This is a genomic window from Thalassotalea sp. PP2-459 (genome assembly GCF_001913705.1).
Classification (GTDB): Bacteria; Pseudomonadota; Gammaproteobacteria; order Enterobacterales; family Alteromonadaceae; genus Thalassotalea_C; species Thalassotalea_C hakodatensis.
Map to the genome: position 1 here is coordinate 57,672 of NZ_MKQD01000011.1, position 53,224 is coordinate 110,895.

The following is a 53,224-nucleotide window of genomic DNA, read 5'->3' on the forward strand; positions in this document are numbered from 1 at the left end:
TAATAGTGCCTTCTAATCTGGCATCTTGCCCTAGTAATATGCGAGCAGCTTGATGGGTTTTATCTTGTAATTGCTGAACAATTTCAAAGATAGATGCGCCAGCCTCTGTTAGTTGATAGCCATACTGTGTGCGTTCAAATAATTTTACCCCATGCGCAACTTCCATTGCTTGTACCCTTCGCGATACCGTTGAATGATTAACGCCTAACGAAGTAGCAGCTTTGGAGTAACTTCCTGTTTCAGCAACGGCTCCAAAAAATCTAAAGTCATCCCAGTTGTGCATTTTTGCAAACTCAATGTGTGTTTATTGTGAATTTATCAGTAGTCTGATGTTTTGTAAACTACGCCTATTACTGAAACAGGAGATAAACACATGGATAATATCAGTGCGATAAAGCAACAAATTAACAAATATTTTGACGGGTTATATCACGCAGATGTTTCGAGATTAGCGCAAGTATTTCATCGAAATGCCCGTTATACCAGTATCACGGACGGAGCGCTCATTCATTTATCAATGCCAGAGTATTTCGCGAATGTAGAAAAACGTCAATCACCTTCAAGTAAAGAACAAGTAAGGCAAGATCGTATTCTCACTATCGACGTAGTTGGCAACCAAACCGCCTTAGCTAAAGTGCAGTGTGTTATTTCGCCTAAGTACTTCACCGATTTTTTAAGTTTTATCTACCTTGATAATCAATGGCAAATCATTAGCAAGGTATTTCATTATCAACTAACACCGTTTAAATAATGTTGTAACCACAGGAGAAAGGCCATGCCTTATGTAAAAATACAAGTTACCGATGAAGGGGTAACGAACAGACAAAAACAACGTTTGATTGCACAAACGACCGCAATGTTATCTGAAGTGCTAGATAAAGAACCGGCAACTACATTTGTTGTCATTGAAGAAGTTCCATTAGATAACTGGGGAATTTCAGGACTGCCGGTGAGCGAGTTTCGCCGCACAGCAAATAGCTAATTTACTCTAATAGGAGATAACTATGTATACACTTGTTACGTTACCAGGGACCTGCTCAACAGGCATTCATGTACTATTAAATATATTGGATATTAAGGCTGAAGTTGTTCACCGAGATAAGGTACCTAACTACCAACAGATAGTACCTACAAATCAAGTGCCGGCATTAATCAATGGCGATCTTGTGCTAACCGAAGGTTCAGCGATTGTTTTGTACTTACTTGATAAACATCAAATAACCTTTACTAGTGAGCAAGAAAAAAATACGTTTAATCAATGGTTAATGTTTAATTACGCCACGTTACATCCTGCTTATAGTAAACTCTTTACTACAGCTTCTGTAATGACGGATAGTGAAGAAAAAACAGTGTATTTAAGACAGCTTGCTGAAAATGTTGCTAGACTTTGGCAGATTATTGATAACAGGTTGGCACAACAGCAATATCTTACTGGTAATTCTGTAACTGTTATAGATTATCTATTAGCGATTTATGCTAATTGGGGTAATTATTTCCCAGAGTTAACTATCCCTTTAGGTGATAATGTAAAGAATTTAGTTGCTGATTTAACTCAGCATAAAGTTTTTGTTGACGCTTTTGAGCAGGAAGGCGCAAGCTTTAACTTACCTAAAGGTGCATAATGTATTGACCTTGTAAGTAAATTCTTGCAAGGTCAATAAACGTTAAAGTGCTTTTTGACGGTAATATTTAATGCTTAATAGCAGTAAAATAACGATAAACGGCAAACTTGATGTAACAACTCCAGCCCAACCAAATTGGTATAGTACGACTCCGGCTAACAACGATGCGCTTGCTTGACAGCCAAAAATAACAAAATCATTGAATGCTTGTACCTTATGTTTTTCATCTTCATGATAACTTCTAGGAAGCAATGACGTTCCGGTAAGGAATAAAAAGTTCCAACCAACGCCTAACAATAATAAAGCCCACCAATAGTGAATAACTTGCATGCCAGAATAAGCGATAACTGCAACCACCGCATATAACAAGGTACCAATAAGCATCAGGTGTTTTAAGCCTATTTTCTTCACTAACCAACCCGTAAATAATGACGGAACAAACATGGCAGCAATGTGTGATTGGATAACCCATTTGGTATCAAGCAACGAATGGCCATGCATATGATGCATACTTATGGGAGTGGCAGTCATTAAATAACTCATCAACGCAAAACCAATGGCAGCACTGAGCATTGCAATAATAAATATAGGTTGCTTGATAATGTCTTTCATCGCACGACCACTTCTTTTACCTGTATTAATAATGGGTTTTGCACCATCAAACTGTGTAAATATTATCATTGCTATCACTAATAATACGGCAATAAAAGCAAAGGACCCCGTATAGCCGTGTGGTGATGAAATCCAGTCTTTGGCTGTTACTGCAATTTCAGGGCCTAAGAATGCTGAAAATATACCACTGAGCATCAGTACTGATAACATGGAAGGAACATCTTCTTGATTTTTAGTACTTTCAATCGCAGCAAAACGTAGTTGCTGCACAAAAGCAGCGCAAAAGCCTAGTGACAGAGCGGCAAGGCTAAATAATGTAAAACTTGCTATTTGGGTGGCGATCATCGCCAAGGTGCAACCGATTAAACCTAGAGAAAAACCAAAGAGTGTTGCCGTTTTTCGTCCAAGCTTTTTAGCTAACATTGCCGCTGGTATCGCAGCTGTTGCGACACCTACTATCATTAACGTGATAGGTAAGGTGGCTAGTGATTTATCTGTCGTTAACTCAGATGATAAAATGCCGCCAATAAAAACGATCACGGGTGATGAAGCCATGACTAATGGCTGAATAATGAAAAGTAGGAAAATATTGTGTGGAAGTGTTAACCATTTTTTCAAGATAAATGCGGTGGTGATTAACAACACAAGCGTAATAACTACATTAGATAACATAAAAAATCTCTGGGTTTATAAGCGTTTAATAGGATCAAAAGACAAACGCATAGCAAGCTAAATCTCTGTTTAGGGCGAATGATTTTATCGTTGATATTAAGGTAAATTCTTATCAGTAGATAGAAAAATATCATATATAATTTTAACTTTTCTTGCTGAGTGGTTAGACTAGCGAAAATTGCTTTTCGTTAACTGTGTATGAAATTTAGTCCTTTGGTACAAGAATTAATAACCGCATTGAAATATTTACCAGGTGTAGGTGCAAAGTCTGCTCAACGTATGGCGTTTCAACTACTTGAACGCAATAGAGTAGGCGGTAAGAAATTAGCCGATGTATTGCACCAAGCAATGGAGCATGTACAACATTGCCAACAATGCCGGAATTTTACCGAGCAAAATATTTGCGATATATGTGCGAGTTCAAAACGACAAGATCGTGGTCAATTATGTGTAGTAGAGTCGCCCGCAGATGTTATTGCTATTGAACAAACGGGTGAATTTAACGGGGTTTATTTTATTTTAATGGGCCATTTATCGCCACTTGATGGAATTGGCCCAGAAGATCTAAAACTCGAGGTATTAGAAACACAACTAGCGACACAGCAATACAATGAATTAATTCTCGCGACAAACCCCACTGTTGAAGGTGAAGCGACTGCGCATTATGTTGCTGAGTTAGCCAGAAAATATCAAGTAAGTATTTCGCGTATTGCGCATGGTGTTCCTGTTGGTGGCGAATTAGAGTACGTTGATGGAAATACATTATCGCACGCATTTTCAGGTCGTAAAAATTACCAATAGCAAGGTGCTAGTTGTACCGAAAGCATGGTTAATCGTTATTCTGCTAACCATGCTAACGCTTTAGCTGGATCAGTAAAGTGCTTAACTTCTCCTGTTACAAACCAATTGCTCAATTTAGAAACCGACTCTAGCCAGTCTTTATCACCATAAATAGCTACTTTTCTAAATTCGTTGTTGTGCTTTAAACCAAAAACTAAATCATCCCAAGCAGCTCGTACCTCCCACCCTTCAAATGCTGACGCATCAATAAAAGCGTCGATGTTCGGTGAAACAACTTTGGCGAGTGCTGATTCAACAATGGGAATAATGGCTTGGTAGTCTTCATGGGTTAATTTTCCTGTGAGTTTTAATGAAATAAAGAAGTCATTGTTCGTGCGTTCAAGCCCTATTGTCATGCCGTTTGAAAGTGATGTCATGATACCTACCTTTCTGTTAATTGTTGAAAATATTAACGCTTACTTTGAGTGTAACACTAAATCGACAACCTGCTAAAAAGAGTGAAAACTTAGTAAAGTCGCTGAGGATAATTGGTTTTATCTTTCAGAGTGTACTGGCTTTGTTTTTTATCTTTAACGATAAAGCTACCGCTTATCGTGCCATGATATTGTGGGTAGTAATGGTTCATTGATAAATAAATTTTCTGAATATATTTTTTGTGCTTGATTTTATTTTCGCTATCCCCATATCTGCTCTATCAAGAGGCGTTGTCCTCATTAACACCAATAACAGATAGTAAGATAGGAGATAGCTCGAATGTCTGATGCAGGTCAACCAGAAGTTCATGGCTTTCAAACTGAAGTAAAACAACTTCTTCAATTAATGATTCATTCTTTGTATTCAAACAAAGAGATTTTTTTGCGTGAATTAGTATCAAATGCGGCAGATGCTTCCGATAAGCTTAGATTTGAAGCATTAAAAAATGCTGATTTATATGAAGGTGATGGCGATTTACGCGTTCGCGTAAGTGCTGATAAAGAGAATAATACGGTTACTATTTCAGATAACGGTATTGGTATGACTCAAGAGCAAGTCATTGAGCATTTAGGGACAATTGCAAAATCAGGCACCGCTGAATTCTTTTCTAAACTGTCTGGTGACCAAGCTTCTGATTCACAATTAATCGGTCAGTTTGGTGTTGGTTTTTATTCAGCTTTTATTGTTGCTGACAAAGTAACCGTTCGTTCAAGAGCAGCTGGTGCTAATGCTGATGAAGCTGTTGAATGGCAAAGTGAAGGCGAAGGCCAGTTTACGACGCGTCAAATTGAAAAATCGAATCGTGGTACCGATATCATTCTTCATTTAAAAGAAGATGAAAAAGAGTTTTTAGATGACTGGCGCTTACGTTCAATTGTGACAAAGTATTCAGATCACATCTCAATCTCTGTTGAAATGCTAACACCAGAAGTACCTGCTGTTGAGGCGCAAGATGAAGTAAAAGATGATGAAGGTAATGTGGTAACGCCGGCGGTTGAAGCTAAAGATGCGGTTCCAGCGAAATGGGAAGCGGTTAATAAAGCAACAGCACTTTGGACACGTGAAAAAGCAGACGTTACCGAAGAAGAGTACAAAGAGTTCTACAAGCATGTGTCGCATGATTTTGCCGATCCATTACTTTGGGAACACAGTAAAGTAGAGGGTAATACTGAATATACCTCGTTACTTTACATCCCAAGTAAAGCCCCGTTCGATATGTATAACCGCGAAAAACAACACGGTTTGAAACTCTATGTTCAACGTGTTTTTATTATGGACGATGCAGAGCAATTCATGCCAACGTATCTTCGTTTTGTGAAGGGTTTACTTGATTCGAACGATTTACCGTTAAATGTATCTCGTGAAATCTTACAAGATAACAAAGTAACACAAGCGATCCGTAAAGGTTGTACTAAGCGTGTGTTAAAAATGTTAGAGAAGTTCGGTAAAAAAGATAAAGAACAATATCAAGCTTTTTGGAATGAGTTCGGTCAAGTATTAAAAGAAGGCCCAGCAGAGGACATGGGCAACAAAGAGGCTATCGCTAAGTTGTTGCGTTTCGCGTCAACACATGAAGATTCTTCAGTACAAAATGTGTCTTTACCAGAATACATTGAACGTATGAAAGAAGGCCAAGACAAGATTTACTATGTTGTTGCAGACAGTTTTGAAGCGGCGAAAAATAGCCCGCATTTAGAAGTGTTCCGTAAAAAAGGTATTGAAGTGTTATTGCTTTCTGATCGTATCGATGAGTGGTTAGTGAGTCATTTAACCGAGTTTGATGAAAAGCAATTGCAATCCGTTGCTCGCGGTGGTGTTGATTTAAGTGATTTAGACGATGAAGAATCTAAAGAACAACAAGAAAAGCTTGAAAAAGAGTTTGACTCTGTGGTTAAGCGCATGCAAGAAGCGCTAGGCGATAAAGTTAAAGAAGTGAAAATTTCTAATCGCTTGACAGATTCTCCTGCGGTTATCGTGACGGCTGAAGATGACATGAGTATTCAGATGCAGAAATTGATGGCGCAAGTTGGTCAAGAAGTGCCCGATGTAAAACCAATTTTTGAAATTAATGCTGAACATGATCTCGTGAAGCATGTGGCTGATGAAGCAGACGATGATAAATTTAACCAATGGGTTGATGTATTATTTGAACAAGCAACATTAGCTGAACGTGGTAACTTAAAAGATCCTGCATCATTTGTTACTAAGTTGAATAAATTGATGATGAGTTTAACCAAATAACGGTTGTTCATTAATAACAGTGATTATTTGATACTTGTTTTACTAAAGCGCCGAAAGGCGCTTTTTTTGTGCATGGTCGTTGCTTCGACAGGCAGGGTTCATTGTTGAGCTACACTTAACGATCATGTTGAAAACTACATTCTTTAACTTGCGATGAAAAGCTGACAAAGCTTATCTACATTCATTTATTCAATCCATCAGTTTACTTTCAACAATAAAACAAATAAAAATATTGCAAACGCAAATAACAATGATTATCATTTATCTAAATTGGTTTCATCTATTTGTACGGTTTGATTATGGGTTTTTTACTTACGCTAACAGCCATACACTGTTGTTCAGCAGTAAGGGGTTATAAATCATTTAAACGTCATGTTTTTATGTTGAATCGCAGAGTGATGCAAATCTGTACTAAATAGTATGTTGAACAAAGCCCGTTTATATTGTTAAAAAAAGAAGGAGTTACAATGCAGCATGAGCAATGGCAAGCATTATTAAACAATGGTAATGAATGCTTTTACGATAGACGTTGGTTACAAGCTGAATTTTATTACAAAGAAGCGTATGAGTTGTTGGCGGATAATTATCAAAATAATCCGTATGAAACCGATATTTTATTAGCATGGATCTGCACATGCCATAACCTTTCTGCACTTTTTGAAGTACAGGGTGACCTTGACGTGTCACTTCGATACTTATTAGTTCCCCATGAATATTTGCAAGCATTATCTGATGATAGTGTACGTGATGAAGATGTGAAGCTCATTGCTATAAAGGCACTTAATATTACCTTACAACGGCTATTATCTTTTTCAAAAAAATATCCTATTTGCGAAGACTGTGTAAACAAGTTAAAGGCGTTAAAAGTGCGCTTAGCTCAGAACGAAGAAGTGTTGCATTAAAAGAGGAGTAACGATGCTTGGCTTAAAATTTTGGAAAGTAAAAGGCCACAGTATGGCACCACTATTTCCTCAAAATAGTGCCGTATTGGTGTGTAATTGGTTAAATTTTTTGCCAATAAAAGAAGGGCACCGAGTACTGATAAAGCATAGACGATTTGGCATAGTGGTAAAAACTGTTGCAGTGGTTGATAGAAGTGGCTTTATTTGGGGGAAAGGAGAAAATGAAAAGAGTGAAACAATAGAAGAATTAGGGCCAATTAATAAAGAGCAAGTCATTGGTCGCATTATTTATGTTAATAAAGTGGCAATGTAATCCCTATAAGGGATGATTATTCATGGCAACTTCACTTTATCAAAAAGCATTACTATGGCGAAATACGACAGACTTTCCTCAGTACCGCAGACTCTTCTTGCCTAGCTTTTTATTAGCACTTTTAATAATACCTGAAACGCAAACATTAACCTTAAGCGTGTTGTCTGATGCTTTTTGGCAAGTCGCTGTTTTTGTTGCGATGTCTCTTTTCCTTTATCACTTAGTGGTGAACTCAGTTTCGAATACATCGAGTTACGAATATTTAGTTTCTACCTTCATAAGTACCCCTAATAGGCAAATTATATTGGCTGCTTTTTTAGGGCTGTTGCCTGGTTGTGGTGGGGCAATTATTGTTATTTCGCAATATGTTTCAGGCAGTATGAGGTTTGGCGCTGTTGTCGCGGTGCTTACAGCTACCATGGGAGATGCCGCTTTTTTGTTGCTTGCTGCACAACCTGAAGTGGGTATAGTGATAATCGCTGTTTGTTTTATCGTTGGAGTGTTATCTGGCATCATGGTTAATATGATCCATGGCCATGATTTTCTTCGGCCAATTTCAACAAACACAAGACATAAAAAGAGTTGTAAAACATCAACCAATAAACCGTTAAAACGAGTAATGCTTCAAGGTGGGTTATGGCAGTTACTGTTAACTCCATGTGCAATTATCGCGGTATTGATGGCTGCTCAAATAGAGCTTCCATGGTTGTCGAGCCAACAAAATAGTATTATTTATCGTGGTGGTGCAATGATGGCGTTTTTATTTATTCTCTTATGGGCAACCACAAGTGAAACAAATAGCTTTAAATCGATAGTCGCTGAAGATGATAAGCCCAAACAACATGCTATTTTTCAAAGGGTTGCTTTAGATACAAACTTTATTATTAGTTGGGTGGTTATAGCGTTACTTTGTTTTGAACTCATTGTTTGTTTTACTGATCTACAATTGATTCATCTTTTCTCAGCACTTCCAGCGGTTACACCACTGATCAGCGTATTAGTTGGTATGATCCCTGGTTGTGGACCACAAATTTTAACAACCACTTTGTATCTGAATGGGGCTATTCCATTGTCTGCTCAGCTTGGAAATGCGATTAGTAACGATGGCGATGCTTTATTTCCTGCCATTGCGTTATCACCGAAAGTTGCTGTTATTGCAACGTGCTATTCTGCCGTTCCTGCCTTGATAGTTGCCTACGGGTATTTTCTACTTTTTGAGTATTAAATTGCTATTTTTATAAATGCCTCTGACAAGAGACTTTAGACATTAGTCGAAGATCAGTGTGTAAGCGCTATTTTTTGTTAACTACGAGTAAATTCTTACTTGTTTGCGCTCTGTTGAAAATGTATAGTGTTGCTCGATCAAAAGAAGGTACATTATGTACTCATTTGGCGGCTTAATTGGGCAGTGTTAAAACAGTTAAACGGCCAAATTAGTATTTTTATAAGATAGGGCAAAGTTCTATGCGCATAATTTTGTTAGGTGCTCCGGGTGCAGGTAAAGGTACTCAAGCACAATTTTTAATGACCAAATATGGTATACCACAAATATCTACTGGCGATATGTTACGCGCTGCTATTAAGGCAGGTACCGAACTTGGTAATAAAGCGAAAGCCGTAATGGACGCAGGCCAATTAGTTTCTGACGATTTGATTATTGGCTTGGTTAAAGAACGTATAGCACAAGAAGACTGTAAAAAAGGCTTCTTGCTTGATGGCTTTCCGCGTACTATTCCTCAAGCTGATGCAATGAAAGAAAATGGTGTTTCAGTTGATAGTGTTATTGAATTTGACGTAGCCGATGAAGTGATAGTTGAACGCATGGGAGGCCGTAGAGTGCACCCAGGCTCAGGCCGTGTTTATCATATCGTTTACAATCCGCCTAAAAATGAAGGTAAAGATGATGAAACGGGCGAAGAGTTAATTATTCGTCCTGATGATGAAGAAGGTACTGTACGTAAGCGTTTAGGTATTTATCATGATCAAACAAAACCGTTGGTTGATTATTACAAAGCAGAAGCTGATGCAGGTGCTTGTCGTTACATAACGATCGATGGCACTCAGCCAGTTGAGACCGTCAGTCAAATATTGGCAGAAAAATTGTATTAACAAACAGAATAAGCTAGAGCGTGTTGATCTTTGTTGTTTGAGTTTAGTTGAACCCTTCGGGCAGTACCTATTTGGCATTTCTACTATGTTATCGCTTGATTTGAGTAGAATAACTACACGGCACAAGCTCTGCCTTGTATAAATACCAAACAAATTGCTGCAAAAACAAACTTGAAAGATCAGCACGCTCTAGATCAGGCCTACTTTTTAGTAGGTCTTTTTTTTGCTGATTTGTCAGTTTTTCACTGATATTTGTCTTTTTCCCCCGCTGTAATGTTCATTTAGTTACGATACATTTTAACACGGGGTTATTGTACTTAGATTCAAAGTAGATCTCGTTTTATTTTTTAAGGAAGTTTATGTTAAACATATCAATTACCGGCTTTTACCTTGCGCTATTAGCGTTACTATATATTGGCTTTGCTATACGCATCATTAAATTGCGCTATAAATACAAAACTGGCATCGGTGATGGCGGTCATGATGAGTTGGCACAAGCAGTGCGAGTGCATGGTAACTTTGCTGAATACGCACCCTTAGCCATGTTGATGCTTGCCTGTGCAGAAATTAATGGTAGCTCACAACTATTAATTCATGGAGTAGGCGCTGCATTTTTTATTGGTCGTATATTGCATGGTATTGGTATCACGCAAACGCAAGGGCCAAGCAAAGGTCGACAAGCCGGTATGCTCATTAGTTTTGCTACGCTATTAGTGTTGGCAATTGAAAATATTCGCTTGTTTCTTGGTTAGATCTACTTTGTTTCTTGTATCATGCTGATATGAGGAATACCGTCTTCCAAATAACCACTAGAACATTTTACGAAGCCGTGTGCGTTGTAAAATGTTTCTAGGTGTTCCTGCGCTGACATTTTAATAATCTGCTGAGGAAAATATTGTTGGCATGAGCTTAACGCTCTTTGCATCAATTGATGCCCTAAACCATTACCTCTAGCATCGTTAGCAATAACGACTCTGCCAATGGCTGGGTTTGTTGAGTAGGTTGTACCTGCTGGTAAAACTCTTAAATATGCGGCAAGTTTTTCGTTTTTATACGCCATGATATGACGTGTTTGTATGTGCCTATCTAAATTATCAAGCTCTGGGTAATAACATGTTTGTTCAACAACAAATACATCTACTCTGAGTTTCAGCAAGTCATATAGTTGGTCAAGTGTTAATTCATTGAATGTAGAATCAAGCCAATGCATAAAGCGCCCATAAAAAACGGTCAAATAAGCGTGATGTTATTTGACCGTGTAACATAACTCAATGGTTTTTACTGCTTTATTGCAATATTTGTAAAAAACCACGATAACTTTTTTGTTCAAGATACGTCAGAATTTCTTTCTTATACTCGGCTACATTTAACGAGGGAAATTCTTTATCTAGCACTGTATTTAAATCATTCTGATCTAAAAATAGAATATAACCTAATGGCAAATATTCAGGATTAAAATCTTTTTGATAAACGACAGTTCTAATTTGTGAAGCGGTATAAGCATCTTGAACGCCATACTGCTTTTCGAGTAATGGTAAAAGCTTACTACCATATTTTTTGATAGACCAATATTTAAACATAGCTAATCCTTAGCAGTGACATTGAATCCGTGTATTTTAGGGGCGCTATATTACATATTTGTTAATAAAATATCAATGATTTTTGACTATTTGGTTAGGAAAAAAGGGCTTGTTAGCGTTACTTATTGATAATTTTGATGTTATTTTTATCAACAAAGAATCCCGCCTGAGTATAAGCTTTTGTGATCAATTGTTTCTTTCTTAATAGAGTTAAGCCTTTATTAATAGCAATGAAGGCTTGTTGCCCTAAAGGGTGTTTTTTACTGATCACAAAGTGCCTACTGTCATTTAATACAACACCAACATTTTTAACGGGCACTAAATGAATTTTATCAAGAGTAAATGATTTATCTGGCGTTGAATGAAATGCCATTAACATAAAATCAACCCTCTGAATATTTGTTAAGCGTGCTTGGCTGAGCCATTCATCTTCTCTGATTAATTGTTTAATGGGTAAGCTTTCTAAAGTTCTCCAATCAGTACGCCATTTCGGTGTTGAAATAGCGGTAAACTGTTTGAGATCATCGAGTGAGTTAATCGCTAATACGGCTTTGTTATTCGGACTGGTATAGATACCTGCTACATACTCTCCTTTACGTATAACAGGTGCTGAAATATAGACGTGTTCAGTTAGTGCGTTAGCGTCAGCAAACCAATAGGAATCAAAACTTATCAGTAAGGTACCTTGTTGGATCATTTTAGTATTGCGAAAATTTAATTTTCCTGGATGATATTTAAAGGTATGTTTAAAGCCTCCAAGGGTTAATGCTTGTTGAGCGATAATCATATCAACAACATCACGCCTTATCGTTTTACCGGAAAAGTCTTTGATGTCTAACACATTTCGCCCGTTCAAAAAGTGCTGATAATCTTCATACACATCGTCACGAATAGAAATAACAATATTATCTGCGAGTACATTAGGTGCGTTGAACATGTAAAAGAAAAGAACAGTGAAAATAACGAAGGGTGTTGTTTTATGTGTTATTAAAAGCATAGAGACCTCAACAGCTAAGCCAGTGAAAGTCCATATTCTTTCTTAAGTATAAAGGGATTTTGCAGAATAAGTAGTGCCGATGTGGTTTTTATTACATGGCACTACTTATCCTTGAGTCATTAGGTTTTTTGATGCCTGTTTCGTAACACTTGCATCACTTCGTGAAGATCTATGTTTTTATCTCGTAACAACACGAGCGTGTGATAAAATAAATCAGCACATTCACCCAATAAGTCTTCTTTAGTCTCTGCCACAGCTGCAAGGGCGACTTCAACGCCTTCTTCACCTACTTTTTGTGCAATTTTCGTTGTACCTTTGGCAAACAAAGAGGCGGTATAGCTATCTTCTGGCTTATCTCCTTGGCGTGTGGCAATAACTTGCTCTAGTTGGCTAAGAAAATTCTGTTGAGAAAGCTGTTGCTCAGGGTAGCAAGATTCAGTACCTAAATGGCATGTAGGGCCTATAGGCTCACAGGCAATTAATAAACTGTCGCGATCGCAGTCAGCAAGCACTTGTTTTACGTGCAAATAGTTGCCGGAAGTTTCCCCTTTAGTCCATAAACCTTGCTGAGAGCGACTGTAAAACGTTGCTTTATGTTGCTCAAGGGTCTGCGATAGGGCGTCTGGAGTCATGAACCCTTGCATTAAAACAGCGCCAGTTTTATGGTGTTGAATGATGGCTGGGATCATGTTTTCCATTTTTTTCCAGGCTAAATCTGCCTGATTTTCTTGTGTTACTATCATCGTCTGATCGCTACTTTATGGTTATGTAAAGATTGTTTGAGTTCATCCATGGCAATGATGCCTTTATGGAAAACACTTGCGGCTAAGGCTCCGTCGACATCGGCTTGTTGAAACACATCAATAAAGTGTTCTATTTCACCTGCACCACCTGAGGCAATAAGTGGAACATTACTTGCCTGACGGGCCAGAGTTAATTGTGCAATATCGTATCCTTGGCGAACACCATCTTGATTCATGCAATTAAGCACTATTTCACCTGCACCACGTTGTTGCACTTCTTTGATCCAATCAAAGGTATTCCATTTGGTTTTTTGCGTACGTGTTTCATCACCGGTAAATTGATAAACTTGGTACTCTTGTGTGTCTTTATTATAAAAACTGTCAATACCCACCACGATGCATTGTTGACCAAAAATATCAGCAAGACGAGTGATTAATTGTGGTTCGGCTAATGCGGGTGAATTTATGCTAATTTTATCTGCACCCATTTTTAAAATGAGTTGCGCGTCCAGTTCGGTTTTAATACCACCAGCGACACAAAAAGGAATATCAATGACTTCAGCAATGCGGCTTACCCATGTTTTATCGACAACACGTTGATCAGAGCTTGCGGTAATATCATAAAAAACCAGTTCATCAGCACCAGCCTCAGCGTATTGCTGGGCAAGGGGAACAATATCACCAATGATTTCGTGGTTACGAAATTGAACACCTTTAACCACTTTGCCATCGCGAACATCAAGGCATGGAATTATCCGTTTGGCCAACATGCGATCGCCTCCTCTAAGGTAAACTTACCTTCCAATAATGAACGGCCGAGTATTACGCCACTTACACCAGTAGGAATAAGCGCCTTGATATCGTCTAAGCAACCAATACCTCCAGAAGCTTGCCAATGAATGTTAGGGTAGGCTATACACATTTCTTGGTAAAGGGCGACATTCGTTCCTGTTAACGTGCCATCCTTACTGATGTCTGTACATAACACGTGTTTTAAGCCTGCATTCTGGTATTGTTCGAGTAAGTCTTCCAGTACAACACCACTGTCTTTTATCCAACCATGAGTGGGTAACGTTTTACGTCCTTGCGCATCAATTTTAATGTCTAATGCAAGGACAATTTTTTCATTACCGTATTTTTCTAACCAAGTACTCACTAAAGCGGGTTCTTTGATGGCAAGACTGCCAATAACAACCCGATCTGCACCGAGCTCAAGTAAGTCAATAATATCTTGCTCTGAACGTACACCACCACCTACTTGAATGATCATATTTGGGTGGTTGACTACAGTTTTTAACGTAGAAAGTTGTCGTTTGGTACTGTCTTTAGCACCATCTAGATCAACAAAATGCATCACGGTTGCACCAGCATTAAAGTAAGCATCTTGTCGCTCTTTCGGTGTAAAAGCGTATTGGGTTTTTTGTGCGTAGTCACCTTGAAATAAACGAACTACTTCGCCACTTATCAAGTCAATTGCGGGGATCATCATAAGGCTACATCTCTATAAAATTTTGTATAATTTTGCTGCCAAGCTTGCTTGAGCGTTCAGGGTGAAATTGGCAACCAATGAAGTTATCTTTTGCGATAGCCGCTGAAAATGTTTGTCCATATTCGCAGGCAGCGACAGTAAATTCACTTATCGGAGCAGCGAAGCTATGGACAAAGTAAAAGTAATCACCCGTTTTAATCCCGTTAAATACAGGATGATCGCTAATGTTGGTTAACGTATTCCAGCCCATATGAGGTAAACGTACTCCTTCTGCTTGCAATGGTTTGACGTTTGTCGGTATCAAGCCTAAGCAGTCAATTGGGGTTGCTTTAGCGCCTTCGTCAGAGGCATTGGTCATCAATTGCATGCCTAAGCAAAAGCCTAATGTTGGTTGAGTTAACTGTTGCAACGTTGACACTAAGCCTTTTGCTTTTATATTGGCCATGGCGTGCTTTGCACTACCAACTCCAGGTAATATGACTTTATCAGCCGCATTTATTGCGCTGATATCATCGGTTATGCTCGCTTGGTAACCTATTCTTTTCACTGCAAACTGCACAGAAGATAAGTTTGCACAACCGGTATCGACAATAACGACTTGTTGATTTTTACTACTCATACTTTACCTTTATAGTGTGCCTTTTGAGCTTGGTAATACATCACCACTGACGGTAATTGCTTGGCGTAATGCCCGGCCAAATACTTTAAATAAGCTTTCGACTTGGTGATGGCAATTACCTTCAGTGGTTGATAAGTGCAAAGTAATCGCCATTGAATCTGCTAAGGAACGGAAAAAGTGTGACACCATCTGAGTCGACATTTTGCCTACATTATTTTCAGTAAATTGCGCATCAAACTCTAACCAAGGGCGGCCAGATAAATCGATAGCACATTCTGCACGGCATTCGTCCATGGGTAATACAAAACCAAAACGTCCAATACCACGTTTATCGCCTAGGGCTTGTTTAAGCGTTTGCCCAAGGGCTAACGCTGTGTCTTCTACGCTGTGGTGTTCATCAATGTGGTAGTCACCATCAACACTTACTTGCATAGAAAAACCACCGTGGGTAGCTATTTGTTCTAGCATATGATCAAAAAAGCCTAAGCCAGTATTAATTTGTACATCACCCACTTTGTCTAAATTGACCGCAACACAAATATCAGTTTCTTTCGTAGTTCGTGTCACACTCGCTTTACGTGCTTTAGTGAGCAACATCTCAGCAATATCAGACCAGTTATTGGTTTCTCTATCATATTTTATGCCTTGAATACCCATATTCGCAGCCAATTGAATATCGGTTTCTCTATCACCAATGACAAACGAATTCGTAAAATTAACTCTGCCTTGTTGTAAATAATCACTAACCAAACCTAACTTTGGTTTTCTGCAGTTGCAGTTATCTTCTTCAAAATGAGGACATAACAAAACATCATCAAAAATAACGCCTTGTGAAGAAAAGAAATCCATCATTTTGTTATGAGGTAAATCGAAATCAGCTTGTGGGTAGCTATCGGTACCTAAACCGTCTTGATTAGATACCATCACAAGGCGAAACCCTTTCTTTTGTAATGACAACAACACAGGAACAACTGCAGGCTCAAAAACGAGTTTTTCAAGTGAATCTACTTGTTTGTCGCTAATCGGCTCTTCAATTAAGGTGCCGTCTCGGTCGATAAATAAAATATTTTGTTGTGTCATGATTACTCTACTACTTCTTTTAAAACTGGTGATGAGCTGAACGCTGTTAGGGTTTGCTTTAAAACACTTAATTCTCGTTCACTTCCTATACTAATGCGTAAACAATGTTCGAGTTGCATTTGTTTAGATTGATCACGAATTAAGATGCCTTGATTCGTTAGGGTATTAAAAATGGCGTTTTTGGTTTCTTCATTAGCGCAACGAAACAAAACAAAATTGGCGTCAGAACTAAAAACTGCTTCGCACCAAGTTTGATCATTAAGCCAACTGGCTAAGGAATTTCGTTGTATGACTGTCTCTTGCACACGTACTCTTACTTGTTCCAACCCCTTATTTGATAGCACTTCTGATGCAATTTCAGCAATAGGAGCGGGAACAGGGTATGGCGCAATTACTTTACTTAATAACGTGATAATATCTGTACTTGCTAACGTAAAGCCACAGCGAAGACCAGCAAGAGCAAAGGCTTTAGACAATGTTCTCAGTACAACAACATTTGGATATTTGGCAAGTAAGTTTACCGCTGTGTTTTGCGGAGAAAATTCAATATAGGCTTCATCAACCACCACAATGGCTGTGTCTGCGAATAATTCGATGGTGCGAATGATATCGTCTTTGTTAAGTAGGTTGCCGGTTGGGTTGCCGGGTGAGCAAAGAAAAACAACCTTCACTTTTCCTACTTGTTGTTCAAGCGCGTTAACATCTAATTGCTGCTCAATTAATGGCACTTTAACAATACCAGCACCGTGATTTTCAGCACTAATGGCGTACATGCCGTAAGTTGGCGGGCAAATAAGGATATTATCTTGGTACGCACGGCAAAAAGTGCGAATAATTAATTCTATTCCTTCGTCAGCACCACGCGTTGCTAAGATGTTTTCTTTGTTAAGCCCACAGTACAGACTGTAGGCATCAATTAAATGCTTTGGCTGGAAATCAGGGTAGCGGTTAATGCAATCGCCATTGATAGAATAAATGCCAGGCCCTGAAGCTTCATTGGCATTTAACCAAATTTTTGAGTTGAACTCACCGTTGCCTGCTTCTAAACGGCGAGCAGACTGGTATGGCACCATATCAACAATTTCTTGTCGTGCTAATGTATTGATGTTTTTCATACGGTTGTTTCCTCAAGCCTGATAGTGACGGCGCGCTTATGAGCGTCTAACCCTTCTGCATCAGTCAGCTCTTTGATGCAGTCTGCTATGTTGGCTAAACCTTCTTTTGTCAGTTGTTGTACAGTAAAGCGGCGCGAAAAATCAGCTAATGACAAACTTGAAACTACTTTAGAGTAACCATAAGTAGGTAAGACGTGGTTGGTGCCACTAGCATAGTCTCCAGCAGATTCTGGTGTGTATGCACCAACAAATATTGAACCTGCATTACGCAAGGTTGTCAGCAATTGTTCGGGGTTGTCAGTTTGTATGATCAAGTGTTCAGGTCCATACAGATTCGAAACTTCACATGCTTGAGCTAAGCTTTCGGTTAATATTAATCGGCTTTGTTTTAAGGCTTCTAATGCAATGGCTTTACGTGATAGTGCCGATACCTGTTTTGTCAGTTCATTACTCACTTGTTCTATCAGTAATTTACTGTCTGATAATAAAATGACCTGGCTATCAGGGCCGTGCTCTGCTTGAGATAATAAATCAGCGGCAACAAAAGCAGGGTTTGCATGCTGATCAGCAATCACTAATACTTCTGAGGGGCCAGCTGGCATATCAATAGCAAAGCCGGCAACATGTTGTGATAGCTGCGTTTTTGCTTCAGTAACGTATTTATTTCCTGGCCCAAATATTTTATTAACCGGCGCTATTGAATCAGTACCATAGGCAAGTGCAGCACATGCTTGTGCGCCGCCAACGGCATAAATTTCATCTATCCCACATAACTTGGCAGCTGCTAACACTTCAGGAGCAATATTACCTTGTTTGTCAGGTGGGCTAACAAGCACTTTTCGATTGCAACCAGCAAGCTGTGCTGGAACACCAAGCATGAGAGCCGTAGACGGTAGCGGTGCACTGCCCGCCGGTATATAAAGTCCTACACTTTCTATGGCCTCTGTTTTTAACGTACACACAACCCCAGGTGTTGTTTCTACGGTAATATCTGAAGGTTGTTGGGCTTGATGAAACCGTTTAATTTGTTGATAAGCTGTTTCAATCGCAGCTAAACGTGTTTCATTTAATGATGCGATTGCTTGGTTAATTTGTTCGTCATTCACACGTAAACTAGTTAAGGTAACGCCATCAAAGCGCTGACAAAAATTGTAAAGCGCCTCGTCACCTTTGGCCTTTACTTCGTTAATAATATTGGCCACTTGGGTCGCAAGTAAATCACTTTCAGCAAGTGCTGGGCGCATCAGTGCATTGCGTTTTTCTTGCTTATTTAATGATGACCAATTAATAATGCGGATAGACATGATGTTACTACCCCATCATTTTTTCAATTGGCATGACTAAGATCGAGTCACAGCCGAGGTCTTTTAATCCTTCCATGGTTTCCCAGAAGAAGGTTTCTGTCGCTACTACATGCACTGCGACTAAATCGTCACGGCCCGCTAACGGAAGAATTGTTGGTGTTTCTTTTCCTGGCATAAGTGCACTGACTTGGCTAATTTTGTCTTTAGGCGCGTGTAACATAATGTATTTGCTTTCTTTCGCTTTCATCACACCTTGAATACGTGGTAATAATGTATCTAAGATACTTTGCTTGCTTGCTTCTAAAGGTGTTGCCGTTTGAATTAAAGAAGCTTTTGAGCGGAAAATTTCTTCAACTTCTTTTAAACCATTAGCTTCTAATGTTGCGCCGGTAGACACTAAATCACAAATACCGTCGGCTAAACCTACTCTTGGTGCAACTTCTACTGAGCCTTTAAGTAAACAAAACTCAATATTGATACCTTGTGAATCGGCATAACGTTGTAATAGTTGTGGGTAGGTGGTAGCGAACCGTTTGCCGTTAAGGCTTTCAACGCCTTGATAATTGAATTCTTCAGGCATGGCTATTGAAAGTCTACAGCCGCCAAAGTTTAACTGTGAGGTTTTAATATATTGAGACTTAGCACCTAAACGTTCGCGCTCTAATGCTGTTTCTTCAAGTGTGTTATCACCAACAATACCTAAATCACAAACACCATCCATTACTAACCCTGGAATATCTGAACTTCGTACGCGCATTATATCAATGGGCATATTGGCAACATGTGCAAGTAAACGTCGATCAGATACGTTAATTTTTAAGCCGCAACGTTTTAATAATGCTTGAGTATCATCACTTAAGCGACCAGATTTTTGCATCGCAATGCGTAAGCGAGTATCAGTTGTCATTGTTTCATTCCTAGTTCATTAATGTGTAAATTTAAAAGTCCAATTACCCTGTATATACAATTCGTTTGCGTTAAAAACGACAAAACCCCCGAGAGAGATGGACTCTTTCGGGGGTTTTGGTAATGACTTTTACTTTATTCCGCTGAAAGGTCCAATAGCCCCTCAGCGAATAAACCTGAGTGGCTAATTCGTATGATGGTGATGATGAATTGCGATCAGGTTTAAGTACATTTATTTCGTTCTCTTTTCTCATGGGATGTATAGCAAGTGGTAAAACATGTTACCTTGGTTACTACACAATTCAATATTAATACGTTAATTGCTTTTTACAGTACGGGTAAAAGAAGTCAAGCGCAAGTAATAAATGTGATCGTTTTATGAAAATATGGTCTAAACATGTAAACTTTGCTCTAAATAAGCCGATATATAAATTGAATGTATTTTTAACATTATTGCAAGTGTCGGATAACAGGTGAATAATGGATATTTTTACAACAGCGTTAACTAAGGTAAGACCAACGCCGATTAAACCAGACAAACTACGCGTTAAGTCACTATCTAAGCAGGCGGCGGCAAAAGCGCTTTCTGATGATATTGATCACGTGGAAGATCATCATTTATATTTTGTTAAAGATTCTCAATCTGACCAGAATTCGGCTCATACAAACGACAATACGACTGACACACATCAAGAACAAACACCACCCCAGTATGTGGTTGATGAAGTGGTAGAACCTGAAATATTGCATAAACAAGATGTGTTACATCCTAAACATTCCCAAGATAAAAACGATAAAGACGATGATGATGATAAACCGCATCTAGACATTTACGTTTAACACAGTTGTTTTGCGCTATTTATGCGAATATTACATACTCTGATATATTCATTACGTATGTTTTTTCGACAGGTAATAAACAAAGAGTGTATGCGATCTAAGGTTTACCTATATCAATACAGTATTGAGATAATATTTCCATTAATGGTGACTTCCAATTCTACGTTAGCGCTTTATAATGGGCGAAAATTTCTTCTGCCTAGTACCCTATGACACCTGTAGAACAAGCATTTTCAACTTCTGGCGTATTAGCGAAAGTGCTTAATGGTTATTCACCGCGCCAAGCTCAAATTGACATGGCAATCGAAGTTGAACTTGCGATAGAAAATCAATCAAGCTTAGTGGCGGAAGCTGGAACTGGTACAGGTAAAACCTTCGCTTATTTATTACCAGCGCTACTTTCTGAAAAAAAAGTGATTGTTTCAACGGGTACTAAAAACCTTCAAGAACAGCTTTTTCATAAAGATATTCCACTATTGCGCAAGGCAATGGCGACTAACGCGCAAATGGCTTTATTAAAAGGACGTGCAAATTATTTGTGTTTATATCGCTTAGCATTATATCAGCAAGAGCGAGGGCAGCTGGATGCTCAATCACTAGCAGACTTTGTTAAGGTTCAATCGTGGAGTACGGCAACACACACAGGGGACATTGGCGAGTTAGTTGACGTTGCTGAAGATTCACATATATTTCCTTTCGTCACCAGCACGGTTGATAATTGTTTGGCGAAAGATTGCCCTAATATTGATGACTGTTATTTAGTTAAAGCGCGTAAAAAAGCCATTGATGCTGATGTTGTGGTGGTGAATCATCATTTGTTTTTTGCCGATATGGCATTAAAAGATACAGGCTTTGGTGAACTTATCCCCAAAGCGGATGTAGTAGTATTTGACGAAGCACACCAAATACCCGATATAGCCAGTGAATACTTTGGTGATGCGTTTTCTACGCGGCAAATATTAGAGCTTTGCTCAGATGTATTACAACTTTATCGCACTGAATTTACTGACGTGAAACAGCTTGGTAAGGCCGCCGAGAAATTACAAAAAACAGCGATGGAATTTCGTTTATTATTTCCACATGATCCTGCGAGAGGCAATTGGCGAGAAAAAATTCAATTGCCTCGCATTCAACGTAGTTTTGAAAACATTAAAACTGATCTCGACTTTTTGTATCAGGTGTTAAAGCTCTGTATTTCACGTAGCGAAGCCATTGATAATTGTTTTGAACGTGCGGTAGCAACGCTTGCAAAATACGATATCATGGCAAATGTCGAACAATTTGGCATGAGTTTTTGGTATGAAACGACTCGTCGACATGTTGTACTTCACCTAACACCATTGAGTGTTGCCGATAAGTTTAGTGATTATATTAACCAGTCGGATGCAGGGTGGATTTTTACCTCTGCGACGATTGCTGTAAATGGTGGTTTTGAACATTTTACTGAGCAACTAGGTATATCTAGTGCCAATACGTTATTGGTTGACAGCCCATTTGACTATTTGCATCAATCGCAATTAATCGTACCGCGTTATTTACCTGATGCACAAAACCCTGCTAGGGCGAATGCACTGGCAGAGCTTGCTATCCCGCTAATTGAAGCGAGTAAAGGCGCGTGTTTTATGTTATTTACTAGTTATCGGATGCTAAACCTAGTGGCTGATATATTAGCTGAACGCATTGATAATTCATTATTAGTACAAGGGCAAATGAGTAAGCGAAAAATGCTCGATGAATTTATTGAAAATGAAAGTGCCGTGTTATTAGCGACAGCCAGCTTTTGGGAAGGCGTTGACGTACGTGGTGATAAACTAACCTGTGTGATCATTGATAAATTACCTTTTGCATCACCTGATGACCCTATGTTGCAAGCACGAAGCGAAGATGCACGCAGACAAGGAGGTGACCCTTTTCAAGATATTCAATTACCACAAGCCGTCATTGCTTTAAAACAAGGGGTCGGACGGTTAATTCGTGATGTATCCGATCAAGGCATCATGGTAATATGTGACGATAGATTAGTGAACCGCCCTTACGGGCAGGTTTTTTTAAGCAGTTTGCCAGATATGAAGCGTAGCCGTGATACTTACGCTGCTGAACAATTCTTGGCTAATCTGCACCAAATTAACGACCAGTAGTAAAATGTTATGTTAAATTTGATCGCAATAGATACGTCAACAGAAGGGTGTTCAGTCGCATTATCGTGGCAAGGTCAGCTCATAGAGCAATTCGAATTATGCCCACAATCTCACAGTACTATTTTGTTACCGATGATTGATGCAGCATTGAAACAAGCAGGATGTACACTCCAGCAATTAGATGGTTTGGTGTTTGGTCAAGGGCCTGGTAGCTTTACTGGGGTAAGAATTGGTATTGGTGTTGCACAAGGTTTAGCGTTTTCTGCAGAGTTGCCAGTCGTGGGTGTTTCCACCTTGCAAGCTATGGCGCAACAAGCACTTGAACAACACCAAAAAACTGAGGTTATCGCTGCTATAGATGCGAGGATGTCAGAAATATATTTATCTGCATTCCGTGCCGATGAACAAGGCATTATGCAACCGATTGTTGATGAAACGGTTATTGCGCCAAATAAAGCTGCCGACTATTTAAAGCAAGCATTTAATGCTCCCTATGGCGTAGGTACTGGTTGGCAAACCTATCAGGATATTTTGGCGCCTTTAGCGAGTAATGCCGAAAATATTGAAATTTTATTTCCTAATGCTACTGCGATGTTAACGTTGGCAGTTGAGCAATTTAAAACAGGCAAGGCAGTCTCAGCTGAACATGCACAGCCGGTATATGTGCGAGATACAGTTTCTTGGAAAAAATTGCCAGGTAGAGAATAGATTTGGCGAATAGCTGAAAATTTGTTACCTTTATAGTTATGTTAGTAAATAGTTCGACAGCTCACACGCCGCAAGTTAACCAGAACGTTAGTATTGAAAGCCCAAATAAGGTGAGTAAAGAAAGCGAACAGTTAATTCTTCGTGAACAGCAGCAAAAGTCTGCAGAGCGTGAAAACAGTAACGACCAACAACAACGATTTGATGTTGACGAACAAGCGATCGCGCTTGTTGAACAAGAACAACAACGTTTGTCGGCGCAAAATGAACCTACGACTTCTAATGAGCAGGCACAATACGATCAACCTTCGCAACGCCATCAAGTTGCAGTGTCTGCTTATCAAGCAATTAATAATCAACAGCAACAAGAGATTATTTCCAAATCTTTTGGCGTTGACTTATACGCTTAAAATAAAGAGCTACTTTATTGACCCACGATAAATCTTCCATATCCAACGTGAGTTTTTTTCAACGTTATCAACTTGTGTTTGTTTTTTTAATCGCTTTTTTTGTGGTTGAAATACCTTTTATTTCTATTCCCCTAAAATGGTTTGAAAGTTATTTTCATGAACTTAGCCATGGCTTAGCTGCTTTGATTACGGGCGGCAGTATTGTCAGTATTCAACTTAATATTGATGGGTCAGGGTTGTGTACCACCCAAGGTGGTAGTCGTTTACTGATTAGTTTTATGGGCTATGCCGGAGCAAGCTTATTCGGGTATGGCTTAGTAAGAGTATCAACCATGCACCAAACGGTTACAAAAGTCTTTATTGGCGCATTATCTTTTGTGATCGCAACGAGTTTAGTCTTATGGGCAAAAGATATATTAACAATAGGGATCATTCTGTTTTTACTTATGTTTGTTACGTTAAAATTGTTTTATTTTAAAAAAGCGTATTTACCTTTCTTATTTCAACTCACGGGTGCTACAGTGGTACTTAACAGCATAAAAAGCCCATTGTATTTATTTGATGGTCGCTCGTTAGGCGATGGAGCAACCCTAGCTCAACTTACTTTTATGCCTGAGTTTGTTTGGGTGGTGATTTGGTGCGCTCTTGGTATGATGACCGCCTATTTATTGATAAAATCGCACTTATCTCGGCAGTATTAAATGGAGAATATTATGACAATTCGAATTATTGCATTTAGTTTATTAACCTTGTTAACAACTGCTTGTGTCCATGTACCTGAAAAGCTTTCAGTCGCAGACAATGCCTCTTTAACGAACTTTGAGCAAGCTAAAAGCCAAACGAATAGTTTAAAAGGCTCTACTGTCAGATGGGGCGGTGTTATTGCAAAAGTGAATAATGAAGCTGATCGAACCGTAATCGAAGTTGTACATTTTGATTTGAAGAGATCAACGCGGCCGAAAGTAAAAGACGAAACGAAAGGGCGCTTCAAAGTTATCTATTCTGGTTTATTAGATCCTGTCATTTATAAAGAAGGTCGTAGTATTACTGCCATTGGTCGTTTAGGTGATGTTACCGAAGGAAAGATAGGCGAGCATAAATATCAATATCCAACGTTACAAGCAGACTACGTTCATTTATGGAAAGAAATAAAACAAGTGGATGTTCGTGTTGAACATTATCCGCATTGGTACACACCTTCGCGATGGTATTACTCGAACCCATACTTACATAGACCTATTTACCGTCGAGTGAATAGTCCTGCTAAGCCAACTACAAGTACTAAAAATAAATAAGCCTGAGTGATTTTACGGCGATGAACAGCGAATTTACCGCGAAAATAAGCCGTGATCATATAGCTGGGCTTGCTTCTGGCGCTGAGCATGAAAAGCCGATATTGTTTTTGCATGGTTGGTTAGACAACGCAGCAAGTTTTTTACCGTTAATGCAGTGGTTACCTAAATACTACATTGTCGCCATTGATTGGCCGGGACATGGACATTCAAGCCATCGAGGCGAAGATGCACATTACCATTTTTTAGACTATGTTTATGATTTAGTACTTTTATTTGAACAGCAGGGTTGGGGGAAAGTGGATATTGTTGGCCATTCCATGGGAGGAATGATTGCTCAAGCTTTTGCTGCATCGTTCCCAGAAAATGTTGCGAGCTTAACACTAATTGATGCAATAGGGTTTATTACTGAGGAACCAGAGAATACCTCCCAACAACTAAGAAATGGCTTACTCAGTCGATTTAAGTCCCGACATAAAAGTAAATCAGTTCACCCGACAATAGAGTCAGCGATAAATGCGAGAATCGCGGTTTCTGATTTAAACGTAGAATGTGCATCACTCATTGTTAATCGTGGTTTAAAAAAACTAGAGAAAGGCTATACGTGGCAGGCCGATAGTAAATTGAGGAATACTTCTCCTTATCGGTTGACTCAAGCTCAAGCAACTAATCTAGTGAATAATATTGATTGTCCGGTACAGCTTATTTACGGTGATAAAGGTTTAGACTTTGTTGCGCGCGCAATTAACATTTTTAAACCATACTTTAAAAAGTTAACTATTTATCAACTAAGTGGTGGTCACCATGTTCACATGGAGTTGCCGAAAAAAACAGCGAGTCTGATTGACGAATTTATTAAAAAACCGATGAATTAGTAAAAACTGTCGTTCATAGGTGAATTTTTGTCAAAAGTAATAGACATTAGACCAGTATTACAGTAAAACTTGCTGATTCAAACAAGTGTTTTAAAACTCACTGGCCCACATCTCTGATAAATATAACATCAAAAAAGAGATTGATTAAAAAATAATTAACGACAGAGGCTTGTGTTAATGTTGCGTGCAAGAGAGGAGATGCATAGTGCAAAAAGTATGGCTTGAGAAAAGTTATCCGCCCGGAGTATCTCATGAAATAGATCCGGACAAATACAGCTCGTTAGTCGAGATGTTTGATAAATACGTAGGTATATACGCAAATCGTGCTGCCTTTATCAACATGGGAGCAGAAATTACCTATGCTGAGCTAGAAGAACAAGCTAAAGCATTCGCTGCATACTGCCAGCAAGAACTTGGGCTTAAAAAAGGTGATAGATTCGCCATTATGGTACCTAATTGTTTGCAATATCCTGTAGCGCTTTTCGGTGCATTACTTGCCGGACTAACCGTGGTTAATGTAAACCCACTGTATACAGCTCGAGAGTTGGAACACCAACTTAACGATTCTGGTGCAAAAGGTATGTTAATTATTGAAAATTTTGCCCATACACTTGAGCAAATTATTGATAAAACTCAAGTGCAACACGTGGTGATGACATCATTAGGCGATCGTTTAGGTCTGATTAAAGGAACTATTGTAAACGCGGTTGTTAAGTATGTTAAAAAAATGGTACCCGCATTTAATTTAAAGGGTACGATACGTTTTAATACAGTGTTATCTAAAGGACGTAATCTACCTTTTACACCCGTGCTATTAAAAGGGGAAGATTTAGCGTTTTTACAATACACAGGTGGCACAACAGGCCTTTCTAAAGGTGCAATGCTAACGCACAGAAATATGGTGGCTAATTTAGAACAAGCAAAAGCAGTAATTAAGCCTCAATTAGAAGAAGGTAAAGAGCTAGTGGTTACCGCGTTACCGCTTTATCATATCTTTGCGCTTACCGCGAACTGCTTAACGTTTTTAACGCTTGGCGGCACCAACTTATTGATCACAAATCCTAGAGACATGCCTGGGTTTGTTAAAGAGTTACAAAAGTACCAATTTACTGCGATAACAGGGGTGAATACGTTATTCAATGGGTTACTTAACACACCAGGTTTTGCAGATTTAGATTTTAGCTATTTAAAAGTGTCACTGGGTGGTGGTATGGCGGTACAACGCCCTGTTGCTGAAAAGTGGGAAAAAGTCACCAAAACTCGCTTATTAGAAGGGTACGGCTTAACTGAGTGTGCGCCATTGGTGACGCTTAGTCCATATAATCAAGCACATTATAATGGCAGCATTGGCTTACCTGCACCTTCAACTGATATTAAAATTATTAAAGATGACGGCACAGAAGCAGGAATTGGTGAAGCTGGCGAAATGTGTGTTAAAGGGCCACAAGTAATGGCGGGGTATTATAACCGTCAAGAAGCGACCGATGAAATATTAAAGGATGGCTGGTTAGCTACTGGCGATATTGCAACAATGGATGAAAATGGTTTTTTTAAAATTGTTGATCGTAAAAAGGACATGATTATTGTGTCAGGCTTTAATGTTTTTCCAAACGAAATTGAAGAAATTGCTGTTTCGCATGAAGGAATACTAGAAGCTGCTGCTATTGGCGTTCCTCACGAAGTTTGTGGAGAAGAGGTGAAGTTATTTGTTGTGTTAAAAGATACTTCTTTAACCAAAGAAGATATTATAAAACACTGTAAAAGTGCATTAACAAATTACAAAGTGCCCAAACAGGTAGAAATAAGGCAAGAGTTACCAAAAACTAATGTGGGGAAAATTCTTCGAAGAGAGCTACGTTAATGCTATAAATTCATAAAAATGCCGAGCATTGCTCGGCATTTTTATATCTAACAAAATAAAGATTAATGAGTCTGTTATTATTGCGCTTTAATAATTTGACCGGTAATTGATTGACTATCATCAGCCATTAAGTAGACGTAAAGAGGCATAATATCTTCTGCTGATGCCAATGCTGATTGATCTTCTGCTGGATATGCTGTTGCTCGCATCGGGGTTGCTGTAGCGCCAGGATTAATGGCATTTACCCGTAAGCTTGTTTCATCATATTCATCGGCAATAACCTGCGTTAACCCTTCTGTGGCAAATTTTGATACACTGTAGGCTCCCCAATAAGCGCGACCTTTACTACCTACACTTGAAGTGGTAAATGCTAAAGATGCATTATCTGCTTTTAATAAAGTAGGGATCAACGCTTGTGCTAATAAATGCTGCGCTGTGATATTAACCTGAACAATATCATCCCAAATTTGCTGATGAATATGGGTGTAGGGTGTTAATTCACCTAACATCGATGCATTGAGCAAAGCACCATCTAGCCGACCAAACTGTTGTGCGATGGTGTTTGACATATCAATATAGTGCTGCTGGGTTGCACCCTTTAAATCTAAAGGGATAATAGCGGGTTCTGCACCATTATTGGCCAGTATTTCATCGTAAACTTGCTCTAGTTTACTCACTGTTTTTCCAAGCAAAATAACAGTTGCGCCCAAGTTAGCGTATGTTAATGCTGCTTGGCGCCCAATACCGCTTCCTGCACCGGTGATCAAAATAATTTTATTTTTTAAGCAATTGTCTTTTATCGTGTAATCGAACATGGTGATTGTAAAATTGCGAATATGAATGGTTATTTTACTGATTGACATCGCCTCTGACGAGGAAAAGTTAAGCAAACAAGCATTGTTTTACTAAAATTTACGGAATTTATGAAAAAAGCGCTAGCGAAAAGGCTATTCTTGAGTTAAGTTTAACTGGTCTAACTTGTTAAACTTGACTGAGTCTTATTAATAAAAATAAGCACTAATTACAATTATAAAAAGACTCGTCTATGGGGAGAAAAAATGAAGAAGCTAGTACTGAGTCTCGCAATTGCAAGCACCCTTGGCTTGGCAGCCTGTGATAGCGAAACCGTAAAAGATGTTAAAAAAGATGTAGCAAGCGAAGCGCCTGCTGTTATTACGCCAGCACGTATTGTATTTGATCCTGCCTCTGGTATTGAGGGGCTTTCCGTACCTAATGATTTGATTTTTTCAGGTTCTATAGATGGTACATTAGAAATTCCTGTAGAAGATCCTACAGACGGTTCTGATCCTTTTGTTGCAGCAAGCGCATTAGATGGTTGGTCAACTGTTAACCCATTTGTGATCAATATTGATATGCCAGAAGGGCGTATGCTTGACGGTGATAGTGTTTTTAATCCGTCTTCTGTACGTGTTTTTGAAGCCATTATGGGGGGCGATACAACAGATGCTGATTGTGCCGCAGTTGAGCGTGGTTTAGCTTGTAAAATCGTTGAAGAACTAACGTACCTAGAAGATTTTGTGACGCAAAAGTCAGGAAATTCAGTGGCCTTTGTTCCACTGAAGCCGTTAAAAGGCAAAACTACTTATGTTTTTGCTTTAACAAATAGTTTACAAGACAGTGATGGTAATGCCATTGCAGGCTCTACAACCTATGAACTGGCAAGACAAGATATTAATGAAAAACCATTAGGTAGTGAATCACAATTAGTTCTTCAAGCTGCGGTTAATAGTTATGAAAAAGCCGTTGTTTCTGCTGGTGTGCCAAGCGATGAAATTATTTACACTATGGCGATGACCACTCAGTCAACCACTGATGTGATGTTTACCTTGAAAAGCTTGATGGCGAATAACCTTCAACAAGGTGTATATCCGTCAATTGCCATGACAGATACAGGAATGTCGGTTGCTGATGTACTTGCTAACCAAATTCCACCAGAAGCTGTACCATTATATTCTGCCGCTAACTACATGAAAGGTAGTATCACCTTGCCGTATTATTCAGGTATACCAACGGCCGATAACCCGATGGCACCAGCGAACACTTGGTGGACTGCATTATGTGATTCTGCGGCCATGTTAGCCGGCCTTGCTGCGCAAAACCCTGCGGCTATTCCAACTGAGCCTGTAAGCCCAACAGACGCACAATGTATGGCAATATCTCAAGCAAGTGGCGTACCTGCACCAGGATTACGCGATTTAGGTATTGATACCGAGCGTAACTTGACCAAATTTAACCCTGTACCAAAAGTGAATGCAATGTTGCCACTTGAAGTACAGATGACAACGCCTGATTTAGCTTGGGTGAACCCTGTGCGAGCTAGTATGGGCATGGATCCTATTTCTGAACCTGCCGAAGGTTGGCCAGTTGTGATACTACAACACGGCATCACGACACAAAAAGAAGTGATGTTGAATCTAACAGGTATGTTAGCAGTTAATGGTTTAGCGACCGTAGCAATAGATTACCCTATTCATGGTACGCGCGGGTTTAATCTTGATGGTGCGCCTGGCGATGAAATTAATGCTACTACGGTAAGTGCGCTACATTATATGAACTTAGGTAGTATGTTAACAATGCGTGATAATACTCGCCAGAGCGCTATAGACCTACTTGGAGTTCGTTTAGGACTTAACTTCTTTGGTGGCGTAGACAGTAATGGTAATGCGATTAATATCAATAGTAATGAAGTACATTTCCTTGGGCATTCATTAGGGGCAATTTATGGTATCAATGCTGTAACTCTTGCCAATACACCTTTAGCGCCTACTTTTGACCCCTTGTTAAAAATAACCTCTAATATATTAGCGATGCCAGGTTTAATGCTCGCTAACTTTGGTATTGAATCACCAGCATTTGAAGGCTTAGCAAAGTCAAATTTAGCGTATAGTGCATCGGAAGATTTTAAAAACTTCGTTGATATGAGCTTTCCTACTGGTTATACCCAAGATCAATTAACGGCAACTTATGAACAGTTTTATGCAGGCTTAACAGCGGCTCAAAAAGCTGAACTTGACGCTGTATTTGCGCAATTTACCTTAATCGCACAAACAGTAACAGACTCAGGCGACCCAGTTAATTATGTGCAACAACTTGCAGCTACAGGTACACCAACATTATTGTTTGAAATTGTTGGTAATGGTATGGATAACTTACCAGATCAAGTGGTAACCAATACGGCACCGTTTACGCCATTAGGTGGCACTGAACCTGCCATTGCATTATTAGGTTTACCAGGGGTTAGTGAAACAACTCAAGGGTCAGGTGCTGTAAGGTTTTTATATGGTCACCATGGTTCACTTTTAGATCCAAGACCTAATGCTGCATCACCAGATGCAGAAAAAAGTGCAGCAGTAATGACTGAAATGCAAAAACAGTTGATTAGTTTCATTTTAAGTAAAGGCCAAATGGTACAGGTTGGAAATACTGACCTTGTGAAATAATACGACCCTTTCATTATTCAAAAAAGCCTCAACGTATAGTGTTGGGGCTTTTTTTATTGAATATTATCCCCATTTACTTGTTAGAAGAACCATATATAGGGAGTATCCTTTGGAATTTATATACGATTATGGATTGTTTTTAGCGAAAACCATTACTTTTGTTTTAGCGTTCGCTGGTATTGTTGCCATTATTGCAGCTTCTGCGATGAAGCAAGCTCAGAAGCGAGGCGAGTTAGAGGTTACTGATATTTCAGAACAATTAAAAGAAGTGGAAGAAGAAGTTACTCATCACTTACTCAGCAAAGAAGCGCTAAAAGAAAAAGAAAAGCAAAACAAAAAAAACGCAAAGTTAAAAGCAAAAGAAGCGAAAAAATCACAGTCTGATAGTGAAGAGTCAACAAAGCCTCGCTTGTTTGTCATTGATTTTAAGGGCAGTATTGATGCGAAAGAAGTGTCAGCATTACGTGAAGAAATAACTGCTGTGTTGATGGTTGCTACAGAGCGAGATGAGGTGTTAGTAACCTTGGAGAGTGGTGGCGGTATGGCACATTGTTATGGTTTAGCAGCATCACAGCTAGCTAGAATTAAACAAGCCAACATACCGTTAACGATTTCAGTCGATAAAGTGGCTGCCAGTGGTGGTTATATGATGGCATGCGTTGCAGATAAAATAGTGAGTGCGCCTTTCGCGATTCTTGGCTCTATAGGTGTTATCGCTCAAATACCTAATTTTAATAAAGTATTAAAGAAAAATGATGTTGATTTTGAACAGTTAACTGCGGGCGAATATAAACGCACACTTACCATGTTTGGTGAAAATACCGATAAAGGCAGAGAAAAGTTTAAAGAAGAGCTTGAAGAAATGCATGAGCTCTTTAAAGAACATATTACTGAGCATCGCCCAACGTTAGATGTAGAAAGTGTCGCAACAGGAGAAACATGGTTGGGTAAAAAAGCGATCACCGTGAATTTAATCGATGAACTGATCACCAGTGATGATTATATTTATCAGGCGAATCAAAATCGTAAAGTGATCGGCATAAAATACGCGGTTAAAAAAGGTTTAGCAGAAAAGTTATCTAAAGCAGCGTCATTATCAATAGATAATGCGATTAGTAAGCTTTGGCAACACAATCGTATTTTTCCTAGTTAATTAAATAATGGAAGCAAACTTTTGGCATAAATGCTGGGAGCGTAATACCCTAGGATTTCATCAGGTAGAGTATCATCCTTTACTTGAGCGGGTTGTATTGCCTGAACTATTAAAGGATGAGTGTTCAACAAAACAACACGTAGGTGTCTGGCCTAACAAACGTGTACTTGTGCCTTTATCTGGTAAATCAGATGATATGATCTGGTTTGCTGAATACGCCAATGTAGTAGGCTCAGAATTAAGTAAAATTGCTTGCCAAGATTTTTTCAAAGAAAAGCAACTTAATATCCAGCCTAAGCGTGACGGTGATTTTTTTGTTTATCGCCATGAAAATATCAGTTTATGGCAAGGTGATTTTTTCTCATTAACCACAGACTTAGTAGGTGAGTTTGATTGGATATATGATAGAGCCGCACTCATTGCATTACCTGAAACTATGCAGCAGTCTTATGTTAATCAACTAAAGAGTTTCATAAACCCTCACACCACGTTATTTTTATTAACGTTAGAATTCCCTACTGATGAAATGTCTGGTCCGCCTTTCCCTGTTGATGAGCTGAGAGTCTCTGAGTTGTTTTCTGATCACAGTGTTACTTGTTTACATGCACAAACATTACCAGATAAACGCTTTGCTCAGCGTGTGTTTGACGTTAGTCATTTAGTGGAAAAGCTTTATTTGATCACGCAAAGCTAACTAGAATATAAAAGGGGTCAGGTACAATTAAGTTTAATTGTACCTGACCCCTTTTATTGTTTTTACTTGTCTTATTGTTTTAAGTGGTGGAAGTCGATTTCTTCAATTTTTCGACCTGCATTTTCGTTCTCAAAAACTGATTCATCCAGCTGACCTTCAGATTTCGCAACAACGGTAGTAACCATACAGTCACCAGTAACATTAACTGCTGTACGTGTCATGTCTAAGAGACGATCTACACCAATTATTAATGCGATACCTTCAACCGGTAACCCAACTTGTTCAAGCACCATAGCTAACATGATTAATCCTACACCTGGAACGCCTGCGGTACCAATTGAGGCTAGCGTTGCCGTTAAAATAACCATTAAGAAATCAGTAATGGATAAGTCAACGTTAAACACTTGTGCAATAAATACAGTAGCAACGCCTTGCATAATGGCGGTGCCGTCCATGTTTATCGTGGCTCCTAAGGGAACGGTAAAAGATGAAATAGCGTTATTAGCACCAATTTTTTTTGTCGCTGTTTCCATGGTTACTGGAATAGTGGCATTACTGCTTGAGGTAGAAAAAGCAAAAAGCATTGCATCGCGCATTTTCTTTAAAAACGTTAGCGGATTAAGCCCTGTTAATACTTTTAATAATACGGAATACGTTACTGTGCCGTGTATAATTAACACGACAAAAACAACCATGAAATAGGCGAAAATATTTAAGAAAACACTAAAGTCCATGGTAGCAAAGAGTTTAGCGAGTAAACAAAATACACCATACGGAGCTAAGTTCATTAAAATGGTAACTAAACGCATAATAACAACATTTAAGTCTTCAAACATTTTAGCTACGCGGCTGCCAGCTTCACCTGAAAGTGCAATGGCAATGCCAAAGAGCAAAGCGAAAATGATCACTTGTAACATGTTACCTTGTGCAAATGCCGCAAAGGGATTTGTCGGGAACATTTGAATAAATACTTGCGCTAAACTCGGTGCCTCTTTTGCCTCAAAAGTGGTGCTGGTGGTCATATTTACGCCTTCGCCAGGCGCAAAAATAAAAGCCATGAACATAGCAAAACTGATCGCAATCGCTGTGGTTACCATATATAAGCTAATTGCTTTACCACCAATTCGTCCTAGCTTTGTGGTGTCTTGTAAAGAACAAGTACCGCAAATAAGTGAAACAAAAACGAGTGGTACGACTAACATTTTTAAACTTGCGATGAATATCTGACCGCCAATTTCAAAAATACCATCGACGAAAAAAGCTTTAAATGAAAATTCAAATAAGCCTAAATTTAAAGTGAAGTCGCCAGACTTTCCCATTAGTAATTGAAGAAGAAGGCCTATTGCTATACCTAGCGTCATACCGATGATGATACGCGCTGTTAATCCAAAAGGTTTTTTAGTTGTTGTCATAATTTTATTTTTGGGTAGAGGGATTAAATTTTCCGTAAAGAGTACCAGTTAATCGAGCTTTAAAAAACCTAGTGTTGAGGTTTTTTAAATAAGTTAGTGACCTTTTTCTTTTTTTTCGGTTAGTATTAAACTGTTACCTAATTAACACAACATCAGGGAGATGCTTGTATGGCAGTAATGAGAACCTTCTTTTATATCATTAGTTGCATAGCTTTAATTGGCTGTGGTGGTGGAGATGGAGGACTTAGCCAAGACGGCCCTTCTGATCCAACTACGCCTGAACCAATCACTATTTCACTAAGCTTATCAAGCACAGAAGAGGTCTCAAAAGACTCGCCTGTAGATGTTATTGCAACGGTAAAGCAAGGGAATGCCCCAGTTTCAGGAAAGTCAGTGACTTTTAGTTTAGATCTAACGGATGATGAGATAGCTTATTTTGATGGCAATGGAGTGAGCGCAACTAACAGTGATGGTATTGCCAAAGTAACTTTGTATGCTGGTACAAGTGAAGGTGGCGGCGAAATTTCAGCCTCATTGTCTACTGGTGAAGAGTCAGAGCCAATAGGTTTTAATAGTGCTGGTGATGGTAATGTTGTAACAGGACCACAAGTAAGCGAAATTTTACTTTATGCTAGCAACCAACAGTTGTCATCAAGTGGTGCTCAAGGTGTGTTATTAACTGCAATCGCCAAGAATAGTAATAATGTTTTACTTTCTGGTATCGATATCTCTTTTGTTTCACAACCTTCGGGTTCAATACTTATTCCTAGTTCTGAGGATGGCGTACCAAGTTCAACCACGAACGCTAATGGCCAAGCGACGGCTATATTAACCACAGTAGGTAATCCTGAAAATAGAACAATTGTTGTAACTGCTAGTAATGGCGATATTAGTGATGATGTCAATGTGTATGTTGTTGGTACTGAAGTTCAATTAACCGGTTCCTCTTCTTTAGCATTGGATGATGCTAGTTCGTTTAGTATTAACGTACTTGATTCTGACAGTCGTGGTGTAGCCGATGTTGAAGTTGCCCTAACGTTAGCAAATACACCAACAGGCGGTGTTGCATCATTAGAACTTCCAGCAAGTGTTACTACTGATGCTCAAGGAAAAGCGTTTGTTAATGTAACAGGCCGAACAGGTGGTACTAATGCGATTATTGCAACCGCTTTAGGTGCTACAGCTTCTAAAAATGTTTCTGTGCAGGCCGATTCCTTTACTTTTACTCGCTTTAATAATGGTGATGGGCAAGATGTCGACCCTTCAGCCGGTACCGACACTCCTGACGTTTTATTATCAGATACTGCAACGGTGACACTTGACTGGAAACGTTCTGGTGCCCCTGTGGCAGATGGTACCAAAGTTGAGTTTTCTACAACCCGTGGTAGCTTAGCTTCATCATCAGGTGTTATTGCTAATGGACAAGTTTCTGCTTCGTTAACATCAAGTGATGCAGGCAAGGCAATTGTCACCTTTACTGGAACAGATGATAACGTTGAAATTTCTAATCAACTTGAGTTTGAGTTTATTGCCGAAACCGTTGAACGAATTGTCGCTCAAGCTTCGCCGAATTCTATAGGACCTGATGAACAAACGTCGACTATTTCAGTTGTTGCAAGAGATGCTAATGGCAACTTAGTGAAGAACAAAACCATTGTGTTTAACCTAAGTGATGTAACCGGCGGCAGTATTTTCCCCGCTGAGGCGGTGACTGATAGTAACGGTAGTGCATCAACGGTTTACACTTCAAATACGGTGTCAGCTCAAGATGGTATTGAAATTAGTGCTACGGTAAAAGATCAACCATCGGTGACTGATACAGTAACGATGACCGTTGCAGACAGAGAGCTGTTTATTGCTGTTGGTACGGGCAATGAAATAGAAGATAACGATACAACCTATACCAAACGTTTTGTCGCTTTCGTTACTGATGCTGACTCAAACCCTGTAGTAGGTCAAAAAGTGACAGTATCTTCAGTACCCGATGCTTATTACAAAGGCCGTTGGGTACCATTTTTCGTAGGTGGTGAATTCCAAGTTTGGACAACCGCAGGCGAGTCTGGGGCTGCGCATGCTGCAAGTGCACATGACAGAGATACCGCAACCTACTTACAAGATACACCACCAATACGTTGTAATAATGAAGATATTAATTTAGATGGCATACTGGATCCAGGTGAAGATACCAATAATAGCGGCACATTAACGCCTGGTAATGTAATTTCTTCATTGCTAACTGTAACAGTTGAAGATGATAATACTGTACCTGTTGAAGCGGTAACTGATAGTGAAGGTAAAGTGCTAATTGATTTAGTGTATGCACAAAGTTATGGTAGTTGGGTAGATATTAACTTGATTGTTTCTGCGAAAGTTGCAGGTACTGAAAGTCATGTGATGACAACCTATACCTTGCCTAATTCTGCTGATGATGTGAACGATGAAGATATTTCACCACCTACTGCTAGTATTGGTATGAGCGGTCCCTTTGGTGAACACTTTTCGTGTGACGGTATTCAGTAAATTATGTTAAGTATAAAAAAAGCCGCAATGCGGCTTTTTTTTATGGGAATTGATTTTATTCTCATTAATGTAATGAGCTTATCGCCCCATTGCTTCAATAAGCACGGCAGAGATATCTGCGCCATGTTTTAAGGTTGTTTGCGCACTGGCACTGCCTTGTCCGGTACTGTCGGTAAACGGCGCTATTTCCATCATATCTGCGCCCGTAACCGGAAATTGTTCAGCAAGCGTTGTTAAAATGTTAATGGCTTGTTCCGGTGATAAACCATCAGGTTCAGGTGTACCTGTTGCTGCTGCAAATGATTGATCTAATGCATCAATATCAAAACTTACGTAAAGTTCTTCTATTTTTTCAGCTTTAAGATGAGCAATAATATCAGCTAGTACAGCATCAACACCGCGTTCGATTATTTCATGCGCCCAGTGTTGCTGTACGCCAAAGGTTGATTCCCAATGTGACTTTGGTTTGCCGCTAGAGCGTATGCCTAATTGAATGAGGTGGCTAGGATCGTGTAAGTCTTTCAAGATATGGGTACACCATGAACCAAAACATAAGTCGATACCAAGCCTTTCTACGAGTAAATCGGTATGTGCATCAAAGTGAATAATAGCGGCACGTTTGCCTTGTTTTTTCTTCGCTTGCAAATAAGCTTTGGTTAATGGATAACTGTTTGAATGATCCCCACCGATACCAAAAATACCTTTTTCAGGGTAAATGGCGTAAAAATCATGTAAAACATCTTCGGTAATTGTTAATGGACTTACCGCTAATGGGCTATGTTCGTCATTGTAAAGCGCTTTACGACAATTGGTAATAGTCCCTTCATTTAAATATTTATCGTGCAACAGGTGAGGTATCACGCGCACATCCCCTAAATCAAAACTAACCGACTCAGGGTGATGTTCAAGTAATGCTGAGCGCACAAATAATGGCCCCCAGTTTGCTCCACGTAAAATGCCACCACCGCAATCAGAGGCAATGCCAAGTACAACAGCTTTGCTTGCTGTTGAAAGCTCTTCTAAACTTTCTTGCCATTTTTGATCGATGTTTTCGGTCGTACCAAAGAGTTTTTTGTGGAGCTGTTCTTTGCGCTCTTTTGCAGTATTAACCGTGAAAACTCCATTTCCTGGAGGACATAAACTTTGTTGTATCTTTTGTAAAAATGCGGCATGCGTTGTCATATAAAATCTCTATATTTTGTCGTGATAAAAACCACGAATGAAGGTTACATTGACGATTATTTTATTATTATAGTTATCATTTAATGAAAAATTTAGCGGATTAACGCTTATCATTCGGCGAAAACTCTACTATGATTACGCCAATTTTCTCACGCTAGCATTATAAAGCAATCGTCGAGATAGGTTAATCTAAAAAAATTATTGCTTGTAAGCTTGCTTATTTACAGATATATCTAATAGTAATTTGTAAATTTATAAATATTGTTTTCAAAATTAGCGCTGTAATTGGTTAAAATTCGCTCGCAAACCAATCAGTTAAATACGTCAAGCTAGCGCAACGATATCTGGCGCGTTACGTCAGCACATGTAGGATCAAATAGACTATGTCGAAATCTCTGGTAATTGTCGAATCACCGGCTAAAGCCAAGACAATTAACAAATACCTTGGAAAAAACTTCGTCGTAAAATCTAGCGTCGGTCATATTCGTGACCTTCCAACAGGTAGTACTGGGAAGAAAGCAGCCACTAAATCTCCGGCTGAAGTAAGAAAAATGTCTCCTGAACAAAAGGCCAAATATAAGGCGAAACGAGACCGTCAAGCATTAGTTAATCGCATGGGTATTGACCCAGATAAAGACTGGAAGGCTGATTATCAAATTCTTCCAGGTAAAGAAAAAGTAGTAAGTGAGTTACAGAAACTTGCTGCCAATGCCGATACTATCTATCTCGCAACCGATTTGGATCGCGAGGGAGAAGCGATTGCATGGCATTTAAAAGAGATTATTGGTGGTGAAGACAGTAAATTTAAACGTGTAGTGTTTAATGAAATCACTGAAAATGCTATCCAACAGGCTTTCTCTGCCCCCAGTATTTTAAGTATGCCAGGGGTTAACGCTCAACAAGCACGCCGCTTTTTAGATCGTGTTGTTGGCTTTATGGTTAGTCCACTACTTTGGAAGAAAGTCGCCCGTGGTTTATCTGCTGGTCGCGTACAATCTGTTGCTGTTAAACTTGTAGTGGAAAAAGAACGCGAGATAAAAGCTTTTAATCCTAAAGAATATTGGGAGATAAATGCCCACACTAAAACACAGCAAAAAGAAGCGCTGGTATTAGGCGTAACGCATCACTTAGGCAAAACGTTTAGTGCGACTAATGAACAACAGGCGATGCAAGCTGTTTCTGTACTTGAAAATGCTCCATATCAAGTGGCTAAACGTGAAGATAAACCATCGAAAAGTTCGCCTTCTGCACCTTTTATAACATCAACACTACAGCAAGCGGCAAGTACCCGTCTTGGTTTCGGTGTAAAACGCACTATGAGCCTAGCTCAACGGTTATATGAAGCAGGTCATATTACCTATATGCGTACAGATTCAACGAATTTGAGTAAAGATGCTGTTGATATGTGTCGTGATTACGTACGTAAATCATTTGGTGATAGCTATTTACCAGAAAGTCCTCGTACATATGGCAGTAAAGCGAATTCTCAAGAGGCTCATGAAGCGATACGCCCATCAAATGTGAAGTTAGAAGCTGCATTATTAGAAGGTGTAGATGCTGATTGTAAAAAGCTATATGAATTAATTTGGCGTCAATTTGTCGCATGTCAAATGACCGCTGCACGTTATACCGTAAGTACGTTAACGATTTCAGCCGCAGATTATGACTTAAAAGCAAAAGGTCGCGTAATGCAGTTTGATGGTTGGACGAAAGTACACCCACAATTATCAAAAGGTGATAAAGACACACATTTACCTGATTTAGCTGTCGGTGATAACTTAACATTAGAAAAGTTAGACCCCAGTCAACATTTTACTAAGCCACCAGCTAGGTTTGGTGAAGCGTCGTTAGTTAAAGAGTTAGAGAAACGTTCTATTGGTCGTCCATCAACTTATGCCTCTATCATTTCTACTATACAAGATCGCGGCTATGTACGTTTAGAGAAGAAGCGTTTTTATGCCGAAAAAATGGGTGAAATTGTCACTGACAGCCTTTCAGCAAGTTTTAATAATTTAATGAGTTATAACTTTACGGCTGAAATGGAAAAAGAGCTTGATGAAATTGCCGAAGGTAAATTGCCCTGGAAAGATGTATTGGATGAGTTTTATAAAAACTTTACCCAACAGTTACAGTTAGCTGATAAACCTACAGATGAAGGTGGTATGCGTGCTAATGAACCTATTTTAACGGATATTGACTGCCCAACCTGTGGTAGGAAAATGGGTATTAGAACGGCATCAACAGGGGTGTTTCTTGGATGTTCTGGCTATGCATTGCCGCCAAAAGAGCGTTGCACAACAACCATGAATTTAACGCCAGGTGAAGAAGCAGTTAGCGTGTTATCTGAAGATCAAGAAACAGATGCATTACGTGCGATGCATCGCTGTCCTAAGTGCGATACTGCAATGGATAGTTATTTGATTGATGAAAAACGTAAATTACACGTTTGTGGTAATAACCCGGTTTGTGATGGTGTGGAACTTGAGCAAGGTACGTTTAAAATTAAGGGATATGATGGTCCTGTTTTAGAATGTGACCGATGCCAAAGCGATATGGAATTAAAAAATGGTCGATTTGGCAAATATTTCGACTGTACCAATAGTGAATGTAAAAATACACGTAAATTATTAGCTAATGGTGAAGCTGCGCCACCTAAAGAAGATCCAGTGCAATTACCTGAGTTACCTTGTGAAAAGTCAGATGCCCATTTTGTATTACGCGATGGCGCAGCGGGTATCTTTTTAGCTGCGAGTACGTTCCCTAAATCAAGGGAAACTCGTGCGCCAAAAGTTGCAGAGCTAAAACGTTTTCGTGATCGTATTTCACCGAAGTTTTACTATTTAGCGGACGCACCTGAAAAAGATGCTGATGGTAACTTAGCCGTTGTGCGCTATAGTCGAAAAAATAAGTCGCAATATGTAATGACTGAAATCGACGGAAAAGCAACAGGGTGGACAGCGACATACCAAGACGGTAAATGGCAAGAAACTCAAGCGAAGAAAAAAGCGACGCGTAAGAAAAAATAAGCACTTTAATTTGTCAGTTTATTGATAAAAAGCACTCAATGAGTGCTTTTTTTACGCTGGCAATATGTTTTAATGCCGTTAGTCATCTAACCATTCAAGTTCATCGATGACTTTTCTTGCTTCTAAAACGGTACAGTCTGTTTTAGCCATTAATTCATTGACGGTGATGCCATCATTTTTTTTGGCAATTGCTAATAATATTTCATGGCTGAGTTTATCGGTTTCTAGTCTTAACTTTTTTGCTAGCCAAAGCCACGAATTTTCTCCTGAATTTTCGATGAACAATACCACGTCATTCAGTTGCTCAGCGGTGCCTGTTAACTGCCAATTTCGAGAGCGACCCACTCTGTTTAGTTGACATCCTATTGCTCTTATTTCAGCTTTTAAGGCAAACGCGCGCATTGTGCGTCGTAAAAAGGAAGGAAGCGTTATGGTGGTGGTGCGGATCATAAAGTGATAATTAACATCAAGTTTAATGGATTTATTCTAATAACTTATCGAGGCGATGACAAATATTTACATTATCTACCCCCTGCAAGATCCAAGTGGCTACCCGTACAATAGGATGCTTTTTCGGAGAGTAACCAACAAATAGCATGGGCAATCTCATCAACTTGCCCACCACGTTTCATAGGCAAGTTAGGTGATAACCTATCCACTCTATTAGGTTCTCCGCCTTGGGCATGAATATCAGTATAAATCAATCCAGGTCTAACACTATTAACACGTATGCCTGCATCAGCCACTTCTAATGAAAGACCTGTTGTTAATGTGTCGATGGCTCCTTTACTTGCTGCATAATCAATATACTCATGAGGAGCGCCTAAACGAGCAGCAGCCGAAGATACATTGACAATCGCGCCACCATTACCACCATGCTTAGTTGACATACGCTTAACCGCCTCGCGGCAACATAAAAAATAACCGGTCACATTGGTAGTAAGCACCTTGTTGATGCGCTCTGCTGTCATATTTTCTATAGAGGACTGTGTGAAAAGTGTGCCTGCATTGTTAACGAGTTGCGTGAATGTGCCGTCAAGCTGGTCGATGTAGTCAAAAAGTACTTTGATGCCGTGTTCATTTGACACATCGGCTTGTAAGGCGCTAGCTCTACCACCACGGGCTACAATTTCATCAACAACGTTATTTGCTGCTTGTTGATTGGTTAAATAGTTAACGATAATCAAAACATTCGGCGAAGCTAGCATTTTTGCTGTTGCTGCACCAATACCTCTGCTGGCGCCGGTAATCAAAGCGATAGTATTGTTCATCAATTTTTGACTTAATTTATGAAAAGATGCTGTATCATAACAATAATCAGAAATACTAAACATCTCATTGTAAACTAATGCAAAACATCAAAAAGAAATACCTTCTAAAAGGTTTGCTAGATATGATGCCGTTGAATTTAGCGGTATTACCCTGGGGGATCTTGTGCGGTTCGTTAGCGATACAACGTGATTTTACCGTTCTTGAAGCGTTGCTAATGCCTTTAATTGTTTTTGCTGGTGCTGCGCAATTAGTCTCTATCGAGTTAATCGCTGGAAATGCGTCTTTGGCAACCATATTATTAACAACGTTTATTATTAGCTCACGGCATTTTCTTTACGGGCTTGCCTTACGGAATAAACTAAAGCATTTACCTAAACGTTGGCGTTTACCCTTAGGTTTTTTACTCACTGATGAGTTATTTGCTTTCTCTGGGCGAAAGCAGGCTTATAGGAATAATAATCGCCTATATTATGCTTTATCTGCTGGAGGAAGCTTTTATATTACTTGGTTTATTTGGAACCTTATTGGTGTAATGGCGGGAAGCTTTTTACCCGATTTAACCGAATTAGGGTTAGATTTTGCGATAGCAGTTACCTTTATTGCGTTGGTTGTTCCAGGCATTAAAAACTTTTCAATATTAATTACGGTAGTTGTATCTGGCGTACTCGCTATTATTTTTCAGTTATGGCATTGGCAGGTGGGGCTTGTTTTATCTGCGCTAGGTGGGATGTTTGCTGGTTATACTGTCTCTCAATATCAAACTAGGTTACGTAAAGTTTATCAAGGAGTAGAGAAATGACGTTACTTATTATTGTATTGATGGCAATGATTACGTTTTTATCAAGATATCTTTTTTTGCATCCTAGTCTACCGTTAAAGTTAAGTCCGAGAGTAGGACATTTCCTAAGTTTTAGTGCACCAGCGGTGCTAACAGCTATATGGGTACCGATTATTTTTATTAGGGATGAGCAGTTAGCACTATCTGTCAATAATCCGTATCTAATTGCGGGAATTACTTCCATTCTTTGCGCCTACCGTTTTAAAAGTATCTACCTAACTCTTGGGATTAGTTGTTGTATGTTTATGCTGATAAAGTTCTATTTCTAGTCAACACTATCGCCTAGGTTTTCCCTTAAAAAGCTGTTTACTGTGATGGTTCTTAGATCATTTGATGTTTCGCAATAACCGGATTCGCATACATTTGAATCAGTAACGATTTTTCTTGAGAACTAAGGTTTTCAAAGCGAGCTGTTAAATTCTCTAGTGCGCACAGGTCACCTGATTGGAGGTACTCGTATGCATTTTTATTACTGGAAAACACATGATAATTACCGATGATCTGTTGATCAATCGCTGCTGCGATAGCTTTACTGTCAATGTAATCACCTTGAATTGCTTCACCAAACGCTAAATGAACATGACCTTTATGACCAACAATACCTTGCGTAATGCTGTGTAAGTCTTCGTGCTCTTGCTTCTCATAGCTGCCTTCTGTTTGCATCTTTGCTAACTCTTTCGCTTTATGTTGATCACAGGGATCAAATTCGTAAGAAATTGATACGGGAATAATATTTAATTGTTCAAGGTAGTCAGCAATGCTTTGATCTTTGGACTTATTGAGTAATAACATCGAAATTAATGCTGCATTTGTTTTATCAATACCATCCTTAGCACGACCTTCTTTTTGTGCAATCCAAATATTTTGTTTTTTATCAGTAAGACTATGCAGTATATAAGCAGATAATTGCTTGGAAGCGGTTAACATAGCACGTTTGGTTTTTTCATTACGTTTAACAATAAAACTTTTATTGATCCGCATTAAGTCTGCAACCCATTGTTTACTTAATAAGTTATCGCCTACAGCAGCTTCAACGGTTGAACAATTATTATCATGTAATACATAATTAATTAAAGCGACATCTAACACGATGTCTCGGTGATTACTAATAAATAAGCATGGCTTGTTTGTAGGAATGTTCGCTAAACCACTATGCGTTAAAGAGGTGATAGTGCTTTTTACCAACGCGTTTAAAAATCGCGAAACATAACGTTGAATGTCATCCACGCAATTAAATTTACGAGCCTTCTGTTTTATTTTAAACTTCACAATCAGTCGAGCAAATGCCGGAAAGGTAGAAAATGTTTTAGGTAATGAAAACACAGCTATGGCATCGATAAACTCTTGTTCTGCAATTAAAGAATGTACTACGCTTTTAACTTCACTATCGTTGTAGGGGCGAATATCGTCAAACATGAAAACTCAAAAAAAATAAACGTTTAGGCTGCAGAATTATAACTAAAAATCTATGTCTAAAAAATAAAATTACAAAAAAAAGCACCAATAAATGGTGCTAAGGGAATATACAAATAGGTTAGATGACTAAGGAGCGGTTACATCCTTAATTGTCACTTGCCCTTGACGGTACTTAGGGTCTAACATTCGTTGAATTTTTTCAGGTGATTTTCCATACTTTGCAACAAAGTCACTAACGGGTAAATCGTTACAGTGTAAATTATTGTTAATATATTGACGTGAATAGCCTGACTGTTTTATCGATGTTAATAAAGCTACTCGACTGCCTTTTGCTGCAGACATACATAACGTAGTTGTAACGCTATCGTTTGCTGATACTAATGTTGCAGAGGTTAATGCTGTACTATTTGCGCTACTGTTAAATGCGATTGCAAGTGCTGCTACGGTGATTGCTGTTGTGATTAATTTCATTCTAACTCTCCTGTTTCATGATTCAGTAAACCTATTGCAGTGAAAGTGCCAATGTTTAAAAGTGATTTAAAAACAGATGCTTATAAGTTTTTCTTGTGTTTTCTCGTTATTTAAAAACGACATTAATTTTTAATTGTTGGTGAAATAAACTAAAAAGTAGTTAAATTTTCATAAGTATAAAGTCATCGAATGAATGAGGGGATATTTTGATAACCATCGAAACAAAACGGTTAACCTTGCGTTTATTAACGCATCAAGATGCCAATATGATCTTGGCATTACTTAATGAGCCAGCATTTTTAAAAAATATTGGCGATAAAGCGGTTCGTGATTTACAAAGTGCGAAACACTACATTGATACAGGGCCACTAACACAGCTATCACAATATGGCTTTTGTTTACTTTGTGTGGTGCAAAAAAGTTCAAATAGGGCAATAGGGCTATGCGGTTTGATAAAGCGTGATGGTATAAAGCACCCAGAGATAGGGTACGCATTGTTAGAGGAGTTTCATGGGAAGGGGTTGGCTTATGAAGCGGCTGAAAGTGTAATTTCTTCTATTGAAAAAAGCGCTAAACTTAGTACTATTCAAGCAATATGTCATCCAAAGAATAGTCGCTCAATTGCTTTATTAGCGAAGCTAAAGTTTATGCAAATAAAATTGATTGCGTTACCAGAACAAGATGAAAAGGTATTATTATTTGAGCGTAAAATTTAAGGTGAGAATAATTATCATACTAAATATGTATCAATAATATGCACTTGGGTTTTTTACATGATTTATTCGCGATTATTACTTGCGTTTTAGCTTTTTTACCCCAGTCTTATAATAGGTAATTAAAAAAAGGAAAAGCTATGAAAATAAACGTTTCTGGTCATCACGTTGACGTTACTGATTCTGTAAAATCACATATCGAAGAAAAACTTGAAAAGATTGCTAACCATTTTCCTACATTAATATCGCTAGAGGTTATTATTACAAAAGCGCATGGTAAACACCATGTAGAATTGACCACCAATTATGAAGGGGCACCAGTTGTTGCTTCCGCTAAAGAAGAGGTGATGTATCCTGCAATAGCAAATTCTGTGAAGAAGCTTGATGCTGCACTAAAACACAGAAAGGGTTTGTTGAAATCGAAGCTTCATCAAAAACCGATTGTTACTTCACCTGATGTTGCTCATGAAAAAGTTCAGGAATTAAATTTAACCTAACCTACTTAATCGAATAAACGCGATCTAATGTCAATGGCATAAAAGCCTTTTTAGATCGCACCCATGTTAAATTTCTTTCAAAAATCGCTCTAAACGGGGTAAGTAGTAATTATCATAATCTAGAGAAAATGCGACTCGTTTTGTGCGACCAATAATTTCACTTCTCGGTACAAACCCTATTACTCTTGAGTCGGCACTATTGTTCCTATTATCACCAAGTACTAAGTAATGATCGTTTGGCACAACAACAGCTGGAAAGTTTCCGTAATTATTATTTTGTTCAGTCACTTTAATTTTATGAGAATTATTCGCTAACTTTTCATTAAATACATAAAAACCAGTATTTTCCGTCTGACCGTGTTGCTGGTATTTTATGGCCTTATTGTTAATGAATAAGCGATTATTAATTAATTCAACGGTATCACCTGGAGCGCCTATCACGCGTTTTACTAGACGTTTCTGAGCGGCTTTTGATTCAAAAATAATGATGTCATTTACTTGAGGATCACTTAGCTTAAAAAGTGAGTATTGAACAAAAGGTAGCTGAATATCATAAGCAAGCTTATTAATAAAAATGCGATCCCCCTCAACGATTGTTGGTTTCATTGAACCTGTTGGCACATCATTCCAGTCAGCAACCGCACTTCGAAACACTAGCATCAAAAAAATAAATAGTACGAATAGTTTATTGCTGTTCCAAAAGTTATTAATGTGTTTTTTCATTGCATGCAACCTTAAAGTGTATTTGTGGCATTATTTATAGTCGGCAAATGAACACTTTTATTACCCTTATGAACTTAAATTTTTGGATTAATTGACTAACGTGAAGATAATTAGAGTATTTTTAGCTTTAATTGGTTAAATAAACTAAAAAATAGCTATTTGACCTAAGTATGCTGCTTCTAAATATGTATCATTAAAAGAAATAATAATAAACCCTTGTATTTCAAGCAGATAAAAGTTGGCACTTCATTTGTATTGTTTAAGGAGTAATAACGTGAATGATAAAGGATAACAAGATGAAAACATTGATTGCAGGTGCAGTATTATTATCGACCAGTGCAATGGCACATGACACACATTTCTCAACAGATACATGTGACATTGATTTAAATTCAGGGTTAAGTATTCAAAATGACGTGATCAGTTTTAGTAAGAAGGGTAATACGCTTTACCAGCTTATCAATGACCAACAGTTAGTCATTAACGATAAAACAATTGACTTAACTGCAAAACAACAAGCAGTTGTTACACAATATTCTCGTGAAATTAGGGGGTTAGTACCAGAGGTTAAAAGTATTGCTATTGATGCAATAGAGTTAGCATCTGAGGGGGTAAACTTAGCGTTTGATGAACTGCTAGGAGCAGGTAACAAAATAGGCGCTGATTTATCTCAGCAGTTAAACACACTAAAAGGTGATGTAGAAAACAATTTTGATGTTAACCAGTTTGCCATTGATGAGCATGGTAGTTTAGACGCTGACTTTTTAGGGGAAGACTTCGAGCAAAAAATTGAAAATATTGTTGAAGAGACAGTACAAAACTCAATGGGAACCTTGCTCATAGCCGTTGGTCAAGAGCTATTGCTTGCTGGTGGTAATATGGATGCCTTTGAAGAAAAAATGGAGAAATTTGGTGAGCAGGTAGAGTATGAAATGGAATCTAGAGCTGAGGTAATAGAGCAAAAAGCTGAAGGATTGTGCAAATCTGTGGAAAGCATTGATCGCTTGGAAGAGCAATTAAAAAGTCTAGTTGATGAAATGCCTCAATTAGATGTTATTACAGTACAAAGTAGCGATCGTAAAAAAGCATAGCTACTTCAAAACCAATAATAGTAAGGCATGTTTACATGCCTTTTTCTTTTCCGAATAAAACCCGTAAAATAAGCGTCTCTTTGTTCTTAAGACAATATCATGCACGCAATACAACAGTTATATTTTCAACGAAAATCGCAATCTACTAAGCCTTTTAATGCGAGAGGTAAAGGTGTTACGCGTTGTGAGTTATGTCAACTAGCCCAAAAGCATTGTATTTGTCTGCTTCGGCAAAAAAAACAAACTCATTGTGGCTTTTTACTTTTGATGCATGATTGTGAAGTATTAAAGCCAAGTAATACTGGTCGCTTAATAGCAGATGTCATTACTGACACCTATGCTTTTCAATGGCGTAGAACCGAAGTAAGTGAAGAGCTAATCAATCTTATTAATCATTCTGATTACCAGCCTTTTGTCATTTTCCCACATCAATATGCAACCGATGATAGGAAAGTGTATCACCACTTACCTGAAAAGAAACCTAACAAGAAACCGTTATTTATTTTACTTGATGGCAGCTGGCGAGAAGCTAAAAAAATGTTTAGAAAAAGTCCTTATCTTTCAACATTACCCGTGTTGTCATTATCATTAGATGTGTTAAGTGCTAGTGGCTATGTATCCACATATAGCCTTCGTAAAGCAGAGCAGGGGTTTCAATTATCAACGGCAGAGGTTGCCAGTTTATTATTATCTGAAGCAGGGGAGTATAAAGCGGCGGAACATTTGTCGCTTTGGCAGCAACTTTTTGAATATCGCTATCGAAAAAGTGTGTGTCAGCCAAATCATTTAGATCCTGCGATTGAAAGTGTTTATCTAGACTTTGTGAATACTACAGATAAAAATAAAGCGCCGAAATAGGCGCTTTATCGAAGGATATTATTTATTGCTAAACAGCACGCTTTCTTAATGCAAGCCCTGCAAAGCCCAGTAACAACAACATTAATGTTTGTGGCTCTGGTATTTCAACTGACTGATCATCGGCGATAGAGACTAAACCTTCAATGATATCGTTTGCACAGGTCATCGACCAGCGAAACGCGATTTGAGTGGCGGTTTCTAATGCGGTACCAGCTACATCAAACGAAAAGGTAATTTTGTTGTTATTCGCGTGCCAGTTATCATCACCATAATTCGTATGAACATTGTTATATCCACCTAATGATACTGCTTGATTTTGGCGATGCGAACTAGAATTTGATGTTCTAACATCAGTATTATCAAAGCCTGACACTAAACGACCTCTACCTTGAGTGCTATTGTCACGATCATGTTCATATAGCTCGTATGCATAATTCCAGTTTGTGGTGGTGTTGTTATTGTATTTTGAATAACGATCAGTTTTACTATCTTGCCACGTTTTCCAACCACCCATGTTTACAGGTAAATCGGTAGACATAAATAAATCACCAAATTCAATCCCGTTATAACCGTTTTTTCCAGCAAAGTTAGTAAAAACATCTACTGTTAGTGTTGAACCAGACCGTTGCACGACCATCTTTTGAATATCATAGACGCTGTTTCTTCCATTTACATCGCCATTATATCCTGCACCAACATAGTTGTCGTTAATTTCAGTAGCAGGAATATCTTCTGCTTGAACCATTACTGAGCTCGCTGAAAACAGTACTGCTCCAATCCATTTTAAAGCTTTCATTTTAATCACCATTAAATATTTTTAATTAGATTACTTCATCTAATATATAGCTTAGCATTTATTGTGCCATTAATTTAACTTGTTGTTTTTTAATGTTTATTTTTTATTTTGAATGTAAAGAACAAATAAACTGTAAAGTTACCTGACACTGATTAATTAACAAGCTGCTATTGCTGTTTATCTATCTGCTAGCTTATCATACGACATAAAAGGAATAATGAGAACTTGATTAATGAATCAATTTACACAATGTACGTTTTGTATTTTATTAGCCATAACAAGTCAAAGCATTGATGCGGCAGAAAGCACGAGTCAACCGTACGAAAGTGCATTAAAAAGCTTTTACGTGGATGACTTAAATGAAGCCGTTATTCATTTAAAAAATGCATTAAAAAACAACCCAGACCACCTGCCATCAAGAATATTAATGGCGGAAATCTTAATTGCACAAGGCAATGGAGCGGCAGCAGAAATTGAGTTGAACAATGCAAAGCAACAAAATGCTGATGAAAAAAAACTAACGCCATTATTCTTAGAAGCTTACTTATTACAAAATCAATATGAAAAAGTAATCAACAACGCCACGTTGACGATTGGTGACAATAAACTTAATAGTCAAATATTAGTATTAAAAGGACGAGCATTGTTCAAAAAGAATAGTGCCAGTTTAGCCGCGATTGAATACAAAAAAGCATTATCACTCAACGAGAATAATGGCGATGCATTAATGGGGTTGGCTCAAGTTGCGCATAAAAAGAAACAATTTAATGAAGTATTATCATTAACTGAGCAAGCATTAAATGTGTCACCATTAGATATCAATGCCTTACGTATGCAAGCCGAAGTTTATCAGCTTCAAGGTAAGCTTAATCTTGCTGAGCAAGCGATTTCAAATGCAATTTCATTAAATGACCAGCATATTCCTGCTTTACTCACTCGCGCTAGTATTTTAATTGAACAGCGACAATATCAGATCGCTTTAGAAGATGTTAATACCATTTTAAAAGAGATCCCTAATGAACCTAGAGCAAACTTTTTAAAAGCGGTCATTACTTATACTTTAGGCATGGATGAAGCGTTTAAAGAAACTACCTCTCATTTAGAAGTTGTGTTATCAGGCTTACCTAAAGATGTGATGGATGAAAATCCGATTTATCATTATTTGGCTGGTGTCGTGAGTTTTAATCAGCAACAAATGTTAAAAGCAGACGAAAGTTTACGTAAATATTTAGCGATTATGTCTGATGATGTAAGAGCATTAAAGCTGCAAGCTAAAGTATCCATTGCATTGAATGAGTATTTTGGTGCTAAAAATAATTTAGTGAAAGCGCGTTTAATTACACCGAATGATCAAGAAATTTGGTCATTGCTTGGTCAAACTTATTTGGCAACAGGTGAAGTCGAAAAGGCAGCTCGATATTTTCAAGATGTTATTGCTGCAAATCCTGATTCAATCGCTGCTAATTTAGATTATGCAAAGCTATTAATTGTAAAAGGTGACTATAGCAATGCGATTGACAGACTTAAGGCAACAGAGAAGCAAGATGAAAATAACCCACAAATATTGCAAGCTTTAGTCAATGCCTACCAATCAAATCGAGACTTCCTCAATGCTGAGAAAGTGCTTTTGCGTTTAGTCGAAAAACAACCTGAAAACGATTACTTGTATCAACAGTTAGGTGTTGTAAAAGGGCTGTTAGGCGATCATCAACAGGCTAAAACGTACTTTACTAAAGCAGCAGAACTCGCGCCGAATAATGTTAAAACAACCATTCATCTTGCCCGAATCGCATTAATGTCAGGTAACATTAAGGGTGCGAGAAAGATTATTGAACAAAAGCTTGATGTAAATAACGAACAAATCGAATTGCTTTTAGAGCTGGGCGATACATACGTTAGTGAAAATAACCTTGATGTTGCAAATCAATATTATGAAAAAGCGTATAGTATTAAAAGGGACAGCTCGCTTGCTGTTAGCAAGGTTGTAGATATTCATGTGCTAAAAAATGAATTTAATAAAGCCATTGAAGTATTGAATAGTTTTGTCAATCGTACAAAAGCAAATTCATCGCTAAGTCATCGCTTAGCACGTTTAAATATGCAAGTGAAAGATTATGAAGAAGCGGTAAGACATTTTCAAATTGCAGTAAAAGATACAGAAAATAAATCACCTGTGTTATTGAGCTTTGCTAAAGCACAGCTAGCCATGCAAAATCAGCAGGGGGCGGTTTCAAGCTTACAGAAAGCTATTGCGTGGAATGAAAACTATTTTCCGCCTTATAGTCAGTTAATCACGTTATTTGGGCAGCGAGGCGAACAAGAAAAAGCATTTGATTTGATTGATGCTCTCATCGAAAAAGTTTCGGTACCAGGGCTTGAAGACACCCTAAAAGGTGAAGTGTTGGCTCAAGTTGGTAATGCCCAGCAAGCAATTAAACGATTTAAACAATCATTAAAACAAGATAACTCCCAGCGTGCTACTTTGGGGTTATCAAATGTGTATATTAGTATCTATGAGTATAAACAAGCCATTCAATTGCTATCAGATTGGCTTGATAACAACAAGCAAGACTTAGTGATAGGTGTTGCCCTTGCCAGTATTTATAAGCAGCAAGAAAGCTATGATGCTGCCCAAGACTTGTATGAAAAATTACTGGATATGCATGGCGAAAAACCTAGTTTATTAAACAATTATGCGGGTGTATTAATCGCTCAACAACAATACCAAGAAGCGGTAACTGCCGCGGAGAAAGCTTATCAGTTAGCCTCAAATAGTATCGCTATTGCCGATACATTGGCGTGGGCCTATACACAGAATAATCAAGCTGACAAAGCATTGCCTATTTTTAGAAATGCATTAGCAAGAGAATCAGATAATCCTGAAATTAAGTATCATTTAGCTGTTAACTTAATAGCCTTAGAGCGTAATGCAGAAGCAAAGATGTATTTACAAGAGGCAGTTGACTCTACTATAGATTTTACGGGGAAAAATGAAGCTAAAGCGTTGTTATCATCATTGGTATTGTAATGATAATTAGAGCGTGTTGATCTTTGCTGTTTAAGTTTAGTTGAACCCTTTGGACTGTATCTGTTTGGCATTTCTACTGTGTTAACGCTTGACTGGAGTAGAATAACTACACAGCGCAAGTGTTGCCTTGTATAAATACAAAACAAATTGAGGCAAAAGTAAACATGAAAGATCAACACGCTCTAAATTAACAGGCGTTACTAAGCGTTAAAAGTAAAGTTGAGGTATACGCATGCGTATACCTCATTTGTATTATACCAACTCAATTAAGTATTTAGTCACTTAGCGAGAAATAAAAGGGTTAGAGGCAAGGCATTGATTGCAAAGAATGGTTATTCCATTGTTAAAATCAATAACACAGTCTATAACCCTT

Annotated in this window: 53 protein-coding genes and 1 other annotated feature (1 of these 54 running past the window's edge); of the genes, 30 read left to right on the forward strand and 23 right to left on the reverse strand. The window is 38.5% G+C overall.

Going from position 1 to position 53,224, the window contains the following annotated elements; genetic code table 11:
• Window positions 1-283, reverse strand: the 5' portion of a protein-coding gene (locus tag BI291_RS00885) for a LysR family transcriptional regulator (RefSeq protein ID WP_074495515.1). The gene continues 593 nt to the left of window position 1, outside the view; the window shows 283 of its 876 coding nt (coding positions 1-283); its start codon is at window positions 281-283; the stop codon falls past the left edge of the window.
• A gap of 90 nt (window positions 284-373) precedes the next feature.
• Here BI291_RS00885 and BI291_RS00890 point away from each other — a divergent pair, with 90 nt between their 5' ends.
• Genes BI291_RS00890 through BI291_RS00900 form a run of 3 tightly spaced genes read left to right on the forward strand, consistent with a single transcriptional unit; the run spans window position 374 to window position 1,622 of the window.
• Window positions 374-751 (forward strand): nuclear transport factor 2 family protein, encoded by a 378-nt coding sequence (locus tag BI291_RS00890; RefSeq protein WP_074495516.1) that lies wholly within the window; start codon window positions 374-376, stop codon window positions 749-751.
• A 24-nt stretch (window positions 752-775) separates the two neighbouring features.
• The gene (locus tag BI291_RS00895; RefSeq protein ID WP_074495518.1) at window positions 776-982 is read left to right on the forward strand and encodes a 4-oxalocrotonate tautomerase family protein; all 207 of its coding nucleotides are present in this window, start codon (window positions 776-778) and stop codon (window positions 980-982) included.
• A 22-nt stretch (window positions 983-1,004) separates the two neighbouring features.
• The gene (locus tag BI291_RS00900; RefSeq protein ID WP_074495520.1) at window positions 1,005-1,622 is read left to right on the forward strand and encodes a glutathione S-transferase family protein; all 618 of its coding nucleotides are present in this window, start codon (window positions 1,005-1,007) and stop codon (window positions 1,620-1,622) included.
• Window positions 1,623-1,664: 42 nt separating this feature from the next.
• On the opposite strand, the gene BI291_RS00905 is transcribed toward BI291_RS00900, so the two are convergent.
• A complete protein-coding gene (locus BI291_RS00905) occupies window positions 1,665-2,906 on the reverse strand; it encodes an MFS transporter (RefSeq protein WP_083601802.1) in 1,242 nt (413 codons plus the stop codon).
• Window positions 2,907-3,104: 198 nt separating this feature from the next.
• On the opposite strand from BI291_RS00905, the gene recR reads away from it, so the two are divergent.
• Complete coding sequence (recR, locus tag BI291_RS00910) at window positions 3,105-3,707, forward strand: recombination mediator RecR (RefSeq protein ID WP_074495522.1); 603 nt, start codon at window positions 3,105-3,107, stop codon at window positions 3,705-3,707.
• Between the two features lie 35 nt (window positions 3,708-3,742).
• Here the strand turns inward: recR and BI291_RS00915 are convergent, their stop codons facing one another.
• Window positions 3,743-4,123: an STAS/SEC14 domain-containing protein gene (locus BI291_RS00915; RefSeq protein ID WP_074495524.1), complete on the reverse strand. Its 381-nt coding sequence runs from the start codon at window positions 4,121-4,123 to the stop codon at window positions 3,743-3,745.
• A gap of 337 nt (window positions 4,124-4,460) precedes the next feature.
• On the opposite strand from BI291_RS00915, the gene htpG reads away from it, so the two are divergent.
• The 6 genes from htpG to BI291_RS00945 all read left to right on the forward strand — a co-directional run bounded on the left by htpG (window position 4,461) and on the right by BI291_RS00945 (window position 10,498).
• Window positions 4,461-6,422, forward strand: coding sequence for a molecular chaperone HtpG (htpG, locus tag BI291_RS00920; RefSeq protein WP_074495525.1), 1,962 nt, complete (start codon window positions 4,461-4,463; stop codon window positions 6,420-6,422).
• 467 nt (window positions 6,423-6,889) lie between these two features.
• Entirely contained in the window at window positions 6,890-7,324 is a 435-nt protein-coding gene (locus BI291_RS00925; protein ID WP_074495530.1) for a hypothetical protein, read from the forward strand.
• Between the two features lie 13 nt (window positions 7,325-7,337).
• The gene (locus BI291_RS00930; protein ID WP_074495532.1) at window positions 7,338-7,637 is read left to right on the forward strand and encodes a S24/S26 family peptidase; all 300 of its coding nucleotides are present in this window, start codon (window positions 7,338-7,340) and stop codon (window positions 7,635-7,637) included.
• Between the two features lie 22 nt (window positions 7,638-7,659).
• Window positions 7,660-8,862 (forward strand): putative manganese transporter, encoded by a 1,203-nt coding sequence (locus BI291_RS00935; protein WP_074495538.1) that lies wholly within the window; start codon window positions 7,660-7,662, stop codon window positions 8,860-8,862.
• A 239-nt stretch (window positions 8,863-9,101) separates the two neighbouring features.
• Window positions 9,102-9,746, forward strand: a complete 645-nt coding sequence (gene adk / locus BI291_RS00940; protein WP_074495540.1) for an adenylate kinase — start codon at window positions 9,102-9,104, stop codon at window positions 9,744-9,746.
• Between the two features lie 359 nt (window positions 9,747-10,105).
• The gene (locus BI291_RS00945; RefSeq protein ID WP_074495541.1) at window positions 10,106-10,498 is read left to right on the forward strand and encodes an MAPEG family protein; all 393 of its coding nucleotides are present in this window, start codon (window positions 10,106-10,108) and stop codon (window positions 10,496-10,498) included.
• Window positions 10,499-10,500: 2 nt separating this feature from the next.
• On the opposite strand, the gene BI291_RS00950 is transcribed toward BI291_RS00945, so the two are convergent.
• From BI291_RS00950 to hisG, 11 genes are all read right to left on the reverse strand, one after another.
• Window positions 10,501-10,956 carry a GNAT family N-acetyltransferase gene (locus BI291_RS00950; RefSeq protein ID WP_074495542.1) on the reverse strand — a complete coding sequence of 152 codons (456 nt, stop codon included), beginning with the start codon at window positions 10,954-10,956 and terminating at the stop codon, window positions 10,501-10,503.
• A 76-nt stretch (window positions 10,957-11,032) separates the two neighbouring features.
• Complete coding sequence (locus BI291_RS00955) at window positions 11,033-11,326, reverse strand: DUF6559 family protein (protein WP_074495543.1); 294 nt, start codon at window positions 11,324-11,326, stop codon at window positions 11,033-11,035.
• 118 nt (window positions 11,327-11,444) lie between these two features.
• Complete coding sequence (locus BI291_RS00960) at window positions 11,445-12,323, reverse strand: hypothetical protein (protein ID WP_074495550.1); 879 nt, start codon at window positions 12,321-12,323, stop codon at window positions 11,445-11,447.
• 119 nt (window positions 12,324-12,442) lie between these two features.
• Window positions 12,443-13,066 (reverse strand): bifunctional phosphoribosyl-AMP cyclohydrolase/phosphoribosyl-ATP diphosphatase HisIE, encoded by a 624-nt coding sequence (gene hisIE / locus BI291_RS00965; protein WP_074495551.1) that lies wholly within the window; start codon window positions 13,064-13,066, stop codon window positions 12,443-12,445.
• The gene (hisF, locus tag BI291_RS00970) at window positions 13,063-13,836 is read right to left on the reverse strand and encodes an imidazole glycerol phosphate synthase subunit HisF (RefSeq protein WP_074495552.1); all 774 of its coding nucleotides are present in this window, start codon (window positions 13,834-13,836) and stop codon (window positions 13,063-13,065) included. The genes hisIE and hisF overlap by 4 nt, the downstream gene beginning before the upstream one ends.
• The gene (gene hisA / locus BI291_RS00975; RefSeq protein ID WP_074495553.1) at window positions 13,818-14,555 is read right to left on the reverse strand and encodes a 1-(5-phosphoribosyl)-5-[(5-phosphoribosylamino)methylideneamino]imidazole-4-carboxamide isomerase; all 738 of its coding nucleotides are present in this window, start codon (window positions 14,553-14,555) and stop codon (window positions 13,818-13,820) included. The genes hisF and hisA overlap by 19 nt, the downstream gene beginning before the upstream one ends.
• Window positions 14,556-14,559: 4 nt before the next feature.
• Window positions 14,560-15,174 carry an imidazole glycerol phosphate synthase subunit HisH gene (gene hisH, locus BI291_RS00980; RefSeq protein ID WP_074495554.1) on the reverse strand — a complete coding sequence of 205 codons (615 nt, stop codon included), beginning with the start codon at window positions 15,172-15,174 and terminating at the stop codon, window positions 14,560-14,562.
• A gap of 9 nt (window positions 15,175-15,183) precedes the next feature.
• A complete protein-coding gene (gene hisB, locus BI291_RS00985; RefSeq protein WP_074495555.1) occupies window positions 15,184-16,254 on the reverse strand; it encodes a bifunctional histidinol-phosphatase/imidazoleglycerol-phosphate dehydratase HisB in 1,071 nt (356 codons plus the stop codon).
• Window positions 16,255-16,256: 2 nt separating this feature from the next.
• Window positions 16,257-17,369, reverse strand: coding sequence for a histidinol-phosphate transaminase (gene hisC / locus BI291_RS00990; RefSeq protein ID WP_074495556.1), 1,113 nt, complete (start codon window positions 17,367-17,369; stop codon window positions 16,257-16,259).
• Entirely contained in the window at window positions 17,366-18,673 is a 1,308-nt protein-coding gene (gene hisD, locus BI291_RS00995) for a histidinol dehydrogenase (protein WP_074495557.1), read from the reverse strand. The genes hisC and hisD overlap by 4 nt, the downstream gene beginning before the upstream one ends.
• Before the next feature lie 7 nt (window positions 18,674-18,680).
• Window positions 18,681-19,580, reverse strand: a complete 900-nt coding sequence (gene hisG, locus BI291_RS01000) for an ATP phosphoribosyltransferase (protein WP_074495558.1) — start codon at window positions 19,578-19,580, stop codon at window positions 18,681-18,683.
• A 76-nt stretch (window positions 19,581-19,656) separates the two neighbouring features.
• Window positions 19,657-19,788 (reverse strand) — a sequence feature (His leader region).
• 271 nt (window positions 19,789-20,059) lie between these two features.
• Between hisG and BI291_RS01005 the strand changes: the two genes are divergently transcribed.
• The 8 genes from BI291_RS01005 to fadD all read left to right on the forward strand — a co-directional run bounded on the left by BI291_RS01005 (window position 20,060) and on the right by fadD (window position 27,700).
• Window positions 20,060-20,419 (forward strand): hypothetical protein, encoded by a 360-nt coding sequence (locus BI291_RS01005; protein ID WP_074495559.1) that lies wholly within the window; start codon window positions 20,060-20,062, stop codon window positions 20,417-20,419.
• Between the two features lie 209 nt (window positions 20,420-20,628).
• Window positions 20,629-22,557 carry an ATP-dependent DNA helicase gene (locus tag BI291_RS01010; protein ID WP_074495560.1) on the forward strand — a complete coding sequence of 643 codons (1,929 nt, stop codon included), beginning with the start codon at window positions 20,629-20,631 and terminating at the stop codon, window positions 22,555-22,557.
• A 9-nt stretch (window positions 22,558-22,566) separates the two neighbouring features.
• Window positions 22,567-23,265, forward strand: a complete 699-nt coding sequence (gene tsaB, locus BI291_RS01015) for a tRNA (adenosine(37)-N6)-threonylcarbamoyltransferase complex dimerization subunit type 1 TsaB (RefSeq protein WP_074495561.1) — start codon at window positions 22,567-22,569, stop codon at window positions 23,263-23,265.
• Between the two features lie 110 nt (window positions 23,266-23,375).
• A complete protein-coding gene (locus BI291_RS01020; protein WP_139302522.1) occupies window positions 23,376-23,672 on the forward strand; it encodes a hypothetical protein in 297 nt (98 codons plus the stop codon).
• A gap of 17 nt (window positions 23,673-23,689) precedes the next feature.
• Window positions 23,690-24,373, forward strand: coding sequence for a M50 family metallopeptidase (locus BI291_RS01025; RefSeq protein WP_083601804.1), 684 nt, complete (start codon window positions 23,690-23,692; stop codon window positions 24,371-24,373).
• Window positions 24,374-24,385: 12 nt separating this feature from the next.
• On the forward strand, window positions 24,386-24,967 hold the full coding sequence (locus BI291_RS01030; RefSeq protein WP_074495563.1) for a Slp family lipoprotein: 582 nt from the start codon (window positions 24,386-24,388) through the stop codon (window positions 24,965-24,967).
• A 20-nt stretch (window positions 24,968-24,987) separates the two neighbouring features.
• Window positions 24,988-25,839 (forward strand): alpha/beta fold hydrolase, encoded by an 852-nt coding sequence (locus BI291_RS01035; protein ID WP_074495564.1) that lies wholly within the window; start codon window positions 24,988-24,990, stop codon window positions 25,837-25,839.
• Window positions 25,840-26,044: 205 nt separating this feature from the next.
• The gene (fadD, locus tag BI291_RS01040) at window positions 26,045-27,700 is read left to right on the forward strand and encodes a long-chain-fatty-acid--CoA ligase FadD (protein ID WP_074495565.1); all 1,656 of its coding nucleotides are present in this window, start codon (window positions 26,045-26,047) and stop codon (window positions 27,698-27,700) included.
• Window positions 27,701-27,777: 77 nt separating this feature from the next.
• On the opposite strand, the gene BI291_RS01045 is transcribed toward fadD, so the two are convergent.
• Window positions 27,778-28,515 (reverse strand): YciK family oxidoreductase, encoded by a 738-nt coding sequence (locus BI291_RS01045; protein ID WP_074495606.1) that lies wholly within the window; start codon window positions 28,513-28,515, stop codon window positions 27,778-27,780.
• 243 nt (window positions 28,516-28,758) lie between these two features.
• On the opposite strand from BI291_RS01045, the gene BI291_RS01050 reads away from it, so the two are divergent.
• The 3 genes from BI291_RS01050 (at window position 28,759) to BI291_RS01060 (ending at window position 33,008) form a co-directional block, all read left to right on the forward strand.
• Complete coding sequence (locus BI291_RS01050; protein ID WP_074495566.1) at window positions 28,759-31,161, forward strand: VolA/Pla-1 family phospholipase; 2,403 nt, start codon at window positions 28,759-28,761, stop codon at window positions 31,159-31,161.
• Window positions 31,162-31,270: 109 nt separating this feature from the next.
• Entirely contained in the window at window positions 31,271-32,314 is a 1,044-nt protein-coding gene (gene sohB, locus BI291_RS01055; protein WP_074495570.1) for a protease SohB, read from the forward strand.
• A gap of 7 nt (window positions 32,315-32,321) precedes the next feature.
• Window positions 32,322-33,008 (forward strand): hypothetical protein, encoded by a 687-nt coding sequence (locus tag BI291_RS01060; RefSeq protein ID WP_074495572.1) that lies wholly within the window; start codon window positions 32,322-32,324, stop codon window positions 33,006-33,008.
• A 71-nt stretch (window positions 33,009-33,079) separates the two neighbouring features.
• Here BI291_RS01060 and BI291_RS01065 read toward each other — a convergent pair whose 3' ends face one another.
• On the reverse strand, window positions 33,080-34,420 hold the full coding sequence (locus BI291_RS01065) for a dicarboxylate/amino acid:cation symporter (RefSeq protein ID WP_074495574.1): 1,341 nt from the start codon (window positions 34,418-34,420) through the stop codon (window positions 33,080-33,082).
• Between the two features lie 168 nt (window positions 34,421-34,588).
• Between BI291_RS01065 and BI291_RS01070 the strand changes: the two genes are divergently transcribed.
• Window positions 34,589-36,940 carry an Ig-like domain-containing protein gene (locus tag BI291_RS01070; RefSeq protein WP_074495576.1) on the forward strand — a complete coding sequence of 784 codons (2,352 nt, stop codon included), beginning with the start codon at window positions 34,589-34,591 and terminating at the stop codon, window positions 36,938-36,940.
• 78 nt (window positions 36,941-37,018) lie between these two features.
• On the opposite strand, the gene BI291_RS01075 is transcribed toward BI291_RS01070, so the two are convergent.
• Entirely contained in the window at window positions 37,019-38,122 is a 1,104-nt protein-coding gene (locus BI291_RS01075; RefSeq protein ID WP_074495579.1) for an arginase family protein, read from the reverse strand.
• A 383-nt stretch (window positions 38,123-38,505) separates the two neighbouring features.
• On the opposite strand from BI291_RS01075, the gene topA reads away from it, so the two are divergent.
• Window positions 38,506-41,148, forward strand: coding sequence for a type I DNA topoisomerase (gene topA / locus BI291_RS01080; protein WP_074495581.1), 2,643 nt, complete (start codon window positions 38,506-38,508; stop codon window positions 41,146-41,148).
• 78 nt (window positions 41,149-41,226) lie between these two features.
• Here the strand turns inward: topA and BI291_RS01085 are convergent, their stop codons facing one another.
• On the reverse strand, window positions 41,227-41,598 hold the full coding sequence (locus BI291_RS01085) for a ribosome recycling factor family protein (protein WP_074495583.1): 372 nt from the start codon (window positions 41,596-41,598) through the stop codon (window positions 41,227-41,229).
• 71 nt (window positions 41,599-41,669) lie between these two features.
• Complete coding sequence (locus BI291_RS01090; RefSeq protein WP_074495607.1) at window positions 41,670-42,419, reverse strand: SDR family oxidoreductase; 750 nt, start codon at window positions 42,417-42,419, stop codon at window positions 41,670-41,672.
• Between the two features lie 77 nt (window positions 42,420-42,496).
• Here BI291_RS01090 and BI291_RS01095 point away from each other — a divergent pair, with 77 nt between their 5' ends.
• Window positions 42,497-43,219: an AzlC family ABC transporter permease gene (locus BI291_RS01095; RefSeq protein WP_074495586.1), complete on the forward strand. Its 723-nt coding sequence runs from the start codon at window positions 42,497-42,499 to the stop codon at window positions 43,217-43,219.
• Window positions 43,216-43,527 carry an AzlD domain-containing protein gene (locus BI291_RS01100; RefSeq protein WP_074495589.1) on the forward strand — a complete coding sequence of 104 codons (312 nt, stop codon included), beginning with the start codon at window positions 43,216-43,218 and terminating at the stop codon, window positions 43,525-43,527. Before BI291_RS01095 ends, BI291_RS01100 begins: the two co-directional genes overlap by 4 nt.
• A gap of 52 nt (window positions 43,528-43,579) precedes the next feature.
• Here the strand turns inward: BI291_RS01100 and BI291_RS01105 are convergent, their stop codons facing one another.
• Both BI291_RS01105 and BI291_RS01110 read right to left on the reverse strand, forming a co-directional pair.
• Window positions 43,580-44,674, reverse strand: a complete 1,095-nt coding sequence (locus tag BI291_RS01105; RefSeq protein ID WP_074495591.1) for a 1-acyl-sn-glycerol-3-phosphate acyltransferase — start codon at window positions 44,672-44,674, stop codon at window positions 43,580-43,582.
• A 126-nt stretch (window positions 44,675-44,800) separates the two neighbouring features.
• A complete protein-coding gene (locus BI291_RS01110) occupies window positions 44,801-45,145 on the reverse strand; it encodes a DUF3718 domain-containing protein (RefSeq protein ID WP_074495592.1) in 345 nt (114 codons plus the stop codon).
• Between the two features lie 206 nt (window positions 45,146-45,351).
• Here BI291_RS01110 and BI291_RS01115 point away from each other — a divergent pair, with 206 nt between their 5' ends.
• Both BI291_RS01115 and raiA read left to right on the forward strand, forming a co-directional pair.
• Window positions 45,352-45,861, forward strand: coding sequence for a GNAT family N-acetyltransferase (locus BI291_RS01115; protein ID WP_074495593.1), 510 nt, complete (start codon window positions 45,352-45,354; stop codon window positions 45,859-45,861).
• Between the two features lie 137 nt (window positions 45,862-45,998).
• Window positions 45,999-46,355 carry a ribosome-associated translation inhibitor RaiA gene (gene raiA / locus BI291_RS01120; RefSeq protein WP_074495594.1) on the forward strand — a complete coding sequence of 119 codons (357 nt, stop codon included), beginning with the start codon at window positions 45,999-46,001 and terminating at the stop codon, window positions 46,353-46,355.
• A gap of 66 nt (window positions 46,356-46,421) precedes the next feature.
• On the opposite strand, the gene lepB is transcribed toward raiA, so the two are convergent.
• Entirely contained in the window at window positions 46,422-47,078 is a 657-nt protein-coding gene (gene lepB / locus BI291_RS01125; protein WP_074495595.1) for a signal peptidase I, read from the reverse strand.
• Between the two features lie 296 nt (window positions 47,079-47,374).
• Here lepB and BI291_RS01130 point away from each other — a divergent pair, with 296 nt between their 5' ends.
• Both BI291_RS01130 and BI291_RS01135 read left to right on the forward strand, forming a co-directional pair.
• The gene (locus BI291_RS01130) at window positions 47,375-48,169 is read left to right on the forward strand and encodes a DUF2884 family protein (RefSeq protein WP_074495596.1); all 795 of its coding nucleotides are present in this window, start codon (window positions 47,375-47,377) and stop codon (window positions 48,167-48,169) included.
• Window positions 48,170-48,268: 99 nt separating this feature from the next.
• Complete coding sequence (locus BI291_RS01135; RefSeq protein ID WP_074495597.1) at window positions 48,269-49,027, forward strand: tRNA-uridine aminocarboxypropyltransferase; 759 nt, start codon at window positions 48,269-48,271, stop codon at window positions 49,025-49,027.
• 28 nt (window positions 49,028-49,055) lie between these two features.
• Here BI291_RS01135 and BI291_RS01140 read toward each other — a convergent pair whose 3' ends face one another.
• Window positions 49,056-49,823 carry a PEP-CTERM sorting domain-containing protein gene (locus BI291_RS01140; protein WP_074495598.1) on the reverse strand — a complete coding sequence of 256 codons (768 nt, stop codon included), beginning with the start codon at window positions 49,821-49,823 and terminating at the stop codon, window positions 49,056-49,058.
• 232 nt (window positions 49,824-50,055) lie between these two features.
• Here BI291_RS01140 and prsT point away from each other — a divergent pair, with 232 nt between their 5' ends.
• Complete coding sequence (prsT, locus tag BI291_RS01145; RefSeq protein WP_074495599.1) at window positions 50,056-52,851, forward strand: XrtA/PEP-CTERM system TPR-repeat protein PrsT; 2,796 nt, start codon at window positions 50,056-50,058, stop codon at window positions 52,849-52,851.
• Window positions 52,852-53,224: the final 373 nt, after the last annotated feature.

What these genes read in the sequence shown, in the direction of transcription:
- BI291_RS01070 (WP_074495576.1), top strand. Translation starts at nt 34,589, where the DNA reads ATGGCAGTAATGAGAACCTTCTTTTATATCATTAGTTGCATAGCTTTA.
- BI291_RS01060 (WP_074495572.1), top strand. Translation starts at nt 32,322, where the DNA reads ATGGAAGCAAACTTTTGGCATAAATGCTGGGAGCGTAATACCCTAGGA.
- BI291_RS01075 (WP_074495579.1), bottom strand. Translation starts at nt 38,122, where the DNA reads ATGACAACGCATGCCGCATTTTTACAAAAGATACAACAAAGTTTATGT.
- BI291_RS01035 (WP_074495564.1), top strand. Translation starts at nt 24,988, where the DNA reads ATGAACAGCGAATTTACCGCGAAAATAAGCCGTGATCATATAGCTGGG.
- hisA (WP_074495553.1), bottom strand. Translation starts at nt 14,555, where the DNA reads ATGATGATCCCCGCAATTGACTTGATAAGTGGCGAAGTAGTTCGTTTA.
- tsaB (WP_074495561.1), top strand. Translation starts at nt 22,567, where the DNA reads ATGTTAAATTTGATCGCAATAGATACGTCAACAGAAGGGTGTTCAGTC.
- BI291_RS01090 (WP_074495607.1), bottom strand. Translation starts at nt 42,419, where the DNA reads ATGAACAATACTATCGCTTTGATTACCGGCGCCAGCAGAGGTATTGGT.
- raiA (WP_074495594.1), top strand. Translation starts at nt 45,999, where the DNA reads ATGAAAATAAACGTTTCTGGTCATCACGTTGACGTTACTGATTCTGTA.
- BI291_RS00935 (WP_074495538.1), top strand. Translation starts at nt 7,660, where the DNA reads ATGGCAACTTCACTTTATCAAAAAGCATTACTATGGCGAAATACGACA.
- hisF (WP_074495552.1), bottom strand. Translation starts at nt 13,836, where the DNA reads ATGTTGGCCAAACGGATAATTCCATGCCTTGATGTTCGCGATGGCAAA.
- BI291_RS01085 (WP_074495583.1), bottom strand. Translation starts at nt 41,598, where the DNA reads ATGATCCGCACCACCACCATAACGCTTCCTTCCTTTTTACGACGCACA.
- BI291_RS01095 (WP_074495586.1), top strand. Translation starts at nt 42,497, where the DNA reads ATGCAAAACATCAAAAAGAAATACCTTCTAAAAGGTTTGCTAGATATG.
- BI291_RS01140 (WP_074495598.1), bottom strand. Translation starts at nt 49,823, where the DNA reads ATGAAAGCTTTAAAATGGATTGGAGCAGTACTGTTTTCAGCGAGCTCA.
- BI291_RS01010 (WP_074495560.1), top strand. Translation starts at nt 20,629, where the DNA reads ATGACACCTGTAGAACAAGCATTTTCAACTTCTGGCGTATTAGCGAAA.
- hisH (WP_074495554.1), bottom strand. Translation starts at nt 15,174, where the DNA reads ATGAGTAGTAAAAATCAACAAGTCGTTATTGTCGATACCGGTTGTGCA.
- adk (WP_074495540.1), top strand. Translation starts at nt 9,102, where the DNA reads ATGCGCATAATTTTGTTAGGTGCTCCGGGTGCAGGTAAAGGTACTCAA.
- BI291_RS01130 (WP_074495596.1), top strand. Translation starts at nt 47,375, where the DNA reads ATGAAAACATTGATTGCAGGTGCAGTATTATTATCGACCAGTGCAATG.
- BI291_RS01050 (WP_074495566.1), top strand. Translation starts at nt 28,759, where the DNA reads ATGAAGAAGCTAGTACTGAGTCTCGCAATTGCAAGCACCCTTGGCTTG.
- BI291_RS00950 (WP_074495542.1), bottom strand. Translation starts at nt 10,956, where the DNA reads ATGCATTGGCTTGATTCTACATTCAATGAATTAACACTTGACCAACTA.
- BI291_RS01030 (WP_074495563.1), top strand. Translation starts at nt 24,386, where the DNA reads ATGACAATTCGAATTATTGCATTTAGTTTATTAACCTTGTTAACAACT.
- BI291_RS01005 (WP_074495559.1), top strand. Translation starts at nt 20,060, where the DNA reads ATGGATATTTTTACAACAGCGTTAACTAAGGTAAGACCAACGCCGATT.
- BI291_RS01110 (WP_074495592.1), bottom strand. Translation starts at nt 45,145, where the DNA reads ATGAAATTAATCACAACAGCAATCACCGTAGCAGCACTTGCAATCGCA.
- BI291_RS00925 (WP_074495530.1), top strand. Translation starts at nt 6,890, where the DNA reads ATGCAGCATGAGCAATGGCAAGCATTATTAAACAATGGTAATGAATGC.
- BI291_RS00960 (WP_074495550.1), bottom strand. Translation starts at nt 12,323, where the DNA reads ATGCTTTTAATAACACATAAAACAACACCCTTCGTTATTTTCACTGTT.
- BI291_RS01065 (WP_074495574.1), bottom strand. Translation starts at nt 34,420, where the DNA reads ATGACAACAACTAAAAAACCTTTTGGATTAACAGCGCGTATCATCATC.
- BI291_RS01105 (WP_074495591.1), bottom strand. Translation starts at nt 44,674, where the DNA reads ATGTTTGACGATATTCGCCCCTACAACGATAGTGAAGTTAAAAGCGTA.
- BI291_RS00945 (WP_074495541.1), top strand. Translation starts at nt 10,106, where the DNA reads ATGTTAAACATATCAATTACCGGCTTTTACCTTGCGCTATTAGCGTTA.
- hisC (WP_074495556.1), bottom strand. Translation starts at nt 17,369, where the DNA reads ATGAAAAACATCAATACATTAGCACGACAAGAAATTGTTGATATGGTG.
- BI291_RS00900 (WP_074495520.1), top strand. Translation starts at nt 1,005, where the DNA reads ATGTATACACTTGTTACGTTACCAGGGACCTGCTCAACAGGCATTCAT.
- recR (WP_074495522.1), top strand. Translation starts at nt 3,105, where the DNA reads ATGAAATTTAGTCCTTTGGTACAAGAATTAATAACCGCATTGAAATAT.
- BI291_RS00905 (WP_083601802.1), bottom strand. Translation starts at nt 2,906, where the DNA reads ATGTTATCTAATGTAGTTATTACGCTTGTGTTGTTAATCACCACCGCA.
- lepB (WP_074495595.1), bottom strand. Translation starts at nt 47,078, where the DNA reads ATGAAAAAACACATTAATAACTTTTGGAACAGCAATAAACTATTCGTA.
- BI291_RS00890 (WP_074495516.1), top strand. Translation starts at nt 374, where the DNA reads ATGGATAATATCAGTGCGATAAAGCAACAAATTAACAAATATTTTGAC.
- BI291_RS00895 (WP_074495518.1), top strand. Translation starts at nt 776, where the DNA reads ATGCCTTATGTAAAAATACAAGTTACCGATGAAGGGGTAACGAACAGA.
- BI291_RS00915 (WP_074495524.1), bottom strand. Translation starts at nt 4,123, where the DNA reads ATGACATCACTTTCAAACGGCATGACAATAGGGCTTGAACGCACGAAC.
- hisG (WP_074495558.1), bottom strand. Translation starts at nt 19,580, where the DNA reads ATGACAACTGATACTCGCTTACGCATTGCGATGCAAAAATCTGGTCGC.
- BI291_RS00930 (WP_074495532.1), top strand. Translation starts at nt 7,338, where the DNA reads ATGCTTGGCTTAAAATTTTGGAAAGTAAAAGGCCACAGTATGGCACCA.
- topA (WP_074495581.1), top strand. Translation starts at nt 38,506, where the DNA reads ATGTCGAAATCTCTGGTAATTGTCGAATCACCGGCTAAAGCCAAGACA.
- htpG (WP_074495525.1), top strand. Translation starts at nt 4,461, where the DNA reads ATGTCTGATGCAGGTCAACCAGAAGTTCATGGCTTTCAAACTGAAGTA.
- BI291_RS01135 (WP_074495597.1), top strand. Translation starts at nt 48,269, where the DNA reads ATGCACGCAATACAACAGTTATATTTTCAACGAAAATCGCAATCTACT.
- hisIE (WP_074495551.1), bottom strand. Translation starts at nt 13,066, where the DNA reads ATGATAGTAACACAAGAAAATCAGGCAGATTTAGCCTGGAAAAAAATG.
- BI291_RS01100 (WP_074495589.1), top strand. Translation starts at nt 43,216, where the DNA reads ATGACGTTACTTATTATTGTATTGATGGCAATGATTACGTTTTTATCA.
- prsT (WP_074495599.1), top strand. Translation starts at nt 50,056, where the DNA reads ATGAATCAATTTACACAATGTACGTTTTGTATTTTATTAGCCATAACA.
- hisB (WP_074495555.1), bottom strand. Translation starts at nt 16,254, where the DNA reads ATGACACAACAAAATATTTTATTTATCGACCGAGACGGCACCTTAATT.
- hisD (WP_074495557.1), bottom strand. Translation starts at nt 18,673, where the DNA reads ATGTCTATCCGCATTATTAATTGGTCATCATTAAATAAGCAAGAAAAA.
- BI291_RS00955 (WP_074495543.1), bottom strand. Translation starts at nt 11,326, where the DNA reads ATGTTTAAATATTGGTCTATCAAAAAATATGGTAGTAAGCTTTTACCA.
- BI291_RS01045 (WP_074495606.1), bottom strand. Translation starts at nt 28,515, where the DNA reads ATGTTCGATTACACGATAAAAGACAATTGCTTAAAAAATAAAATTATT.